Here is a 55,683-nt window from a genome sequence, read left to right on the forward strand (position 1 = left end):
TTCGGTGAACTCCGGCACGCCCTCCTTCAACAAGCATCTGCAAAGCGCCGACATCTTCAACGTGGAAAAATTCCCCGAAGCCAAATTTGTCTCCGACAAGTTCGTGTTTGACGGCGACAAGCTCAAGGAAGTGACCGGCCAGCTGACCCTGCTGGGCAAGACCGCCCCCATCACCGTCAAGGCCAACAAGTTCACCTGCTACGAAAGCCCCATGCTGCAAAAGCGTGAAGTCTGCGGCGGCGACTTCGAGGCCACCATCGACCGCACCCAGTGGGGCGTGAACTACGGCATCCCCTATGGCTTCCCCAAGGAAGTGCGCCTGGTCCTGCAGATCGAAGCTGTGAAGCAGTAATCCAGGTCCGCAAAGACTCTCGAGTGAAGCCCCTTGCGGGCTCTCTCTTTGGCCCGGCCCGTGCAAGCGGTCCGGGCTTTTTTGCGTCTGCGGCATGCTTCAGACACAAATCCCCTTCATCAAAAAAATTTACTTTAGGTTAATCAATTACGAATAGTAGAATCAATCCACTCACACAATTGAAGGAGACATCGCATGAGCCAAGCCGCCCCTACCCCGGTTTACTCCCAGCCCCGGCGTGCGGACATGAGCCAGCTGCCCGCACCTGCCGCCGTGCAGCAGTTGCACCACTACGCCTACAAGGCCAAGGATGCGGAAGAGACTCGTCACTTCTACGAGGACATCCTCGGCCTGCCGCTCTACCACATCATCCAGAGCGACTATGTCCCTTCCACGGGCGAATACTGCCCCTACACCCATTTCTTCTTCCGCCTCAAGGACGGCTCCTTCATTGCCTTCTTCGACATTGGCGACGACGAAGCGGCCCTGCCCTCACCCAACACTCCGATCTGGATCAATCACATCTCCTTCCGAGTGGACTCCGTCCAGGAGCTGGAAAACACCAAGGCCCGCCTGCAGGCCTGCGGCGTGGAAGTGCTGGGCGTGACAGATCACCACATCTTCAAGAGCATTTACTTCTTCGACCCCAACGGCATCCGCCTGGAGCTGACGGCCCAGCTGGCCGACGAGCTGCAGATGCTCAAGGAAAGCAAGACCGCCCATGCGCGCCTGGACGAGTGGACGGCCCGCAAGGAGCAGTGGCGCAAGGAACGTGCCGAGGGCAAGTCCAGCGCTCCCCTCAAGCCGCAGAACAACGACCGGCCGGAGTTTGTTCCTGGTAAGTAACTCCCCTGAGCGGCTACGCCGCTTCCCCCAAGAGGGACGACGCCCTCGCTGCGGGGCGGTTGGGGCTGCCCAGGCCTTGCTCGACGTCTCTGGCGTGGTACATGCTTGTTCAAGCGCAGTCTCGCTAATTCAATAGCTACAAGCGCTTGATAAATAAGCGCAAGAGGACGAAATAAGACCTACCGCGCTCATCACTGGATCGGATCGCTAAAATCATTGGCAATCCGTCCTTATCTTTCATGCAGACGGCATCCCTTTTCAGGATGCCGTTTTCATTTCCAGAGTTCTTGTAACGCAGCCATGAGCGACACCATTCAACAGCCCGGCCTCGACAGCCTCTCCAAGTCTTTTGAACCTGCCTCCATCGAAGCCCATTGGGGCCCTGAGTGGGAAAAGCGCGGTTACGGCAATGCCGGCTATCGCGGCACAGGCAAGCCCGGTACCGAAGCTACCGCTGCAGGCAACAACTTCTCCATCCAGTTGCCCCCACCCAATGTGACAGGTACGCTGCACATGGGCCACGCGTTCAACCAGACCATCATGGACTCGCTGACACGCTACCACCGCATGAAGGGCTACAACACGGCCTGGATTCCCGGAACCGACCACGCAGGCATCGCCACCCAGATCGTGGTGGAACGCCAGCTGCAGACCCAGGGCGTGAGCCGCTATGACCTGGGCCGCGACGAGTTCACCAAGAAGGTCTGGGAGTGGAAGGAAAAGTCCGGCGACACCATCACCACCCAGATGCGCCGCATGGGCGACACCGTGGACTGGAGCCGTGAGTACTTCACCATGGACGACAAGCTGTCCAAGGTGGTGACCGAGACCTTTGTGAAGCTGTACCAGCAAGGCCTGATCTACCGCGGCAAGCGCCTGGTGAACTGGGATCCGGTGCTGCAGTCTGCAGTCTCCGACCTGGAAGTCGAGAACCAGGAAAAGGACGGCAGCCTGTGGCATATCGCCTACCCGCTGACCAGCGGCGAAGGCAATCTGGTGGTCGCAACCACCCGCCCCGAAACCATGCTGGGCGACGTGGCCGTGATGGTCCACCCCGAAGACGAGCGTTACAAGCACCTGATCGGCCAGACCGTGACCCTGCCCCTGGTGGGCCGCCAGATCCCCATCATCGCCGACGAATACGTGGACCGAGAGTTCGGCACCGGCGTGGTCAAGGTCACGCCTGCCCACGATCAGAACGACTATCAGGTGGGCCAGCGCCACAAGTTGCCCATGATCTGCGTGCTGACGCTGACCGCCAAGATCAACGACGAGGCGCCCGAGAAATACCGCGGCATGGACCGCTTCGTGGCCCGCAAGGCCATCGTGGCCGACCTGGAAGAGCTGGGCCTGATGGTCGAGATCAAGAAGCACAAGCTGATGGTGCCCATCTGCGACCGTACCGGCCAGGTGATCGAACCCATGCTGACCGACCAGTGGTTCATCGCCATGAGCAAGGTCAGCGACCAGGACCCGAGCGGCAAGTCCATCGCCCAGAAGGCCATCGACGCCGTCGCTTCCGGTGAAGTTCAGTTCGTGCCCGAGAACTGGGTCAACACCTACAACCAGTGGATGAACAACATCCAGGACTGGTGCATCTCGCGCCAGCTCTGGTGGGGCCACCAGATTCCTGCCTGGTATGACGAAGAAGGCAATATCTACGTTGCCAAGAACGAAGCCGAAGCCCAGGCACAAGCTGACAAGGTTTCCCCCGGCAAGAAGCTGACCCGCGATGCCGACGTGCTGGACACCTGGTACTCCTCCGCCATGGTGCCTTTCAGCACCATGGGCTGGCCCGAGCAGGGCCATGCGGCCGATGACGACTTCAACCTCTACCTGCCCTCCTCGGTGCTGGTGACCGGCTACGACATCATCTTCTTCTGGGTCGCCCGCATGATCATGATGACCACGCACTTCACGGGTCGCGTGCCGTTCAAGCATGTCTACATCCACGGCCTGGTGCGCGATGCGCAAGGCAAGAAGATGAGCAAGTCCGAAGGCAATGTGCTGGACCCCGTGGATCTGATCGACGGCATCTCGCTGGAGCCGCTGCTGGAAAAGCGCACCACCGGCCTGCGCAAGCCCGAGACCGCGCCCCAGGTGCGCAAGAACACGCAAAAGGAATTCCCCGAAGGCATCCCCGCCTACGGAGCGGACGCACTGCGCTTCACCTTTGCCGCCCTGGCATCGCTGGGCCGCAGCATCAACTTCGACAGCAAGCGCTGCGAGGGCTATCGCAACTTCTGCAACAAGCTCTGGAATGCTTCGCGTTTCGTGCTGATGAACTGCGAAGGCCATGACTGCGGTCTGGCACCCCACACCAAGGAGCAGTGCCAACCGGGCGGCGAGTTCGCCGGCTATATGCACTTCAGCCAGCCCGACCGCTGGATCAGCTCGCAGTTGCAAAAGGTCGAGGCAGAAGTGGCCAAGGGCTTTGCCGAGTTCCGCCTGGACAATGTCGCCAACACGATTTACGACTTCGTCTGGAACGAGTTCTGCGACTGGTACCTGGAAATCGCCAAGGTGCAGATCCAGACCGGCAACGAGGCCCAGCAGCGCGCCACGCGCCGCACGCTGATCCGTACGCTGGAGGCAATTCTGCGCCTGGCCCACCCCATCATTCCGTTTGTGACGGAAGAACTATGGCAGCAGGTTGCGCCCGTGGCCGGCCTCAAGGGCGACTCCATCGCCGTGGCACGCTACCCCGAAGCACAGCCGGAGAAGATCGACGAAGCAGCTATCGCCTACGTGGGCCGCATCAAGCAGATGGTGGATGCCTGCCGCGCGCTGCGTGGCGAGATGGGCGTGTCGCCCGCTCAACGCCTGCCGCTGCTCACCGTGGCCGGCAATGCCGAGGACTCGGCATTTATGCGCGCCAATGCCGACGTGCTCAAGAACCTGGCCAAGCTCAGCGAAGTCAAGGTGTTCGATGACGAAGCCGCATGGGCCACCGCCGCACAGACTGCTCCGGTCAACGTCCTGGGCGACATCCGCATGGCTTTGTTTGTCGAAATCGACGTTGCAGCCGAGAAGGCCCGCCTGTCCAAGGAAGCCAAGCGCCTCGAAGGCGAGATCGTCAAAGCCAACGGTAAGCTGAGCAACGAGGCCTTCTGCGCCAAGGCTCCTGCCGCAGTGCTGGAACAGGAGCGCAAGCGCCTGGCCGACTTCGGCGCGACACTGACACGCATCAACGAGCAGCTCGCTCGTCTGGGCTAAACCCCGCTAAACTCTCTCCAAAAACAAGGCGCAGGCAACTGCGCCTTTTTTCCATCCAGAAAAGACAAGCACATGAGCAATCAAACCCGCGTCCGCAAAGCCGTGTTCCCAGTTGCAGGCCTGGGCACCCGTTTTCTGCCCGCCACCAAGGCTTCACCCAAGGAAATGCTGCCTGTGGTGGACAAGCCGCTGATCCAGTACGCCGTGGAAGAGGCGTACGAGGCAGGCATCCGCGACATGGTCTTTGTCACCGGCCGCAGCAAGCGAGCCATCGAAGACCATTTCGACACTTCGTACGAGCTCGAGAACGAGCTGGAGAATGCCGGCAAGCAGGCCATGCTGGACCTGGTGCGCAGCGTCAGCCCGGCCGATATGAACTGCCTGTTCGTGCGCCAGCCCCGCTCCCTGGGCCTGGGCCATGCCGTTCTGTGCGCGCAACCCCTGGTCGGCAATGAACCCTTTGCCGTCATTCTGGCCGACGACCTGATGACAGGAGAGAATGGCGGCCCCGGCGTGATGGCGCAGATGACGGCCGCTTTCCAGAAACAGGGCCGCTCTCTGCTGGCCGTTCAGGAAGTTCCGCTCGAGCACACCAAGCGCTACGGCATCGTAAAGGGCGAGCCTGCGGGCGGCCCACTGATGCGCATCGATGAGATCGTGGAAAAGCCCGCTCCCGAGAAAGCGCCATCGCGCATGGGTGTGGCGGGCCGTTACGTGCTGACTCCCGCCATCTTCGACGAGATCCGCAACCAGCCAAAAGGCGTGGGTGGCGAGATCCAGCTGACCGATGCCATCGAACGGCTGATGGCTCATGAAGCCGTCTATGCCTTCCAGTATGCAGGCAAGCGCTATGACTGTGGTAGCAAGGAAGGCTTTCTGGAAGCCACGGTGGAGCTGGCGCTGCAGCACCCCGATGTGGGCGACAGCTTTCGCGAATACCTCAAGAGCTTGAGCCTATAAGCAAGATCGGCCAAAGCCTCTCTGATGACAAAAGGCCTGCGCTTGCAGGCCTTTTGTCCGTCCAATGCTCTCAGACCGATTCAGCGCTCAGCGCCGACGCAGGATATGGATGAATTCATCACCGACCGTCTGCTGCTCGACCAGCTCATTGCCGGTCTGCTTGGCAAAGGCCTGGAAGTCCCGGATGGAGCCGGTATCTGTGGCCACGACCTTGAGCAATTGGCCGCTTTGCATGGCAGCCAACGCCTTCTTGGCCTTGAGAATGGGCAGCGGGCAGTTCAGGCCGCGGGTGTCAACTTCTTGATCTACGTGCATGGGGTGGATTCCTCGTCAGCGCCGATTGTAGAAAAACCAGGCGCTGGCAGTGCCAGCGCGGTCTTTGCTCAATCCAGAGCCGGTGCCACCGTAAAGCGAGTGTCCTCAGCCCAGCGTCGCACAGGCCATTTGGCGGGATCAGGCTCCGGGTTCTGACCGGGACGGAAAGCACCAAAGCGCGGCTCGAAGCCTTTTTGCTTGATCCACTCTGCCAGAGCGTAGCCCGTGCCTGCAGGCCAGCACAGCGACTCCTGGGCCGTCTGCCAGCGGTATTCCAGAAGCTCGGGCGAGAGCTTCACATCCTCGGGTCGGCCCTGCACGCGCACATGGTAGGCAATCAGCACCTGATTCATGCGCAGAAACTCCGAGCAGCACAGCAGACGCAGTGCCTTCACGCGCAGCCCCGTCTCTTCGAGAACCTCGCGACAGATACCGGCTTCTGGCGATTCACCGGCCTCCATAAAGCCCGTAATCAGGCCGAAAACGCCCTCTTGCCACAGTGCATTGCGCGCCAGCAGCACCCGGCCGTCATCACCTTCCACCACAGCCGCCAGCACCGGCGTGGGATTGCCCCAATGCGTGAACCCGCAACTCGGGCAACGCAGACGCTGCACCTCGCCGCTGTCCTCGCTGGCCACAATCCATTGCAGCTCAGTCGCGCAGTTGGAACAAAAGCGGACTTCATAAGCCATGAGGCTCTCCGTATTCTTCACGACTTACGCAAAACGGGTTCAGGCGAGGCGTCTGTCTCATAAGGCAGGCCGCTGCTGCATTCTTGTTTGCGTAAGTCCTATTCTTGATATTGATAGCAGTCAGCGCTTGATGGATAAGCGCTGACTGTCATTTGGAGCGTTGATTCTCTTTTGCGCTATCACGCAAAAGACATTGCTCATGCCGGAAACACGCCTGTAGAGAGGTAGCGATCACCACGGTCGCACACCACAAACACGATGGTGGCGTTCTGCTCGCGTTTGGCAATTTCCTGGGCCACCCACAGGGCACCGGCAGCCGAGATACCCGCGAAGATGCCCTCTTCGCGCGCCATGCGGCGGGCCATGTCTTCGGCATCGTCCTGCGTCACATAGACCAGCTCGTCGACCAGCGAAGCGTCATAGATCTTGGGCAGATACTCCTCGGGCCACTTGCGGATGCCAGGAATGCGCGATCCCTCGGAAGGCTGAGCGCCGATGATCTTGATGTTCGGGTTCTTTTCCTTGAGGAACCTGGCCACTCCGGTAATGGTTCCGGTAGTACCCATGGCACTCACAAAGTGGGTGATCTCACCACCGGTCTGCTCCCACAGCTCCGGCCCTGTGGTTTCATAGTGGGCCCTGGGATTGTCGGGGTTGGCAAACTGATCCAGCAGCACACCCTTGCCCTGGGCCACCATCTGGTCGGCCAGATCGCGCGCATATTCCATGCCACCGCTCTTGGGCGTCAGAATCAGTTCGGCGCCGTAAGCCTTCATGGTCTGTGCGCGTTCGATGGACAGGTCCTCGGGCATGATCAGAATCATGCGATAGCCCTTGATGGCTGCAGCCATGGCCAAGGCAATGCCGGTGTTGCCCGACGTTGCCTCGATCAGCGCGTCGCCCGGCTTGATCTCGCCGCGCTCTTCAGCACGCTGGATCATGGACAGCGCAGGCCGGTCCTTGACGGAGCCAGCCGGGTTGTTGCCTTCGAGCTTGCCCAGCACTACGTTTGCACGTTCACGGTTTGCATCCGCGCCGATGCGTTGCAATGCCACCAGCGGCGTGTGACCGATAGCATGTTCGATGGTCGAATAAGTTTTCATGTCCAATACTGTGCCATAATTCGCGTCTGCGCTAAGCGAAGCCCGGGTGGTGAAATTGGTAGACGCAGGGGACTCAAAATCCCCCGCCGCAAGGCGTGCCGGTTCGATTCCGGCCCCGGGCACCACATACAAAAAGCCGTTAAGTTTCAATGACTTAACGGCTTTTTCTTTGCCGCAATGGTCCCCTCGCAATTTGCGATTTGGCGCATCTCAAAAAAAACGATTGGCGCAAAAACCATGCGACGACATCCGAAAGCACGCCAGTGTCCTCCCGCTTGCGTGGCGAGATGGCAGCTCTCGCCTTGGACAGAGGCGCCCCCATCCAGCGATGGCTTCAATCTGCCTGGCGCCCCGCAAGCCTCGTAATTTCCCTCCCCCAATACCTTGCATCCCATGCTGCGGGTTCGCGACATGCCGACCGGCTCGTAATTTGCCTCCACGAAGCAGGCAGGCTCGGCGGTAACGTCATGTCCCTCCGAAGAGTGAAAGCAGATCAAAATACAAAATTAATACAAATCGTTCGTATTCGACAACAATGTCAGAGCCAATCCTACATTGGGTATGGCTATCGGAAATTAATACTTATTGCATTAATTAACGCCAGCTCATCCACCTAGCACACGAGCTCAAGAAACCACATGCCTACGGATAGCAAGTCACGCTTCACGAAGAATGTCATCCCTATGGATGAGGTTCTGACACGGACTGGGTTATCAAGATCGATGCTCTACAAGCTGTTGCGCAAGGACAAGTTTCCTCATCCCACACCGATGAGCAACAGAGCCATTGGCTGGTTTGAAACGGATGTCGAAAACTGGCTGCAGGCGAGCAAAGCAATCCGCCAAGCGAAACTGGCTCTACCTGTCGTCTACATGGCGGGAAAAATGGGGACAGATTTAGACAATGAGGACCCGGGCAGAGAGTTTTCCTGTTGGCGAATCTTCGACGTATCCAGATCCAAGGCACTTGGTGATCTAGGGATCGAGAATTCAGATACCGATGTGCTGATCGCGCCGCCGGAAGAAATGCTATTTCACGGAACTCGTACGAGGTTCATGTATTCAGGTCCATGGAAAGCGAAAAATGGCAGCCATGGACACATGCATGGCGCGAATTCTTACTCTCCCTACAATCCACAAAGCGCTGCCTATCGCGGAGCTCTTCAAGGCATCTCACGGGCCGACGTTGTTGTCGCCTATCTCGAAGACCTGGAGGCTTTTGGAACGCTGGTTGAGATCGGCTATGCAAGAGCGGGCAATAAGAGAGTGATCGTGATTACTGCACCTGCCCTCAAGAAACTGCAACGAGACCAGGACTGGGAGCATGGCATTTGGTTCGCTATTCGCGCGGCTGATAGACACATCGAACTACCAGACCATCCTGGCTCCAGCCAGAACGACCTCTGGCGATCAGCACATGCGCATGCAGCATCGGTCATTTCGGAGTGGTATCCCCATTCATTGACTCCCCCTCCCAGTGCCGCCGAATAGAGTGCAGTGGTCAGCTCATATTTGCTTCATAAGGAGGCTGCCTCACAACCTCCCGTCCCGCCCACTCGTTGAATGTATCGAACAGCTCTTGCAACGGGGCAACCTCACTCTTGTCACCGGCAATAAAGAGGCTGGCAAACGAATGCGCGCCATGCCTATGTGCGACATGCGCAACTTCGCGGCCGGCCCATCCATGACATCGATGAAGCATCAAAGCTGCTGGATCGCAGCCATGTGAAAACAGCACGCACGCTTTGCCCAACAAGGAGCACATGCTTGAAAGTGACCAGGTAAAAGCTCCTTCCACCTCATGAAAGAAATTTCTCTATAAAGAAATCTGCAAAAAATATTTCAGACTCAAATATCATTTCAATATGAGATTTAAGACAGAGTATTTTTACATTTAAGACCTAGAGCACACTTAACAACAGTACTCAAATAATACCTATCAATATTGCACATCTGACGGCTTGCGCCCTGGTTCTTACTTGCATCTTTCCGTAAATATTTTTTATATGCGTTGACACTGTCAAAGGGCTTATTTGCAAGTAGGACGCGACCTCTAGAGAGTTTTTTCCTTGGGCTATCAATTTCAATATTTCCACTTCTCTTTCAGTCAGCGACTCAAAGCTCTTGTGTTTGAAGATACTTTCCTCATGAAAATTGGCCTTGAATATTTTTGGAATGATTTTCTTTGCCACTACTGGAGATATAGCGGCTCCACCATTCGCAACTTCCAGCACAGCTTGCGAGTAGCTTCCAAACCATGAGTTCTTCACTAGGTACCCAACAGCGCCTCTTTTAAGAGCATTCATGGCCGCGTCGTCGTTTTCACTTGCAGAAATTGCAATGCTCAGCACGTCAGGCCTCTTTAGTTGGATCGATTCCAGCAACTCGATTCCTTGGCCTTCACCAAGAGACAGGTCAATGAGGAGCACATCGAAATCTTGCAAAAAGATGTTCTTACGAGCCTCTCTATAGCTGGAGGCCTGCCCTACCAGAAGAGTGCGCGGATCACGCATGAGCTCCTGCGAGATCACATTCCTGACATGGCTGTCTTCGTCAACCAGAAAGACTCGCACCGGCTGGTTCTGCTGACCCTTCATGTCGGACGGCCACATGCGCCCAAAGACAGTAGATGTGACTTCTGTACTGCCAGCATCATCAAACCGTGAGCTCATAAATGCGTCGGATAGATACATGTGACACTCCATTTGATGGGTCGATTTCTTTGGAATCTCGCGAAAAATAGAATTCATTCCATTGAAAATCTACAAAAAACAAATAAAGAAAAATAAGGTTTAGATTTTTACAAATTAATACTGGAATACGAGGTATTAACTTCTTTTCATCAGAAAAATAGATGTAAACCCTTTATTTTTGAAACAATGGACATATAAAATAAAAAGAAATACAGATTACATTTTTTAGCATTGTAAGAATTTTCCAACAAGCACTATTCTTTCAATAGCACAACATCCACAAGCCACAACAAATCATTCATTTTTCTCATCATTTTAAATTCTTCAAAAAATATCTTTGAATGGGGTATTACTGTTTCTCCGTCGTTTTCTGAAACTGCCTTCACCGAAAGCAGTTTTGGAACGTAACAAAGCACTCCATAACTTGTTGACGGTTAACACTGGCCTTTGCGAAATTGCATCGGTCTTTCGCTCACACACTCTCAGTTGTCTGAGAACTCGCTATTCAAAGGAATGATCATGAAAAAGTCTCTGATTGCCATGGCGGTTATTGCGTTGGCTGGTGTTGCATCTGCTGCGGTGAGCGGCTCAAGCATCGCTGCCACAAACACGACGTCGAGCGCATCTTCAGCTACGGTGTCGGGTGCTGCCAGCTCGGGCAACGGTGCTGCGCTGAGCATGAATAGTGCAACCTCCGGTGCAACCTCCAACGCCAATGCCGCTGGTGGCGGCATTGCTGTAGGCCCTTACGGCGCCGGTGGTGCTGCGGTCAGTGGTGGCGCAACTACCTACGGTAACGTGAAGAGCCTTTCTGCAACTTCGGGCAACGCTGTTGCGGGTGGCGGTGCTGCGACCAACGCTAACGCAGGTTCTGCGGCCCTGGCTGGCTACAGCGCAGGCCCCGTCAGCGGCGGAGCAGCTGGTGTGGCCACTTCGCACACAGCCAACCAAGTTGCCACTGGCGCTGGCCCTGGTGGCGGACTGTCCTATGTGAACAGCAATGCTGGCACGACTTCCGGTTATGGCGCAACTTCGGCTGCTATCTCTGGGCCTAGCGGCGCATGGACCAACACCGGATCGGGCGCAACCTCGGTGGGTACCGTCCATCAGAACGCTGGAGCATTTGGCAATGCTGGCTACTTCTCCAACGGTGGTGGCACCTCCGGTACTGCCGGTGCAGGCTCCGCTGCCAATGCCAACTAAGGCAGCTGTCCCAAGATAGTTGTGTTTGTCCCGGGCCTGGCTACCTGGCCGGGCTCGGGCAACGTAGGAGCAAAGCATGAAATTCTCAATAGCTCTGTTAAGTCTTTGCGTTCCTTTGTGCAGTTATGCGCAAAGTGCCGACAGCAGCGCGCAAAGCTCCTCTAGCTCCTCTTCCGTGGGGGCGCAACAGAATCAGTCGGTCACCATTGTCAATCCGGTCGTTGCCCCGGCGGAAAGTCGATCTGTATCAACGATGGACAGCAGATCCACTTCAACCTCCGATCAAAACATCACAACGAACGGCACGACCACCCAGAACCTGAACAGCACGGTATCCGGGACGTCCAAGAACATTGTGGAGTACACAGGTACTTACACCATGAAAAACGTTCCCAGCGTGAACGGCCCCAATCTCACTACCAGCAATGACACCTGCATGGGCAGCAGCAGCGGCAGTGCCAACGGACCTGGCTTTGGCGTGAGCTTCGGCACAACCTGGACGGACGAGCATTGCAAGCGCCTGAAAATGAGCCGTGAGCTCTGGAACAAGGGCATGAAGGCAGCCTCGCTGGCAATGGACTGCATGGATCCCGCCGCTCGCGTGGCACTGGAGATCACGGGTTCTAAATGCCCGCAATCCATGACTGCAGACGAGCGCCGCAACAACTACGGGCCGGATGCTTCGGCACAAGGTAGCCCCACTCCCGCTTCAGCGCCCACAGAGGTTCAGTCAAGTTGGACACCTGAAGCCCCTCGCCCCTCGCTTGTAACATCTGTGATGGAAGATCCACGTACAGCACAGCTGTATGACAATTAGTGGGCGTGATTCCTAATCTAGGAGGCCGCTATGGGCAAGACTCTAGCTCTTTTAGCGATTGCACTATGCAGCGCTTCGTCTTTGGCTGCACCCGACTCCAGGGCCATCAATGAACCGTTGAGCATTCAACGCCAGATCTTCGGAAGTGGCGAGCAAGGTGCAGCAGGCTCGCAGCAAGCAGAGCCAGTGGGGGACTATGGGGTATGGCATGTGCCGCAGTACCTGCCTGGTTACCCTACTGCAGCAACTATCTGGCCCCGCGCTATCCCTGTGAAATGCAAGGACAGACAATGCGAAGGCTATGTGATTACCCCGCAGATGGGGCCAGGTGAGTACCTGTTTTTCGTGCCTACAAGCGAATAGACTGGTCAAATGCATAACAGGACGGCAGCACTTCTTTGGTGCTGACAGCAACTCACCTAACAAGGGCGGGCTTCAACCCGCCCTTGTTGATTTGTGCTCTGCAAATATGCAGCCACTCAGCACTGATAGCAACACCAAGCGAAGTACCTGCTGACAAATCGACCCAGCTTCGACCTCATGTCGGCATCATGGGCGCAACGCGTTTTTGTCCAAAGGAACGCTGCGACAATTTTTTGCGCCTGAATATCGAATACAATCCGCATCCCTCCAGGGTGAGTGCTGGGAATTGAAATCCCCGCAGCAGGGCGTTCCGGTCCAATCCGGCACTACATACCCAAGCCGAAAAGGCGGCTTCGCTGCCATCCAGCCTTCCGTTCTCCACGCGAAAAGCCGGCGCATCAATTACGCCACAGCCCCATGCCTTTCCCTTGCCGGGATAAGGCAGGATCTCTCTTGCTCGCTCATCTTTTCGAAGTTGCACAGTCACTGTGCATAACTTTGCACAATCTGGTGCGGATCTATGCCTTGCAATACCATGCCAGGCACCGGCAGCATCGCCCATCTGTCAAACATCCACTCGCTTCAAGCCCATAGCACACAGCAGGTCACATGGGACATTTCTCTCTGGAAAATGCCTTTTGAGCATCGCTGCACTTGTACTGTCAACGAGAGCCTTTGCTGTCAATCCGAGCAACCCTGGCTTGAGTCAAGCCACAAAAAAAGCGCTGTCCATGACAGCGCTTTTTTCCACAGATCATGTGGACATGATTGTGGATATCCAGTGAAATCCTGGTGATAACAGCACACAAGCCCTTGTACTTGCGGGCTGAAAGGTAGGTTGCCTCCAAATCAGGCAATTGCAATCCAAGGGTTAACCCCGAGCACTTCAGAGCTGGCGCCGGATCACCATACGCCCCGACTCGGTGATATGCCAGTGCTTTTCTGCATCCTGCTCCACGAGGCCCCGCTCCAGCAGGCGCTTGGAAAGATATTCCTTGGCGGCAGACCACAGGGAGACATCCTCGCCCAGCTCCAGCTTCTTGAGTGTTTCCAATTCATCGACCGTAGGTTCATACACAGGTGCGCGATAGACTGCGGTTTGCATGGTGACTTCTCCTAAGCTCGTGCGATGACTGGCCGCTTCGGCTCCGAAGCGCCTGAGATCCAAGATAAACCTGTCATCCGCGACACGCAATAGTTACCCGCCTGCTTTACCTTTATTCACCCAAGCCATACCCCACCCTTACAGAGTTGACTGCCTGACAACAGGCTGCCAACTCATTATTCAGGAGCTGACCACCTTTATGCTGTATGCGCTTGCCGTACTTTTTGCCTTTCAGCTACTGGGGGAGTTCCTGGCCCGCGTCACGGGCTTGCCTCTGCCCGGCGCGCTGATCGGCATCCTGCTTTTGCTGCTGGGCCTGCTGTTTTACAAACGCCTACCCAAGACACTGGAAGATACTGCTCAGGTTCTGTTGCAGAACATGATGCTGCTTTTCATCCCCGTCATTGCAGGCGTAATGCTGGAATTCGACCACCTGCGCCGCGAATGGCTGCCGTTTGTGCTGGCCTGCATTGCCGGAGCTGCCATCACATTCACCGCAACCGCCCTCACCTTCCGCTTCTGCCTGCAGCGCCAGCGCACTCTCAAGTCGGATGACGAGCCCGCGGCAAGACAGGAGCAGAGCTTATGAGCACACCCCTGCTTGAACGCCTGCACACCGCCTGGCTGAGCCTGGCCCAAGGCTCGCCCCTGCCCTGGCTGGTGCTGACCATGCTGGTCTATATGGCGGCCATGGCCATCTACAGGAAAAGCGGTAACCGCCCCATGCTGATTCCGGTGTTTACCGGCGTGGTCGTCATCGTCGCGATTCTGTTGCTCACGGGCACGCCTTATGAAACCTATCGCAGCGGCGTATCCCTGCTGGGTCTGATGATAGGCCCGGCTACCGTGGCACTGGCCATCCCGCTCTACGCCCAACGCGAGCGCATCCGTCAGCTGTGGCTGCCCATCAGCGTGGCGCTGCTGGTGGGCTGTCTGGTCGCTCTGTTTTCGGCGCTGGGCATCGCCTGGGCCTTTGGCGGCTCGCAAGCTACGCTGATCGCCGTGGCACCCAAATCGGCCACCATTCCCATCGCCCTGCCCATGGCCGAGCGTTTTGGAGGAACCCCCTCGCTGGCCGCCGTGGCCGTGGCCATTACCGGCATCAGCGGCACCATGATGGCACCGCTGCTGTGCCGCGTCCTGCGTCTCAAGGATCCAGCGGTTCAAGGCTTTGCCATCGGACTTACGGCCCATGCGATTGGCACGGCACGCGCCATCCAGCTCAACCCCACGGCCGCTGCGTTCTCCGCTCTGGCCATGGGCTTGAACGGCGTGGCCACGGCGGTGCTGATGCCACTGGTGCTGGCCATTACCCCCTGGATTTAAAACAATAGCTGCTGGCGCTTGATGCATAACCGCTGGCAGCTATTTTTGATTAGGCTTGCGCTCGCTACGCCGATAAGCTGCAAGCGCCCCCAGAATCAACGCCATCCCCAGCCACTGCGCCGGCTGCGGCTTGGCACCAAACCAGAGCAGATCCACCAGCAAAGCCATGACGGGGTAGATAAAGGACAAGCCGGCGATCGCCTGCGCCTGCAGTCTTTGAAATGCCGTGTACATCAGTGTGTACATCCAGGCCGTGTGCACCAGGCCCAGCACCAGCACCGCAGCCCAGACCTTGGGGCTGAAGAGTGCCTGGGCGCGCAGCTCCCACACCCAGGGCAGCAAGCTCAGCGCACCAAGCAGCATCTGCAGCATGGCGATCTGCGCCGGCGCAAGCCGCCTGAGCCGCTGAGTGGCCAAGGTGGCCAGGGCATAAAGACTGGCTGCCAGCAGTGCCAGCACAATGCCCAAGGATTGCCCTTGCGACGCCTGCTGATCAGTCAGCCCTACCAGGCCGCTGCTCAAGCCCACGCCTACCAGCGCCAGCAGCAGCCAGGGCAGCCGATTGAGCGGCAGAGGCTCGCCCTGCAGCAGAGCTGCCAGCAGCAACAGCAAGAAGGGCTGTACGTGATAGACCACCGTGGCAATGGCAATGCCGCTGTATTCATAGGCACGAAACAGGCACAGCCAATTGACGATGAGCGCCACAGCCCCCAGCAGCAGCCAGCCGCTCTCGCGCCAGGTCGGCCGGGACCACTGGCCCGACCAAAGCACCCAGGCCGCCAGCCCGAGTCCGCCAAGCAAACAACGCAACCACACCACCCACAGCACGGGCAGGCCGCTCTCCACCACCAGCAGGCCGATGGTTCCGGAAAGCGCCATGGCCAGCACCATGCGCCAGCTACCGCCGGCTGCAGCCTTGGGCGGCGAGGTGGCTGCCAAAGCCGGCTTGGAAGCCAGCACTTGTAAAGAGGAAGATGTCTGGGAAGTCATGATGGCATGGTCCTTCAATCACTTCTAAGCATCAATACAGCTCTATTCCACTTACTATTACCCAAAGATCAACAATCAAGCTGAACCATGAGCACAGAGTCCGGCCTGCTTCCTGAAATGCTGGTTTTCGCCAAGGTGGTGGAGCAGCGCAGCTTTGCCGCCGCCGCACGGCAACTGGATCTGACCACCTCGGCCGTCAGCCGCAGCGTGGGCCGGCTCGAAGCCCATTGGGGCGTGCAGCTGCTGCACCGCACAACCCGCTCCCTGTCCCTGACCGAGCTGGGCGCCGAGGTCTATGCCGCCTGCAGCCAGCTGGCACAGACGGCCAGCGATATCCACGCCATTGCCGGCCATTACAGCGGCGTGCCGCGCGGCACGGTGCGACTGACGGCACCGACCATCTTTGGTGAAATATGGCTCAGTGCACAGCTGCCTGCGCTGCGCCGCCAATGGCCCGAGCTTGAGGTCGCCGTCAGCCTCAGCGACCAGATGCAGGACCTGGCGCAGCAAGGTCTGGATCTGGCCATCCGCCTGACCCGGCCAGAACAGCTACCACCGCATATGGTGGCGCGCGAGCTGCGCCAGGTGCGCTACATCGCCGTGGCCTCGCCGGCCTACCTCAGGGGTCTGATCAAGCCGCCCGAGCATCCACAGGAGCTGGGACGCGAGCATGGCGTGGCATGCATCACGCTGGGCTATGGCGACTTTCAGAGCCGGCTGCAATGGGTGCACGGCCAAACCCGCAGCCCAGAGGCTGCCGTGACCGAAGTCGCCGTTCACTCTCCTTTATCCATGGACAGCAGCACGGGCATCATCAATCTGGCGCTGCAGCACCAGGGCATAGGCCTGGTGGCAGACTTTGCCGCCCAGGCCGTGCTGAGCAGCGGCGCACTGGTACAGGTACTGCCCGACTGGCTGCTGACGGGCAACTACGCGCCGCGCACCGCTTATGCACTGTATATGCCATCGCGCCACCTGCCGCTCAAGGTGCGGGCACTGATCGACCATCTGGTCGAGGCCGGCAAGCGCTGAGTCCATGACTCAAACCGGCTCAGTTCCAGCAACCTGAAGGCCAGCCGTATCGACAGTCGCTGCGGCGGTTTGCGGCCAGAAAAGAGCCCGCACTTCGGCGCTGGCATAAGGCAGGATCAGCGCCACCCCGCTCAACATGGCGCCCGCACCAGCAGCAGCATCACCCACACCCGATTGCAAAATCGGCCCCGTAAAGCAGGACAACAGCAAGCCGGCTAGCGTCGAGCTCACAGCCAGACTCGGCGCCCAGCTCCTGAAGCGCAGTTGCCCGTAAAAAGAAGCCAGCATAGTCACAACCACCACCACCATGGCCAGCCATACCCCTGGCGGATAACTCTTGATGCCGCCAAACTGCACCATGCTGTCATGCACCGACTTCAGACTCGCCGGGATCAGCGGACAAAAGGAATCCAGGCACAGGCCCGCCACAGGGATGAGCATGGAGGCAAGAACAATGGCCCGGTATGTTGATTTCTTCACTTCCCTCTCCCTCGATGCTCTACCGCGCATCGTATCGGGATATCCCCATTCGCCCGCTACAAGCTTGTGGACAATACCAACCACTCAACGGGATAAGCGTATCAAGCCATTGTTCTGCAAAGACTTTTCAATGACTGCTTAATTTTTAAGCAAATCACACTATACGGCTCTTAAAGCCTACAAACTCCGCATTTCATAGCAGCTCACGCCTACTCAACTTGGGCTGTAGCCCAGTTTTCCCCACTAAATCATTACAAGCTTGTGGACAAACCGGAGCAAGCACTTGAATAAGCGACTTAACTCCTTGTCACATTAGGGAAAACGGGGTGCTGATTATTTTTTAATCAACCCCTCGTTTATGCACTAAAACTCAGCGACTCAGCGCAGCGGCCCTTGCCAATCTCCCAGGCGGTAGGCACTGTCCCAGAACATCCATTCCAGCCGGGCCGCATCCTTGTAGGCCGCATGCATTGCCGCGCGCGTGGCCTCGGTAGCCTCCTCGGCCAGGCGATCCACCGTGGCGCAGACGCCGCGCACCGCCGCATGAAACTCCTCGCTGGCATAGGTGTCCACCCAGGCCTGATACGGATTGTCCTTGGCCGAGCGCGCATGAATGTCGCGCCCCACCTCGGCATAAATCCAGAAGCAGGGCAGCAGGGCCGCAACAGCCACCGGATAGGAGGCGCTCCAGGCCGTGGCCAGCAGATAGCTGGTGTAGTGATGGCAGGCCGGCGTGAGCGGCGTGGCTGCAAACTGCTCGGGCGTCACGCCGAAGTCACGCATGAAGCCGCCATGCAGGGCGCGCTCCACCACCACGGCCTCATTGGCGGCATTGGCAAACTGCACCACGCCTTCGGCGTTATCGGATTTGGCCGCCGTCACGGCCAGCGCTCGGCCATAGGCGACGAGGTAGTGCGCATCCTGAATCATGTAGTGGCGAAAGCGCTCCCGGCTCAGCGTGCCGGACGCCAACTCCTGGTTGAAGGGCAGCTCCAGGGTACTTTGAAACAGTGCCTGGTTGGCGTTCCACAGGCTTTGGCTGAATGACATGATTCGACTCTCCACTGCAAGAATTCATAGCAGCCAGCGCTTTGCTGACTGCGTTAGAGGCTGTTTTACCTGAAATAAGCCATTTGCTATTCATACCGCTGCGGCTTTGAGGTCAAAGCTGTATTGCAGCTGATGCACTCCATTCGCACCCGAATTTGTCCGTCGATTCATGCGAGCGCCAAACCGATGAACAAGGCTGGGGAAACCATAGGCTCCAAAAGCCTCATTAGCCCTATTGACTGACTGATCAGTCAATTCATAGACTTACATCAAGGAATCACCAAAACATCACATGTATTGAAAGGAGCCTGGGGAATGAATACTCATTTTGCAAACGAGCTTCACCGCCGCGCCACACATGCCATGCAAACCGGACTGGCCGACGCCGATACACAGGGCGGACAGGTCGCAGTCTCCCAATACACCAGCGACGAGCAGACCACCCAGGAGTTGCGCTTGTTGCGAAAGTTTCCCCAGCCCGTGGCCGGTAGCTCATCCATTCCCACGCCTGGCGCCTGGCTGTCGCTGAGTCCATTTGATGTTCCGCTGCTGTTGGTCAGGCAATCCGACGGAGCCGTCCACGCTTTCTTGAATGTCTGCCGCCACCGCGGCGCACGCGTTGTGGCCGAGGGCAGTGGCACCGAAACACGAGCCTTCATCTGCCCCTACCACGCATGGACTTACCAGCCCGATGGTGGCTTGCGAGGTGTTCCCGACTCCTTCGGCTTCCCCTGCCTGAAGAAAGAGAAGTCCGGTCTCAAAAGGCTGGCCGCCGTAGAGCGAGGCGGCGTCATCTGGGTTGTGCTGGACCCCACATCACCCATCAGAGATATCGACACACACCTGGGCCCGCTCATGGAGAACCTGGAGTCACTGGACGGGCTCCACTCCCCCGTGTCCTATGCGCAGCGCTCGCTCGAAGTCAACGCCAACTGGAAGCTACTGATAGATGGCATCTTTGAAGCCTATCATTTCAAGGTTGCGCACCGCCAGACCATTGCCCACATGTTCATGAACAACCTGCAACTGGTGGACGAATTTGGCCTGCACCGGCGCTTGTACCTCATCAAGTCCCGCTTTCCAAAAGAGCAACCCGAAGCAAACGGCTTCGACCCCCGCAAGTACGGCAACCTGACTTACTACTTCTTTCCCAACACGATGATCCTGGTCCAGCCCGACCACGGGCAGCTCAGCTACCTGGAGCCGCTCAGCGCCTCCCGCACACGGATTCATGAGATCACACTGATTCCGACAGAGCCCGCCACGGACAAGGCCGCTGCGTACTGGAACGCCAACGTGGACCTGTACCGCCGGACTCTGGCCGAAGACTACGCCCTCGCAGAGTCCATACAGGCCGGCCTGGCCTCAGGCGCCAATGACAACCTCACCTTTGGCTCTTTCGAGTACAGCGCGCCCCGCTTTCACACGCAGCTCCAACAACAACTGGACTCACTCCAACCCAGCCCTCAGACCCATAAGCCTGTGAAGACAGCCACTAGCTGACCCCTTCCCTGTGCATTTGCCTCTGCGTTTGATTGAGCCACGACCACCTGCTGAGACCCACACAGCATTTCAGGAGATAAGCCATGAGCGCCCAGAATCTGATCGACTGCCTGATGCAGCAAGCAGAGCAATCCCCGCAAACCGCCCTGTTCACTGCCGGCCTCCGAGCCGTCAGCTTTGAGGAGATGAACCGCCAGACCAACCAGTTGGCGAACGCGCTGAAATCACTGGGGGTGGGACCGCAGGACCGGATTGCTTTGCTGAGCAAGAGCCAGATTGATTCCGCCCTGCTGATTTTTGCCTGCATGAAGATCGGTGCCGTTGGCATGCCGATCAACTGGCGCTTCAGCGTGGATGAGGTGCGCTTTGTGCTTGAAGATTCAGACGCCCGCGTGCTGATCATCGACACGGAGTTCCTGGACCGTATCGACGCTCGCAGTACTTCGTCAGGACTGCGCATCTTTACGACAGATGGTGCCGATCCAGAACACCAACGGCTGGGTTCCTGGCTCGCAGCGTTTAACGACCAATTACCTGCTACCACCCTAGAGGCCCACCGGGCCGCCATTCACATCTATTCCTCAGGCACCACCGGCCAGCCCAAGGGCGTGGTACTCACCCATAAGAGCCTGCTATCTGCCTGCCAGGTCACCACCGAAGCCTGGGGCCTTGAGCCGCATTCCGTGCTGGGCCACGTAGTGCCCATCTTTCACATCGCCGGCCTGCTGATTCTGCTGTTTCCTGTGTATATGGGTTGCCGGTGCGTGGCCTTTCGCGACTTCAAGCCCGCTAGCTTTCTCGCTGCCCTGTCCGAGCAGGCGATCTCGCATGTACTCCTGGTGCCTGCCATGATCAACTTCCTGCTGGCCGAGCCAGCCAATACTGATCTTGATTTCAGCCAGCTCAAACTCATCGCTTATGGAGGCTCCCCCATCACCGAGCCCGTGCTGCAAGCAGCCATGCAACGATTTAACTGCGATTTTTCACAGATCTATGGACTGACTGAAGTTGCAGGCGTCGTCACCAACCTCACCCCCGAAGACCACCGCAAAGCTGCTGGACTACTGCGCTCGGGAGGACGCCCACTGCCGCGCACGGAACTGCGTATTGTGGATCCCGTCACCCTCACAGAGCTGGAGGACGGCCAGGTCGGTGAGGTCTGGATTCGCAGTGACCGCAATTTTCACGAGTACTGGCAAAAGCCAGAAGCCACCCAAGAGGTCTATCCCGAAGGCCGCGACGCCCTGGGCGGCTGGTTCCGCTCGGGTGACGCCGGCTACCTGCTCAACGGCTATCTATTCCTTAGTGACCGCATCAAGGACATGATCATTTCCGGCGCCGAGAACATATACCCTGCGGAGTTGGAGAACACCTTGATGAAACACCCGGCCATAGCGGACGGAGCCATCATCGGCGTACCAGACCCCGTCTGGGGCGAGTCCGTCAAGGCCTGCGTCGTACTGCGCCCCGGAACCACACTCAGCGAAGACGAGTTGATCAATTTCATGCGCGAGCAAGTAGCGCACTTCAAATGCCCGAAAAGCGTGGAATTTCTGACAAGCCTACCGCGCACCGAATCAGGCAAGCTGCTCAAGCGCCAACTGCGCGCGCCGTACTGGGCGGGACAAGAACGGGCCATTAACTGAACGAGCCACAGCACACGCGCTGCCCTCCGGCCTGCACCCTCCCATTCCTATAATCACTGGATGCCCTGCAAACCGCTCTCTCGTAAAGAACTGATCCTGGATCGTGCCGAACAGCATTTCGCCGACCACGGATTTCAGGGGGCATCACTATCGGCCATCGCCCGGGACTGCCAAATTGGCAACCCCGGCCTGCTGCACCACTTTCCCAGCAAGGAAGTGCTGTACCGCACCGTGCTCGAGGCTCAGGCACACGAGCTGATGCAGCGCATGGAGCAAGGCGTCCAGTCCGAGGACCTGCTGCAACAGCGCCTGCAGGCCTTCATCTTGCTGCAGATCGAATGGATGCAGGCCAGCCCTGCGGGCTTCAAACTCATTACTCGCGAGCTGCTGGACAATTCCGAGCGCATTGAACAGGCTCATACCCGGCCGCTAGAGACCTTTTTGTTCCAGAGTGTGGCCTTGATCAAGGAAGGTCAGTCCGCCGGATTGCTACGTCAAGACATCGCTGCCGTTGCTTTGCTGACCATTATTCTGGGCAGCCTCAATTACGCACAGATCGTGCGCCCAACCTTTAGCAGAGCCTTTACCGAGCCAATCCTCAAGAGCCAGAGCCACTGGATGCAGCGCATCGCTGCCGATGTACTACTACTCATCAGCGCTTCAAGCTTCGCCTTAAAAAAAGACATAACGCAGCCAGTTCAATCACGCTGTTTTTCCACCACGAATTTCCTGTGCGCGGCCCTGCAACCACTGGCTGAACACCCGCAGCGCCGGCGACGGTTGTGCCTCGGCCGCCAGCTCGGGCGTGACCAGGTAATAGGCGCGGTTGCCGCGCAGCGGCTGGGGACAGGCGACGATGAGATCGCCGCGCGCAATCTCCTGCTCGATCAGCATGAGCGGGATCAGCGCCACGCCCAGACCCTGGCTGGCAGCCACGGCCAGCATGGAAAACAGCTCAAGCCGCATGCCGTCGAGCGCGCGCGGTGCATCGACATGCATCGCGTCGAACCACTGACGCCAGCCCTGGGGGCGCGTGCTTTGCTGCAGCAACGGCAGGCGCGCAATCACCTCGGGGCCGACCGGCAGCCAGGCACGGCCTGGATCACGCTGCTGGGCCGTGGCCAGCAGTTGCGGGCTGCACACGGGCACGACTTCCTCGTCCATCAGCCACTGCGCCTGCACGCCGGGCCAGCGGGCCACCTGCTCGGGCGTGCCCGCGTAGAGAGCGGCATCGAACACCGTGTCGGCAAACAGGAAAGGCCGGGTCTGCACATCGATATGCACAGTGATGTCGGGGTGCTGCTGTGCCAGTTGCGGCAGGCGCGGCAGCAGCCAGCGCGTGGCAAAGGTGGGCACGGCCGCCAGATTGATGGGGCCGCCCTCACCCTGATGGCTCATCAGATCCAGCGTGTCGCGCTCCAGCCCCTGCAGCCAGCGTCCCACCTGCTTGGCGTAATGCAGTCCCGCATCGGTGAGCAGCACGCCGTGGCGTGTGCGCTTGAACAGCGCCACGCCCACAAACTCCTCCAGCGCAATGATCTGGCGCGAGACGGCACTTTGCGTCAGCGACAGCTCCTGCGCAGCCTTGGTGTAGCTGACATGGCGGGCGGCCGACTCAAAGCAGGCCAGGGCCTGGGTGGAAGGGAGAACTCTACGCATATCTCTTGTGCTTAGAACGCATCAATCAATCTCAAAACGAAGGGGAAACCCTGAATAATTCGCTTATACATGCGTTTTACTCATCCATAGATGATTATTCATCGTTTGCCAGCCCTTGTTCTGCAAATCTAATATGTGTGCAAGCACTCAGGCGGAAATGCGCCTGCAACCCGACACCTTGCATTCAGGAGATGAACATGGCCAATGGCTACCAGTGGGACGACTGCTTCCAGCTCGACCAGCAACTGACCGAAGACGAGCGCATGATCCGCGACGCAGCGCGCGAGTACTGCCAGGACAAGCTCAAGCCTCGCGTGCAAGCCATGTTCCGCAACGAGTCCGTGGACGTCAGCATCTTCCGCGAGATGGGCGAGCTGGGCCTGCTGGGCCCCACCATCCCCACGCAATACGGTGGCGCGGGTCTGAACTATGTGAGCTACGGCCTGGTGGCGCGCGAGATCGAGCGTGTTGATTCGGGCTATCGTTCCATGGCCTCCGTGCAATCATCGCTGGTGATGGTGCCCATCAACGAGTTCGGCACCGAAGCGCAGAAGATGAAATACCTGCCCAAGCTGGCTTCGGGCGAGTTCATCGGCTGCTTCGGCCTGACCGAGCCCGACCACGGCTCCGACCCCGGCTCCATGGCTACACGCGCCTACAAGGTCGACGGCGGCTATCGCCTCAAGGGCAACAAGATGTGGATCACCAACAGCCCTGTGGCCGACGTGTTCGTGGTCTGGGCCAAGGAAGTCTCCGAGGACGGCACTGTGGGCCAGATCCGCGGCTTTGTGCTGGAAAAGGGCATGAAGGGTCTGTCCGCCCCTGCCATTCACGGCAAGGTTGGTCTGCGCGCCTCCATCACTGGTGAAATCGTGATGGACGATGTGTTCTGCCCCGAAGAAAACGCCTTCCCCGACGTGCGCGGCCTCAAGGGCCCGTTCACCTGCCTGAACAGCGCCCGCTTCGGCATTGCCTGGGGCGCGCTGGGTGCGGCAGAAGACTGCTGGCACACCGCCCGCCAGTACACACTGGACCGCAAGCAGTTCGGCCGTCCCCTGGCCGCCAACCAGCTGATCCAGAAGAAGCTGGCCGATATGCAGACCGAAATCACGCTGGGCCTGCAAGCCGCGCTGCGCGTGGGCCGCATGAAGGACGAACACCAGAACGTGATCGAGATCACCTCTCTGGTCAAACGCAACAACTGCGGCAAGTCGCTGGACATCGCCCGCATGGCGCGCGACATGCTGGGCGGCAACGGCATCAGCGACGAGTTCGGTGTGGCTCGCCACCTGGTGAACCTGGAAGTGGTGAACACCTACGAAGGCACTCACGATGTGCACGCACTGATTCTGGGTCGTGCCCAGACCGGCATCGCTGCATTTAACTGACACCCCCTGAGCCGCTGTGCCTAGGCGGCCCCGCCTGGGCGGCCCCGCCGCTTCCCCTGGCCGGGCGCCCCCTCTCTCTACGCGCTTTGCGCTATGGGAGGGGGACGGCAGCTTCGCCGCGAGGCGGCTCTTGCTTGCTGCCCTTCACGTGGGGCGATGGTAGAGATTCGAGCCTCTTTTTTGCTATCTATTTACTAGCTTCAACCGATTTATTGGCATGGATTTTGAATAGTTTTTGCATCAAAACTCATACCAATAAAGCGCAAGAAGCTCCTGTTTTTATAGTTTTTCACCCGGTTTCTGGACTCCTCCGACATGAACGCATCGACAAGCACTTCCACGGGCGCACTGGCAGGTATCAAGGTGCTGGATCTGTCGCGCGTGCTGGCGGGCCCCTGGGCCACTCAGATGCTGGCCGATCTGGGGGCCGACGTGGTCAAGGTGGAGCGCCCGGTTGCCGGCGACGATACGCGCCACTGGGGCCCTCCATTCCTCAGGGACGATGCGGGCAACGACACGCGCGAAGCCAGCTACTTCACGGCCTGCAACCGCAACAAGCGCAGCCTCACCGTGGACATGGCACACCCCGAGGGCCGGGCCCTGTTGCAGCGCATGGCGCAAGAGGCCGATGTGGTGGTGGAGAACTTCAAGACCGGGGGGCTCGCTCAATACGGTCTGGACTATAAGAGTCTCAAGGCGCTGAACCCGCGCCTCGTGTACTGCTCCATCACGGGTTTTGGCCAGGACGGCCCTTATGCCGAGCGCGCCGGCTATGACCTCATGGTGCAGGCCATGTGCGGCCTAATGAGCATCACCGGCCATGCAGATGGCGAACCCGGCGGAGGCCCTCTCAAGGTCGGCGTGGCCGTAATCGACGTGTTCACGGGGCTCTATGCCAGCAATGCCATCCTGGCCGCGCTCAACGCCCGCGACAATGCGAGAAACGGCACCGGCCAGGGCCAGTACATCGATATGGCGCTGCTGGACGTGGGCATGGCCGTGCTGGCCAACCAGGCTGCAGGCTTTCTGGCCACCGGCCAGGCGCCGAGCCGCGCCGGCAATATCCACCCCAGCTTGGCGCCGTATCAGGACTTTCCGACATTGGACGGCAATGTGCTGCTGGCCATAGGCAATGACGGTCAGTTCGCGCGCTTTTGCGCAGCCATCGGCCAGGACGGCTGGGCCCTGGATGCACGCTTTGCCACCAATACCGCCCGTGTACAGAACCGTGCGGCACTGCTGGAGTTGATGAAGCCACAGATGCTTGAGCGCAGCACGGCTGACTGGATTGCGCTGCTGGAAGACAAAGCCGTGCCATGCGGCCCCATCAACACCATTGCACAGGCATTTGAAGACCCACAAGTCAAGGCGCGCGGTATTCAGCAAAGCTTGCCGCGCAATGCAGGCGACGGCATTGGCCACATTGCCACTGTTTCCAATCCCATGCGCCTTTCAGCCACACCGGTTACCTACCGCCGCGCACCGCCCGCCCTGAGTCAGCACACCAATGAGGTGCTTCGCGAATTCGGACTTGATGACAACGCCATTGCTGCGTTGCATGAGCAAGGAGTGGTTTGAGGCCTTCACGGCCAAAGCAACCTCCTGACAACAAAAGAGGGCCCAAGCCCCGAAAACCGCAGGCAATTTCACCAGAGATGCACTGCCAATCACACTTTTCAAGGAGACATTGATGTTCAAGTTCACAGCCACCGTTCTGGCTGCCATGGCTTTTTGCGGCGCTGCACAGGCACAAAGCGCCTATCCCAACAAGCCCATCCGCCTGCTGGTTCCCTTTGCTGCCGGCGGCACGACCGACCTGATCGCCCGCATCATTGCCGAGCCGCTGAGCCGCGAACTGGGCCAGTCCGTGGTGGTGGAAAACAAGGGCGGCGGCGGCGGCAGCATCGGTGCCTCCGAAACCGCCCGAGCTGCGCCCGATGGCTACAACCTCGGCATTGCCACCGTGTCCACTACGGCAACCAACCCGGCCATCAATCCCAAGATTCCCTACAACGTGGCCACCGACTTCACGCCCATCGTGAACATTGCGGCCACGCCCAACATCATTGCGGCCAATCCCAAGTTTGCCGGCAAGGACTACAAGAGCTTCCTGGCCGAGATCAAGAACCATCCCGCCAAGTACTCCTACGCATCGCCCGGCCTGGGCTCCATCACCCACCTGATGATGGAAATGTTCAAGCTGGAAACCAAGACCGAGATGACCCACGTTCCCTACCGTGGCTCCGGCCCTGCGCTGAACGACACCGTGGCCGGCCAGGTGCCGCTGATTTTCGACAACCTGCCCTCCACCCTGCCCTTTGTGAAGGAAAAGCGCCTCACGGCCCTGGTCGTCGCCGCCCCTCAGCGCGTGGCCGCCCTGCCTGATGTGCCCACCTTCAAGGAAATCGGTCTGCCCCAGGTCAACCGCATGGCGTACTACGGCATCGTCGGCCCCAAGAACCTGCCCAAGGAGGTCGTGGCCAAGATCAATGCCGCCGTGCGCAAGGCCGTGCAGGACCCCAATGTGAAAAAGCGCATCGAGGAAAGCGGCTCCATCATCATGGCCGACACCCCCGAAGCCTTTGCCAAGCAGATGGCCGAAGAGCTGGCCGTCTACAAGAACGTGGTGCAAAAGCAGAATCTGAAGATGGACGAATAAGCGTCTGCTGCACATGAAAAAAGCCCTCGCCGGCACATACCGGCGAGGGCTTTTTCTTTGCCCCGCCTCATGCACAAGCCAGGTGCCCATGCATGAAACTGGTGCAGTACAAGACCTGTTCTCAGAAACGGTGACGGATGCCCACCAGGGCGCTGGTGCCGGACTTGTTGGGAATGTCCATGCTCACGCGGTCATACATGGCCACGGCATAGACGTCGGTGCGCTTGGACAGGAAATGGTCGTAGCCCAGGCTGACGGTGGTGCGTGTGCCGCTGACATTGCCCACTTCCGACTTGGTGCGTGCAGCCGCTGCCTTGAAGGTGCCGGGCGTGCCGCTGACGGGGATGTCCAGGCCCAGCGAGTACGTGGTGTTCTCGCGGTCCTGGGCGTCGATCCTGGCCTGGCCGTAAGTGGCATAGATCTTGGCCACGCTGAAGTCGTAGCTGCCGCCCACCATCCAGTTGCTCTTGGTCGGCATCACCGCCAGCGATACCGGATTGCTGATCTGCGCACGCTCGTAGAACGCAGTCAGGCTCAGCGGTCCGCCCGAATACATCAGGTTCAGGCCCACATTCTTCTTGCCCTTGTTGCCGCTGGTGGTCTGCTCGCCGAACTGGTAATGCACATTGGCCCTGAGACCGCCGAAGCTGGGCGTGGAATACAGGATCTGGTTGCTCCAGCCGGTGTTGGAGGCCGTGGTCAGGCTGTCCGCTCCCCAGGCCGCGGTCGTCATATTGGCATGCAGCACCAGCGGCGAGACCGTGAAGGAGTCGCCAAACGGATTGGTCAGCACCGTGGGCAGGAAGTTAGGCGCCAGGCCACGACCCAGGCTCACACGGCCAAAGCTGCCAGCCAGACCCACATTGGCATCACGCGAGAAAAAGGGGTCGGCATCAAAGCGGCCGGGGGTACCGGTATCGGCACGAAAAAAGCTGGTGATATTGAAGTCGGCCTTGAGACCGCCGCCCAGATCCTCCACGCCCTTCACACCCCACCAGGAAGTGGTCAGACCGCCGGAGCCGACCGAGGCCACGCGTTCTTGCCCTGCCAGCTTCATGGAGCCCGCATAGCTATCGATGGTGCCGGTGAGCTGCACGGAACTCTGGGCCTGGGCCGACAGGCTGGCCGCAGCCAGGGCGATGGTGGTGAAGGTAGCGGCAAACGCTTTCATGGGTGGTTTCCTCTCTAAAAAGTTTGAGACAAACCACCCATGCAAGAGTCAGGCCAGTTTTGTATACAAAACTAGGACTTCAAACGAAAGCTGTCGGCCAGCTTGAGCATCATGTACAACCAGAGCGCGCCGCCCATGGCAATCAGCAGGCCGCCCACCAGGCCTATATGCGTCATGCCCCATTGCTGGCTGACGATGCTGCCCAGCAGCGCGCCGCCGCCAATGCCGATATTGAAAATGCCCGAGAACATGGACATGGCCACATCGGTGGCATCGGGCGCCAGATTCAGCACCTTGGACTGCATGGACAGCGCAAAGCAGATCATGGCAATGCCCCAGACCGAGCTTTGCAGATACAGGCTCCAGACATGCGTGCTGCTCATGACCAGCAGCAACAGGCTCAGCGCCAGCACGCCGATGGATGCCAGCAGAAAGCCGCGCGGAAAGCGCAGACCGAACCAGCCGAACAGCACGCTGCCCACAATGCCCATGCCGCCATACAGCAGCAGCACAGCTGTGGTCACATCGCCGGCGTGGCCGGCGATGTCCTGCACAAAGGGCTCGATATAGCTATACGCCGTGAACTGGCCGGTAATCACCACCACCAGCAGCACATAGATGCCGACCAGGGCCGGGCGCCTGAACAGCATGGGCACACTGGACAGGGAGCCTGCGTTCTCGCTGGGCAGCCGAGGCAAGAGCTTGCCCAGCACCAGCATCACCGCCGCCGCCACCGCGCCAATGGCCAGAAACGTCATGCGCCAGCCCAGCCATTCACCCACGATGCGGCCCAGCGGAATACCCAGCACCATGGCCACGGAAGTACCCGTGGCCAGCAGGCTTAGCGCCATGGCCTTCTTGCCCGGAGGCGCCACCCGCACGGCCAGTGAGGCCGTGATGGACCAGAACACCGCATGCGACAGCGCAATGCCGATGCGGCTGATCACCAGGGACGCATAGCTCCAGGCCACGCCCGAGAGCAGATGGCTGAGCACGAACACCGCAAACACGCCCATCAGCAGCTTGCGCCGCTCCACCTTGCGCGTGAGCAGCATGAAGGGCAGCGAAGCCAGCGCCACCACCCAGGCATAGATGGTGAGCATCAGCCCCACCTGTTCCACCTGCATGTCAAAGCTGGCGCCAATGCTGCTGAGCAGACCGACCGGCACAAACTCGCTGGTATTGAAGACAAAAGCACCCAGCGCCAGCGCAATCACGCTGAGCCAGGCCTGGGCGGGAGATCGGGTCGATTCGATAGGGGCAGTCAAGGTTTCTGTCATGCAATCAAGGCGTGCAGGCGTCTGGCGCCGCAAAACCCGAAATTGTGCGCTTGCAGCATGACAGCAGACAGACAGCCCGACCTTTCCCCATCAATCAATGGGGTCGGACCGGGCGACGGCAGGGCTTGATCAATACGCGACGGTGAAACGAGCCTTGACGTGTTCGTTCCTGTCCAGGGCATCGACCAATGCCACGGCCAGGTCCTGAACCGAAATATCGCCGGGCTGGCCGTCGGCCTGCACCAAAGGTTCGTCCTTGCCTGTACGGTAGTGACCGGTACGGCCCCTGGACTGCGCATCGGAGCCGCCATGGAAGCCCACGGCCGGGCTCAGCATGGTCCAGTCCAGAGCGGCTTCCTTTTGCAGCTCGGCAAACATGTCGCGCGCCGCCGAGGCGCCGGGCTTGATGAAGGCCGGAAAATCGGGCGAATCCACCAGTTGCTGACCATTCACATACAGGCTGCCGGCTCCGCCCACGACCAGATAACGCTTGATGCCCGCAGCCTTGACACCTTGCACGATGGCGCGCGATCCTTGCATGAAATCGTCATAGATATTGGGATTGCTCCAACCTGCGTTATAGGCGCTGACCACCGCATCGCAGCCGGTCACGGCGCGCTGCACCTCGTCGGCCTTGAGCACGTCAGCCTTGACGAACTGCACATGCTCGCGCGCTGCAGCGGCCTCGGGCTTGCGTACCAGGGCCACGACTTCGTGACCGCGACGCAGCAACTCATCCAGCAACCCGGCACCGACAAAACCCGTGGCGCCAATCAATGCGACTTTCATTGGAAAACTCCTTGTATCTTCAACAGGGCTAAAGATTAATCGCCATTAATCGCGAGAAAAACCCCTTTCAGCCACCATGACCTTGAAGCAGCACTTCAAAATAGCCTCATGGAAGATTTCAGACGCATGGCCATTTTTGCCGCCGTGGTGGAGCGCGGCAGCATGAGCGCGGCCGCCCGCCAGCTCGACATGACGCCCTCGGCCGTCAGCCAGCATATCCGTCAACTGGAGCAGGAGGCCGGCCTGACGCTGCTGCACCGCTCCACGCGCCAACTCACGCTGACCGATGCCGGCCAGCGCTTCTACATCCAGTGCGCCGCCATGTGCGAGGCCGCCAGCCGGGCGCGCGCCGAGCTGGCCGCCGAGCATCAGCGCCCCAGCGGCGAGCTGCGTCTGGCTGCCCCGGCAGGTTTCACCCAGCATGCGGCCCCGGCGCTGGGCCGGTGGCTGGCCATGCATCCTGAGCTGCGGCTGCGCCTGCTCATGGATGACGCTCCCATAGACCTGATCCAGGCGCGCGTGGATCTGGCGCTGCGCTTCGGCAATCTGCAGGACTCCAGCTGGGTGGCCCGTCACCTGGGACGCAGCGCCACCGTGCTCTGCGCCTCGCCGCATTGGATCAAGGCCAACGGCAGCACGCCTCGACACCCCAGCGAGCTGGCACAGTTGCCCTGGCTGGAGATGAGCCGCAGCGACGACGCCCAGGCCGACTTTCTATGGCGCCAGCAGGACACGGCGCAGGAGTACCGGCTGCAGGTGCGGCCGCTCATGGTCAGCAACCATCGCAGCGCGGTGCAGCAGTTCTGTGAAGCAGGCCTGGGACTTGCATTGCTCTCGGCCCATGACGTGGCGGCAAGTCTGGAGACGGGCAGCCTGGTGCGCCTGCTGCCTGACTGGGACATGGGCATGCTGGATATCTGGGCCGTCACCGCCAGCCGCGACAGCCTGCCCGCCAAGGTGCGCGAGGCCATCGAGGTGCTGCGCCAGTATTTCGCGCAGCTAGAGGGCATGCAGAACTAGCGCAATCCTTTCGCGTGCAACGCCCCAGCCAGCAGCCATCCATGCCTGCCCCCCAAAGACCGAAAGCAAAAAAGCCTGCAAATGCGAGGCATCCGCAGGCTTTGCAAAACAGGCCACACCACATGGCCTGGTGCACTCAAGGCACTCAGTTCAGGTCGATAGGCGTCTTGTTGCCGTTCACATAGCGGCTCAGCGTATAGCTGGGGTTCTTCATCTCGCCATTCTTCTCGAACTGGATCTTGGAGGTCACACCCGAATAGTCGGACTTCTGCAGGAAGGGGATATAGACCTTGGGGTCCCATGAATTGGCACGCTTCATGGCGTCGGCCAGCAGCATGGTGCCGTCATAGAAGTAAGGGCTGTAGACCTGGAACTGGCCCGGATACTTGGCGTCATAGCGCTTCTTCCACTCCGTGCCGCCAGGCATCTTGGCAATGGAGGCTCCGCCATCGGCGCAGACCACGTTCTCCAGCGGCTTGGCGCCGGCAGCCACCTTGGCCAGCTCGGTCACGCAAATGCCGTCACCGCCAAACATCTTGACGTCGTTCATGCCCAGCTGGGCCATCTGACGCAGCATGGGGCCGGCCTGACCATACATGCCGCCGTAGAAGATGGCATCGGGCTTCTTGGCCTTGATGGAGGTCAGAATGGCCATGAAGTCCGTGGCCTTGTCGTTGGTGAACTCGTTGGCCACGATCTTGATGCCATGCTTTGCGGCATCCTTCTTGAACACATTGGCCAGGCCCTGGCCATAGGCCGTGCGGTCGTCGATCACGGCCACATTCTTGAGCTTGAGATTCTTGGCCGCATAGCTAGCCAGCGCCGCGCCCAGGGCGTTGTCGTTGGCAATCACGCGGTAGGTGGTGTTCCAGCCGGGCTTGGTCAGATCGGGATTGGTCGCAGCGCCCGTGATCATGGGAATGCCGCAGTCCTGGAACACCTTGGAAGAAGGAATCGCCACACCGGAGTTCACAAAGGCCACTGCACCGGCCACCTTGTCATCGCACAGTTTTTGCGAAGCCGCCGTGCCCTGCTTGGGATCGGCCACATCGTCCTCGGCCACCAGCACGAACTTGACCTTCTTGCCTCCGATTTCCATGGCCTTGGCGTTCAGGTCCTCAATGGCCATGCGCACGCCGTTTTCATCGTCCTTGCCGAAGTGAGCCTGAGGGCCGGAGGTCGGGCCGATATGACCGATCTTGATGATCTGCTCCTGGGCCATCACGCCCCCAGCCATACCTGCTACGACTGTCGCGATACACAACTTGCCAAAATTCTTCATTGCGCACTCCACTCGGTTGAGACAAGACGCAACCTTATGCCCCGCGACAGGCAATTGGCAATGAGGCAATCACATAGGTGCAGCGAGTGCTACACCGGCACAACAATCAGTGTTTTCAGGGATCGGCAAGCGCCCCGGGCTGTGCTGGAAAAACCCGCCGCAAGCCCTTGCTCGCGAAATGGCAGCAGCGCCAAAGAAAAACGCCCCAGACTGGGGCGTTCCTTCATTGACACCTGCCGCTCAGGCAGCCTTGGCCTGCAGGAGCGCATCCACCTTGGCATGCTGGTCCAGCGTGCTCAGGCAGGCATGGGCCACTTCCACACCCTTCTTCACGAAGTGCTGGCGGAAGAACTCCACATGATCACCATGCTCGTGAAAATCGCGCGGCGTCAGCACGGCGGAGAACACGGGCACTTCGGAGTCCATCTGCACGCGCATCAGGCCGTCGATCACGGCCGTGGTCACGAATTCATGACGATAGATGCCGCCGTTGACGATCAGTGCCGTGGCGATCACTGCATCGAAACGACCGCTTTGCGCCAGCTTCTTGGCCAGCAGCGGGATTTCAAAGGCACCGGGCACGCTGAAATGCGTGATGTTGCCGGCCTGCACGCCCTGTGCCAGGAGTTCGGCCTGAGCGGCATCGCGGGCCTGATAGACCACTTCGGTGTGCCAGCTGGCGCTGATGATGGCAATGCGGCTGCGGCCGGCCACAGCCTTCCAGGGTGTCCCCTCGGAAGTCGCGTGAGTGGCAAAGTTCATGGAGATGGGGGTCTGATTCATGGTGGTATTTCCAGAAAATTCCAATGAATCAGGGCGTGCGCTGATACACCCGCCCATGCGGCAGCGATAGCTGCATCACGGACCGATGCTGCGCGATCTCTTTCATCCGGACTATGACCGTCGGCTCTGGCATCTCACCAGATCTGCTGACCCTGCAGGCTCTGGCGAGACTGCAGGCGCTCGCGGGCTGCTGCAGTCAATGCAAGGCATTGCCGCAGATACCGCCGGTGGGGAATTGCACCCCGCCCTGAGAACGCTGCTTTGCAGTGAACCGGAATTCACCGCAAGACGAAGTCATTCTAGCGAGGCTTTGGCTGCGCTTTTGCCAAAAGGGTCACTATGGCGTCAATCTGAAAAATCAAGAAAAAACCACTCTTAACGCACAGCCACAAAGCGAAACTAGCTCTCATTTAATGAGCATACAACGTAGCGAAGTCAACCCGGAACAATTGCCGGACGTTAAGAGCACAGGGCATTACGCCCACCCACACCTCACCAGACACGCCATGAAACCATCCCTGCAGGCAATGATGTCCACCTCCACGCGCTGGGCCAGCATGGGGGCTTTGGCTGTGCTGTGCACTGCCTGCGCGGTTCCCGGCGAGTACGACTCCGGCTATGGCGGCGGCTACGGTGGCAGCTATGGCTCCACCACCATCTACAGCACCCAGCCCGCTTATCCCGCCTACCCGGTCTACCAGGGTCAGGACCGCAATGACTGGGCATGGCGCGAGCGTGAGCGCCGTCAATGGGAGCGCCAGCGCGAGCTGGAACGCGAGCGCGCCCAGAACATGCGTGATCGCGAGCAATGGCAGCGTCAGATGGAGCGCGACCGGGACCAGCAGCGCCGCGAATGGGATCGTCAGCAATCCCAGAATCGCCGCGATCAGGACCAGATGCGCCGCCAGCAGGAGCGCGAACAACAGCAGCAGTCGCAGCAACGCGAGCGTGACCGCATGCAGGCCGAACGTGATCGCCAGCAACAGGCCCGCGACCGCCAGCAGCAAGACCGCGAACGTGAGCGCGATCAGCGCCAGCAGCAACGCCAGCGCGAAGGTCAGCAGCAAGGCTTTCCTCCTCGCGGTGACTGGCGCTGACCGGATGCTGCGGCACGGCGCCGCTTCTGCTTTTCTTGCCGCCACTTCATAATTTGCAGGCACTCAAACGCCTTTGAAGGAGCGGTCATGCCAGAGCCCCTATCTCCCGCCGTCACCATGCGCAAACTGCCGCTGGGCTTGCTGCTGGGCTGGGTGCTGATCGCAGGCACGGCCCAGGCTCAGGTCATGCGCTGTGTCGATGCCAAGACCGGCGAGGTGACCTATACCAACGGCCGCTGCATCTCGGGCGAAATGAGCACACAGATTCAGGCGGCGCAAAGCGCCGAGGAAATTGCGGCCGAGCGTGCCAATGCCAGCCAGGCGCGGGAACGCAGCAAGGCCCAGATGGCGCGCGACGAAGCCCAGCGCCGCCAGCGTGAAGAGCAGGAGCGCAAGGAACGCGAGGCCGCCGAGAAAGCCCAGGCCCGGGCCGTAGCCAATCTGGAAAACACGCCCGCCTGCCGCCAGGCCCGCGAGCGCTACAACGCCATACTGGCCGAAGCCAGCCCCGACCCGGCCACCTGGGGTGAGCGCAGCCAGGCGGCTCAGGCCCAGATGGAGATGAGCTGCCTGGGCGCAGCCGCCTACCAGCAGTTGCAGCAAAGCCGGGCGCTGCAGCCCAATGCCATCAACCGCCCGCAGTGGGGCTATGGCTATCCCAACCGCTACCCGCCGGCACGTCCCACGCCATCGCAGCCGCCCGCCAAGATCGTCAACTGCAATGTCTTTCGCTGCTATGACAACCGCGGCGGCGTGCATCCGATACCGTAATCCCCCTGAGGCGCTGTGCGCCTTCCCCCAGGGGGCGACAGCTTAGCTGCGCGGCGGCGCTTGCTTGCCGCCCATTGCCTGGCCACGTGAATTTTTGAGGATCGTGCTCTGTGCTTTGCCTAGCTTTGCAGGCCCTCGGTCACCGTGGGATAGCGCAGCCTGAGCCGCAATTCGTGCTTGAGCCGCTGATTCGACAGCCGCCGCGACTCGCTCATGAAACTCAGCAGACTTGCGGGCAGTTCTGTCTGCGCCTGCTCGCGCGAAATGCGCGGCGGCCTGGCCAGGCCGTAGAGATCGGCCGCCAGATCGAAGTAATCTCCCATCTTCAACTGCGTGTCGTCGCTGGCGTGATAGATGCGCTGCGGCTTGCCGCGCCACAGCGCAAGCAGGCAGGCACGCGCCAGATCGTCGGCATGAATATGATTGGTATAGACATCGTCCTCGGGCTTCAGCACGGCCGTGCCACGCTGCAGCCGGGCGCGGGGCGTACCGCCCTCACGATCAGGTGCGTAGATGCCGGGAATGCGCAATATGCTGGCCCGCAGACCCAAGCGCCCTGCAAAGCGCACCGCAAGCTCGGCATTCACGCGGCGCTGAGCTCTGGCAGTCGTCGGCGCGACGGACCGGGTTTCGGCCACCCACTGCCCCTCGCAGTCGCCATAGACCCCCGAAGTCGATGCATAGACCAGACTGCGCGGCAGGCTGCGCAGGCGCAGTGCCCGCATGAGAGCCGTGGTGCGGGAGTCCAGCCACGAGCATTCATCCCCGGCAGCCGGTGCCTGAGGCGGCGCCAGGTGCAGCACCCGCGTCGCAATGCCTGCCAGCCTGCGCAGGCTTGCCGGATCATCCAGATCCCCCCACAAAGGCCTCACGGCATGGGTATGCAGTTGCTCGGCCCGACCTGGGCTGCGGCTCAAGGCCAGTACCTGAATGCCGTGCCTGCCACGGCCTGAAGCGACCAGCAATCGGGCCACGCGCTGACCCACATCGCCGTGGCCGACGATCAATAAGCGTTCACGACGAAAGCGCGCTGGCAGCGCGCCCAATGGGCTTTGGTTTGAAGGCAAAATCGGGACCTGCTGCGTACAAGATCTAAGGAGCCACTGGCGTTGCTGCGACAGCAGCAGCGCCGACAAAAAAGGCTGCCGGATACGCCTTCAAGGATAACCAAAACGTCATGACCGAGATTGCCCACGCTTCGTTTGAAATTACCGTCCAGCCCAGCGGACGTGCTTTTGCCACTCAGGACGCTGAAACCATTCTGGCCGCGGCCATTCGCACCGGCGTCGGCCTGCCCTATGGCTGCAAGGACGGTGCTTGCGGCTCCTGCAAGTGCAAGAAGCTCAGCGGCGAAGTCAGCCACGGTACTCACTCGGACAAGGCTCTGACAGCCGAAGAGGAAGCCGGCGGCTATGTGCTGACCTGCTGCGCCACGCCCCACAGCGATGTGGTGCTGGAGTCGCGCCAGGTCACGGACGCCAGCTCCTTCCCCATCAAGAAGATGCCCGTGCGCGTGGCCGCTCTCGAGAAGAAGTCGCATGACGTGATGCAGGTGCGCCTGCAGTTGCCGGCCAGCGAGAAGTTCCGCTACCACGCCGGCCAATATGTGGAGTTCATCCTGCGAGACGGTGCCCGCCGAGCCTATTCCATGGCCACCGCGCCCCATGTGCAGGAGACGGCGCCCGGCATCGAGCTGCATATCCGTCACATGGAAGGCGGCAAGTTCACCGATCATGTCTTCGGCGGCATGAAGGAAAAGGAAATCCTGCGTGTGGAGGGCCCGTTCGGCAGCTTCTTCCTGCGCGAGGACTCGGACAAGCCCATCATCCTGCTCGCCTCGGGCACGGGCTTTGCCCCTATCAAGGCACTGATCGAGCATATGCGCCACAAGGGCATCAACCGCCCCGTCACGCTGTACTGGGGTGGCCGCCGCCCCACCGACCTGTATGACGCCAGCTGGATTGCCGAGCACACGGCCGCCATGCCCCAGTTCAGGTATGTGCCCGTGATCTCCGATGCCCTGGCCGAGGATGCCTGGACGGGCCGTACCGGTTTTGTCCACCAGGCCGTGCTGGACGACTTTGCCGACCTGTCCGGCTACCAGGTCTATGCCTGCGGCGCTCCCATCGTCGTGGATTCGGCCCGCGCCGCTTATACCAGCGAACGCGCGCTGCCTGCCGAAGAGTTCTACGCCGACGCCTTTACCTCCGAAGCGGACAAGTAAGAACGCTGTTTTGCGCAAACCCCGATGCATTCCATGCCGCATCAGGGTTTACGCGCAATTTTCTTGCACAAGTAACCGCCAGTTCCGGAGCTGCTGCAATTTTTTGCACAATAGAGCTCTATGAACCGTAGAAACAGCCTTCTCTCGGTCATGGCGGCCGTTGCTGCCTTGGCCTCTCCCCTCTCCCAGGCCCAAGAACCCATCCGTCTGATCGTGCCCTATGCGCCCGGTGGTCCGCTGGATATCACCTCCCGCGCGCTGGCAGAGCGAGTGCGCGATTCCCTGGGCGTCGTCATCATCGATAACAAGGCTGGCGCTGGCGGCAACATCGGCGCCGACGCCATTGCCAAGGCACAACCCGACGGCCTGACCATAGGCCTGGCCGCCACGGCCACCCATGCCGTCAACCCCTGGCTCTACACCAAGATGCCCTATGACGCGGGCAAGGACTTTGCCGGCATCACCCAGATGGTGCGCGTGCCCAATGTGCTGGTGATGAATGCCGCCAAGGCCGAGCAACTCAAGATCCATAGCGTGGCCGATCTGATCGCCTACGCCAAGAGCCATCCCGGCAAGCTCAACTACGGCAGCGGCGGCAATGGCTCCGCAGGCCATCTGGCAGGCGAGATGCTCAAGCAAAAGGCCGGCATCTTTGCGCTGCACGTGCCCTACCGTGGCGCCAACCCCGCCCAGTTGGCCTTGCTGTCCGGCGAGGTGGACTTCAATATCGACAACCTGGCTGCGGCCGCGCCCAATATCAAGAGCGGCAAGCTGGTGGCTCTGGCTGTGACTTCGCTCAATGCCTCGCCGCTGCTGCCCGGCGTGCCCGCGCTGTCCAAGAGCTACCCCGGTTTTGCCATCGACACCTGGTGGGGACTGGTTGCCCCGGCCGGCACCCCCAAGCCCGTGCTGGACAAGCTGAGCAAGGCCTTCAATGATGCTCTGCAAGCACCGGAAACCAAGACCCGCTTCAACGCCCTGATGGCCGAACCCGTGGGCTCCACGCCCGCCGAATTCGACAAGTTCATGGCCGCCGAGCGCGCCAAGTACCAGCCCATCGTCAAGGCCTCCGGAGCCAAGGTCGACTGACGAGTCCTGGCACTGATAAAAAAGCCCCGGCAGCCTGACGGCTCCGGGGCTTTTCTAGTTAGTTTCAGCCTCAATCGCTTGCCAGGCAAGCGCGAGAAGCTATCAAATCTAAACTACGCTGACTGCTCTATCCACCAGCCCTGGGCCAGGCTGCGCTCTATGCCCTGGTCTGCCACTGCCTGCAGTTGTTCGGCACTCACGCAGCCGGGCGCAATTTCGGCCAGCGGCAGCAGCACAAAGGCACGCTGCCACATGCGCGGGTGGGGAAGGGTCAGCTCGGTAGCATCCGAGTACCGGTCGCCCCATAGCTCGATATCCAGATCCAGCGTGCGCGGTGCATTGCGGTAGGGGCGCTCGCGTCCGGCCTGCAGCTCGATCGCCTGCAGCGCATGCAGCAGATCCAGCGGCTCCTGCCCGGTACGCAGCAACGCCACCGCATTCAGATAGTCAGGCCCGGACGAATCAATGGGTTTGCTGCTGTAGAGCGAGGACACCGCCAACAGCTCGGTCCGGGCCAGCCCGGCCATCGCCGCCACGGCCCAGGACAGGGTCCGGCGTGCATCTCCGAGGTTGGCCCCGAGACCAACCGCAACCGTGTCGGACGCCAGCGCGGCCGGTTTATTCATTACCACCTGCGACCGGAGCAGCACCGGCGGATGGTTTGCGGCGACGGCGACGGCGCTTTTTGGGCGCGGCGGCATCGCCTTCTGAGGCGACCTGATCCAGCGGGCTGTCCTGCTCGCCTTCGGCTTTTTTCTTGGTCACGCGATGCACCTTGGGCGCCGTTTGCTGCTGGGCACGCTGGCGGGCGCGCTGTTCGTCGCGGGCCTGGGCAATCAGATCATCGCGCTGGGCATCATCGGCCTGTTGGAACTCCTGCCACCAGCTGGCCAGGCTTTCCTCGACCTCGCCGATATCGGCACGCAGGCGCATGAAGTCAAAGCCGGCGCGGAAGCGCGGCTGCGCCACCATGGAGTGCGGGGTGGCTCCGGTGCGCTTGTCAAAGCGCGGCTGCATGACCCAGATCTCGCGCATCTCGGCAGCCAGCTTGCCCCGGCCCGAGACATCGCCGATGCGCTGATCGAAAACCTCGTCGATAGACTCCTGCAGCGCAGGGAAAGGGTGATAGCTCTTGGCCAGACGCTTTTCCCAGCCCTGCTTGACGTCCTGCCACAGCACGCAGGCCAGCAAGAAGCTGGGCGCAACCGGCTTGCCTTCGGCCACGCGGCGGTCGGTATCCATCAGTGCGGCTTGCACGAAGGGATGGTCGGCGCGCTCCATGACCACGTCCAGCAGCGGATAGATGCCACGCGACAGGCCCAGCTCCTTGAGCTGAGCCACCGAGGCCAGCGCGTGACCGGTCTGCAGCAGCTTGAGCATTTCGTCGAACAAGCGGCTTTGCGGCACTTCCTGCAGCAGCGGCTCGCACTCGACCAGGGGCTTGGCAGTCTTGGCTTCGAGCTTGAAGCCCTTGCCGCTGAGCTTGGCGGCAAAGCGCACGGCCCGAATGATGCGCACCGGGTCTTCGCGGTAGCGCGTGGCCGGATCGCCGATCATGCGCAGCACCTTCTTCTTGGCATCCGCAATGCCGCCGTGATAGTCGACCACGATCTGTGTCTCGGGGTCGTAGTACATGGCGTTGATGGTGAAGTCGCGGCGCGTGGCGTCCTGGTCCTGCGGGCCCCAGACGTTGTCACGCAGCACGCGGCCGCTGGCATCCACGGCATGCTTCAGTCCTGCGAGCTGATTCTTGCTGGTACGTTCATTGCCGCTGACCTGCTCGGCCGCGCTGTTGTCCAGAAAGGCACGGAAGGTGGAAACCTCGATGACTTCGTTTTCGCGGCCGCGGCCATAGACCACGTGCACGATGCGAAAACGCTTGCCGATGATGAAGGCGCGGCGAAACAGGTTCTTGACCTGCTCGGGCGTGGCATCGGTGGCCACGTCGAAGTCCTTGGGACGCAGGCCCAGCAGCAGGTCGCGCACGGCGCCGCCGACGATATAGGCTTCGTAGCCCGAGCGCTTGAGGGTCTGCACCACATCGATGGCGCGACGGTCCACCAGATTCGGGTCTATGCCATGCACCTGAACCGGCACTTCCTCACGCTTGCCGAACTTGGGCTTGCGCGAGCGGGGGGCTGCGGGCGCCTTGCCCAGCAGCTTGTCAATAATGGTCTTGATCATGGTGCTTCGCTAAATAGGTCCACGATGCGCCAGCCGCGTTCCTCGGCCAGGGCACGCAAGCGCGCATCGGGGTTGGTGGCCACCGGGTGATCCACTTTTTCAAGCAGGGGCACATCGTTCATGGAGTCGCTGTAGAAGGTCGCCTCGACGTCCTCCCAGCGCAGGCCGCGCTGGGTCAGCCATTCGGTCATGCGCACGACCTTGCCCTCGCGCATATTGGGAATACCGTCAATCTCGCCCGTGAACCAGCCGCTGCCATCACGCACCAACTCGGTCGCCAGCAGATGCTGCACGCCGAAGGCCTGGGCGATGGGGCGCGTCACAAACTCGTTGGTGGCCGAGGTGATGACCACGGTGTCGCCCGCATCCAGGTGCTGCTGCACCAGGGCCAGGGCGGCAGGCTTGATCGCCGGGCGAATCACCTCGTCCATGAAGCGCTCGTGCGCAGCCGTGGCTGCAGCCTCGCCGCGCTGAACCACGGCAGCCGTGGCAAAGCGCACATAGTCGGGGATGTTGAGACGGCCGGCCAGATAGTCGTCAAAAAAGGCGTCGTTCTGGCGCCCGAACTCCTCCCGGTCGCACCAGCCGATGGCAATGGAAAACTCGCCCCAGCCATGGTCGGAGTCCAGCGGCAGCAGCGTATGGTCCAGGTCAAACAGGGCCAGCCTGGGCTTGATAGCCAATTCAGAAGTCGACATGCAAATCCAACAAAAAGTGCTGAGGCATGGCCAAAGCAAAAAGCGTGAGCAGAGGCCTCACTCGGTTTCCAGCATGGTCTTGAGCAGCGGGATGGTGATGGCGCGCTTGTTGCGCAAGGCAAAACCGTCCAGCATGTCCAGCAGCTGCATCAGCGAGCCCAGATCGCGCGAAAAGCGTCTGAGCATGTAATCCATCACTTCGTCGCTCAGAAACACGCCACGGGCATCGGCTTCCTGACGCAGCACGGCACGCCGTGCCGACTCGTCGAGCAGATGCAGCTGATAGACATGACCCCAGCCAAGGCGGGTGCGCAAGTCCTCACGCATCTTGAGATCGGCCACCGGCAGCTGGCCCGCAGCCAGCACCCAGCGCGGCAGGCCGGTGGCTGGGCTGGTGGCATTCACAAACCAGTTGAAGGCACGCGCCTGCTGGAACGGGGTGTAGATGTCCACATCGTCCATGAGCACGGCGGCCCAGCGTTCATCGAACTCAGGCGGGAACGGTGTGGATGCATCCATCCAGCCCACCATGGCTCCTTGCTCGCGCAGGGCTTCACGCACCGCCTTGAGCAAATGACTCTTGCCGGACCCGGCCTCTCCCCAGAGATAGGTGGGCACCGGCGTGCGCGACTGCTGCAGCTGGCCATCGCCCACCCAGTGACGCAGGTGATCGATCAACGCAGCATTGGGGCCGACGAAGAAACGCGCGAGCGTCGGGCCGGGCGCCATGCTGATATCCAGAGCCAGCTGCTTCATCTGCGACATACGCGCAGCGCCCCCTTTCCTGGGCATTCAACAGCCCATGCGGCGAAATCTGGCAGGAGATTCATCAGCATCAATGGTGGAAGATACAAAGGCCCGGACGCGCACTTAGATCAGGCCCTGCAATATGCCCTAGCGTGATCACTCGGTAACAAAAGCACCAATTTTAGTCTGCACTCGCAGCCCCCGAGCGGCTTCGGGCTGATTTTGCCTACTGCCGTTGTTGTAGTCAGGCCATGAATGCTCCAGCAAAACCCTTTGACGCATGTCCGGGCGCCCCCGCTGCACGGGCAAGCGCCGTAGAATCCCGGGGTTTCCGCCCAGCAGGGCGCCCCCGCACCGGATCCATCGATGAGCTCTTCCGCATCCTCCTCTACCCCCATTTCCTACAAAGACGCCGGTGTTGACATCGACGCAGGCGACGCCCTGGTCGAACGCATCAAGCCCCTGGCCAAGAAAACCATGCGCGAAGGCGTGATGGCCGGCATCGGCGGCTTCGGCGCCCTGTTCGAAGTGCCCAAGCGCTACAAGGAACCCGTTCTGGTGTCCGGCACCGACGGCGTGGGCACCAAGCTCAAGCTGGCCTTCGAGTGGAATATGCACGACACCGTGGGCATCGACCTGGTGGCCATGAGCGTGAACGATGTGCTGGTGCAGGGCGCCGAGCCCCTGTTCTTCCTCGACTATTTCGCCTGCGGCAAGCTGCATGTGGACACGGCCGCTGCCGTGGTGGGCGGTATCGCCAAGGGTTGCGAGCTGTCCGGCTGCGCACTGATCGGTGGAGAAACCGCTGAAATGCCCGGCATGTACCCCGATGGCGAATACGATCTGGCCGGCTTTGCCGTCGGTGCGGTCGAAAAGTCCAAGATCCTCAGCGGTCAGAACGTCAAGCCCGGCGATGTGGTGCTGGGTCTGGCCTCGCACGGCGTGCACTCCAACGGTTTCTCGCTGGTGCGCAAGTGCATCGAGCGCGCCGAAGCCCAGGGCAGCGTGCCCGCGACTCTGGACGGCAAGCCCTTCAAGGCAGCCATCATGGAGCCCACCCGTCTGTATGTGAAGAACGTGCTGGCCGCACTGGACAAGCACCCCATCAAGGCCCTGGCCCACATCACGGGCGGCGGCCTGCTGGAGAACATTCCCCGCGTGCTGCCCGAAGGCACCGCAGCCCATCTCAAGGCCGGCAGCTGGCCCCAGACCGAGCTGTTCGCCTGGCTGCAAAAGACCGCCGGCATTGACGACATCGAGATGAACCGCACGTTCAACAACGGTATCGGCATGGTGGTGGTGGTGGCCGCTGAAGACGCAGAAGACACGGCAGCCACACTGGCCGAGCTGGGCGAGAAGGTCTACAGCATCGGAGCCATCACGGAAATCGGCTCCGGCAAGCCCGTTGAAGTTCGCTAAGCAAATCTTCATCACAGCCCCTCTACCCCGAGCCTGAATGACGCAGCATTTGCCCGCCCCCATCACTACGCAACCGGGCCCTTCGCCCAAGGTCATACTGGCCAGTTACATATTGATGGGAGCAGCATTGCTGCTCGTCATGCATCAGGGAATACTTCCCGGCCTACTGTGTGTGTGCGTGGGTTTCATGTTGACCCGCTCACTGTCGCGCCTGCTGTCACACGCCAATCCTCGCGCCTTTGCCAGCAACCAGCTGCCACGCTGGGCCCAGGTGGTTGCCACCACCATCGTGATTCTGGCGCCACTGGCCCTGCTCAGCGGCGCCCTCTCCCAGACCCGAACCTATATCACCGAAGCCCCTGCCCAGTACAAGGAACTGCTGGACTATCTGGCGGCCACGGTGCTGGAGCTGCGAGAGAAACTGCCCTCGGACATTGCAGATCAGCTGCCTGACGGCGCCCAGGAAATTCAAAGCAAGCTGGCCGGCTATCTGGCCGCCAAGGCCGGCGTGCTGGCCACGGCGGGCCGCGCCTGGCTGACCGGCCTGCTCTATGCCTATGTGGGCCTGATCATCGGCGCGCTGGCAGCCGTTCGCCCCATCGCCACGCGTCACCCGCCGCTGGTGCAGGCCCTACAGCAGCGCATCGGTCACTTTGCCCTGGCCTTCAAGCAGATCGTGGCCGCCCAGTTCTGGATTGCAGCCTTCAACACGCTGCTGACGTCCGTCTTCCTGTTGGCCATATTGCCGATCTGGAAGCTGCAACTACCTTACACCCCCGCGCTGATCACGCTGACTTTCATCGCCGGGCTGATCCCCATCGTCGGCAACTTGCTGTGCAATGCCGTGCTGACGCTGGTCGGCCTGTCCGTATCACCCATAGCTGCTGCTGCCTGCCTGGGCTTTCTGATCCTGATTCACAAGGCTGAATACGTGATCAACGCCAAGGTGGTGGGAACACGCACGCATATGGGCGTATGGGAGCTGCTGGCCGTGATGTTTGTGGCCGAGTCCGTCTTCGGCCCAGCAGGCCTGGTGGCAGCGCCGCTGTTCTATGCCTATCTCAAGAAAGAGCTGGAAGCCGCACAACTGGTGTAAGCAAGCTGCTTGCCACCAAGACGCTCAACCTGCGCGGCGCAGCCGGGCAATGGTTTTGGCGATGTAATCGGCCTCCTGCCCTTGTGCGGCAGGCGCATAACGCTCCAGATCCGATAGCGCTCTTTCAATCACTCCCCATTGGGCATACGCCATGCCGCGGTCCCGGAACAGCTCCTCGCGGCCAGGCTGCAGCAGGATCAGGCGATTGAGCACGGCCACCAGCATGGGCCAGTCTTTCTGGACCTGATGAATCTCCTGCAGATTGCGCAGCATGCGCGCCACGACATCTCGCGGATGAGCGGCCTGCAGATACAGCCCCAGCGGCGGCGCATCATCGGGTGAAATGCCGGCCTGATCGAGAAACGGCTGCAGGCGCTCTGCCAAGGCGCTTGCGGAGTAGGAGTCGCCTGTCAACGGATCCTGCACCACCTGCCCCTGCGGCAGCATGACCTTGACCAGAAAATGCCCTGGAAAGCCTATGCCCTCCACCGTCAGACCGATGCCGGCAGCCAGCTCCAGCCAGACCAGTGCCACGCTGATGGGAATGCCGCGCCTTGTCTGCAGCACATGGTGGATGTAGCTGTTGGCAGGGTCGTAATAGTTGTTGAGGTTGCCAGCAAAGCCCAGCTCGCCATAGAAGAACTTGTTGAGCGCACCGAGCTTGCGCAAACCGTCCTCCTCGCCGGCCAGACGCTGCACCAAACGCACTTGCAGCCTGTCCAGCTCGGCCAGCACGGCCTGCAGGTCAAGATCAGGTTCTGCATCCTGAGCAATGCTGATGGCGGCTTCCATCAAGGCAAAGTTTTCATCACTCTGCACCAAAGACGCAAAATACTGCAGGGCCGTGGGGTACTCGTCTATCGTCCAGCTCATAGGCTGATTTGTAAGCCGCCTTGGCAGGTCATGCAAGCGAAATCCCCTTGATACGCCTGTAAAACCTGCGCTGACCGCTCACTTTTCCATGAGCAGCTCAAGCTTTAACGGCGCAGCAATTGACGCAGATTCAGGCCCGACAGCATCAGCACGCCAAAGTAAAGCACGGCGGCACCAACCATCATGGCAGCCAGCAGACCTGCGCGCAGCAAGCCATTGCTGCGCAAGCCCACCCAGTCGAAGTGCTGACTGCCCCAGAGCAACAGCACCGCCAGCAAGGCACTGGCCGCAATCACCTGCACGATGAACTTCAACCAGCCCGGCCTGGGCTTGTAGGTACCGCGACGCAACAAACCCGTGAGCAGCCAGCTCGCGTTGACCAGTGCAGCCAGACCGATGGACAGGGCCAGCCCGGTGTGCTTGAGCCAGGGCACCAGCACCAGATTGAGCAACTGCGTAATCACCAGCACCACGATTGCGATCTTCACGGGTGTGCGGATGTCCTGGCTGGCGTAATAGCCGGGCGCCAGCACCTTGATGGCCACCAGGCCCAGCAGGCCGGCGCCGTAGCCCATCAGCGCCAGGGCAATCTGCCCCACATCGCTGTCATGCAGGGCACCGCGATGGAATAGCGTGGCCACCAGCGGCGTAGCAAAGGTCAGCAGCCCCACGGCGCAGGGCACGGCCAGCAGCACAACCAGGCGCAGACCCCAGTCCAGCATATTGGAATAGCGCTCGCCATCACCTGCCGCCTTGGCTGAAGCCAGCTGCGGCGTCAGCACCACCCCCAGAGCCACGCCCAGCAAGGCCGTGGGAAACTCCATCAGACGGTCGGCATAGAACAACCAGGTCACGCTGCCGGGGGCCATATAGGAAGCTATCTGGGTGTTGATCATCAATGAGACCTGGGCCACCCCTACCCCCAGCAGCGCCGGCCCCATCAGTGCCAGGATGCGACGCACACCCGCCTCGTCCCAGGCTGCGCGAATGGCTGCGTACGAGAAGCCGATGCGCGGCATCAGCCCCATGGAGCGCAACGCAGGAATCTGCACCGCCAGTTGCAGCACGCCGCCCAGCATCACGCCGCCAGCCATGGCATAGATGGGTTCTATGCCCTGCTTCTCGAACCAGGGGGCTCCCAGCAGAGCCGCCACTATCATGCTGATATTGAGCAGCACGGGCGTGGCTGCCGACACCGCGAACTTCTTCCAGGTATTGAGAATGCCTGCCGACAGAGCCACCAGCGACATAAAGCCGATATAGGGAAACATCCAGCGCGTCATCACCACGGCTGCGTGATAGCCGTCGGGTGACTGGCGCATGCCGCTGGCCAGCAGCCAGACCAGCAGCGGCGCGCCAATCACGCCCAAGACGCAGACCACCAGCAGAGCCCAGAACAGCATGGTTGCGACATGGCTGATCAGGTGGCGCGTGGCCTCCTCGCCATCCCGGGTCTTGCTGGCGGCCAGCACCGGCACAAAGGCCTGGCTGAAAGCCCCTTCGGCGAACAGGCGCCGGAACAGGTTGGGAATTCTGAAGGCGACATTGAACGCGTCTGTGAGGGCATTGGCTCCAAACATGGAGGCCATGAGCAGATCGCGAACCAGCCCCGAAACACGGGAGGCCAGCGTCATCAGGGATACGGTGGAGGCGGCTTTGAACAGTGACACGCAGCGAAGTGTATGCGTTCACGCCAGCCGCTGCTTGCACAGATCGCGGTGCCTTGCACTCTGTAGCAAACCACACTCTTCGATCAGGCACACCCTCACACCAGGACAGCGAGCAAGAGCCGCCTCGCAGCGAAGCTGTCGTCCCCCGTTGGGGGAAGCGGCGCAGCCGCTCAGGGGGTATGCTAGAATCCACTGTTTTGCTGACATCATCCTCAGACACACAAGGAAATAAATCATGGCAACTAAAGCCAAAAAGAACCCCCGCCTGGCTTCTGGCCGCAAGCGCGCCCGCCAGAACGTCAAGCTGAACGCTGCGAACACTTCGCTGCGCTCCAAGTACCGTACTGCTGTCAAGAATGTCGAGAAGGCTGTTGTGGCCGGCGACAAGACCAAGGCAGCTGAACTGTTTGCCAAGGCTCAGTCCGTGATCGACGCGATCGCTGACAAGGGCATCTTCCACAAGAACAAGGCAGCTCGCGACAAGAGCCGCCTGTCCGCCAAGGTCAAGACCCTGGCTCTGGCTGCTTAATACCAGCCTCCCTCAAGCACGGATGACTTCGGTCATCTGCCGTTTGTAACGGGTGCGCTGTCAGCAAAAACATCAAAACCGCCTCAGGGCGGTTTTTTTTGTTGCCTGTGCCCGACATGACTGCCTCATCAAGGCATCCACAGATGCGCCTCACACCTAGCACAAAGCGCCCTAATACGAATTGATTAGCGTCAGATTTTGACTTCCCTAGGACAATCCCCAGGTCGGGGAGTCTCATGTCTTTTATAGGACTTGCCCCGTATCTTCGCAAAAAGCCTGCCGCCTGCCCGCAGGCTTTTTTGATAGTCAAGTCTAGAAAAAGTCATGAAAAAGTCGATCAAAGCAGGACTGGGAGCCGTCGCGGCCCTGGTCCTGGCCGCGCTGTTATTTTTGTTTTGGCCAATATTCCCTCGCTCCGTGCCCAAGGCCGAGAACGAGCAGCCCGTCGATGTGGTGATGGTAGGCGCCGGCGTGATGAGCACGACGCTGGCCACCTATCTGCAGGAACTGCAGCCCGACTGGAAGATCGAGGTCTTCGAACGCCTGGACGGCGTGGCCCTGGAAAGCTCCAACGGCTGGAACAACGCCGGCACCGGCCACTCCGGCTTTGCCGAGCTCAACTACACGCCCCAGCTGCCCGACGGCAGCGTGGAAACCAAGCGTGCCGTGAGCATTGCCGAGCAGTTCGAGGTGACGCGCCAGTTCTGGGCCCACCAGGTCGGCCGCGGCCACCTGCAGTCGCCCGAGACTTTCGTGAACGCCACGCCCCATATGAGCTTCGTCTGGGGTGATGACAACATCGCCTTCCTCAAGAAGCGCCAGCAAGCCCTGGTCCAGAACCCCCTGTTCTACGGCATGGAGTACTCCGAAGACCAGGCACAGATCAAGAAGTGGGCCCCGCTGATGATCGAAGGCCGCGACCCGACCCAGAAGATCGCCGCCACCTATATGCCCCTGGGCACCGACGTGAACCATGGCGTCTGGACCGAGCAGCTGATGGCCTCGCTCCAGAAGGGCCCCAACTTCCAGCTGCACCTGCAAAGCGAAGTCACGGCCCTGCGCCAGAACGCCGACAAGACCTGGAACGTGACCGTGGCCGATCTGGCCAAGGGCGGCCAGGAAAAGACCGTCAAGGCCAAGTTCGTCTTCGTCGGTGCCGGCGGTGCCGCACTCAAGCTGCTGCAGGCCTCGGGCATCCCCGAATCCAAGAACTACGCCGGCTTCCCCGTGGGCGGCCAGTTCCTGGCCATCGAGAACCCCGAGCTGGCCAAGCGCCACGACGTCAAGGCCTACGGCATTGCCTCCACCGGCTCGCCTCCCATGTCCGTGCCCCATCTGGACGCCCGCCAGCTCGACGGCAAGCCCGTGGTGCTGTTTGGCCCCTTTGCACTGGCCACCACCAAGTTCCTCAAGAACGGCTCCTGGTGGGACCTGTTCTCCTCGGTCACCCATGACAATCTGATGGGCATGCTGCGCGTGGGCATCCACAACCTGGACCTGGTCCAGTACCTGATGCAGCAGGCCGAGCTGACCGACGCCGACCGTCAGGCCGTGCTGGCCCAGTACTTCCCCGAAGCCAAGCGCGAGGACTGGAAGCTGGTCACCGCCGGCCAACGCGTGCAAATCATCAAGCGCGACCCTGAAAAAGGCGCCGTGCTGCAGTTCGGTACCGAAATCGTGGGCTCGGAAGACGGCAGCATTGCCGCCCTGCTGGGTGCCTCGCCCGGCGCCTCGACCGCTCCCCACATCATGCTGAACCTGCTCAAGAAGTCCTTCCCCGAGCAGATGGCCAGCACCGAGTGGAAGGCTCACATCCAGCAGATCGTGCCCTCCTACGGCCGCAAGATCAACGAGGATGCCGCCTATACCAACGAGATCCGCCGCATGACCAGCTCGGCCCTGAAGCTGCCCTATGTGGATGTTCCTGCCGATCTGGGCAAAAAGGCCGAAGCGGCTCCCGCGCCTGCTGCCGCTCCCCAGAACCCCACCCAGCTGAACAAGGAAATGCAGGCGCTCTAAGCCAAGCCCTCCCCGCACCGGCCCCGCCGGTGCCCGCCCCGCCGGCCTGTGCCGCGCGGGGTTTTTTCTTGCAGAGTCCCTCCGCTTGGTGCTCTGCAACTTCCTTTTCCCCATGCACCAGCCACTGACTCACGCACCGATAGGCCGCGCCCTGCTGCGTTTTTCCCTGCCTTTGTGGGGCGGCTATGTGCTGCAGTCGCTCAATACCTCGGTCAATGCCTTCTGGATCGGACGCCATCTGGGCGAGAGTGCGCTGTCTGCAGCCGTGCATGCCAACAATCTGCTGTTTGCGCTGATTGCTCTGGTCTTCGGCATCAGCCAGGCCGCCAATCTGCTGGTGGCTCAGGCCGTGGGCGCGGGCCGCTGGGCCCTGGCCCGCCGCATCACAGGCACCAGTGCCAGCCTGTTCCTGGGCATGTCCCTGCTGATGGCCACCCTGGGCTGGCCGCTGGCCGCCCCCATGCTGGGCATCATGGGGGCCGAGCCTGCCACCGCCGCACTGGCCGTGGACTATCTGCGCGTGCTCTTTCTCGCGCTGCCGCCCATGCTGCTGCTGATCTTCGTGGCCGCCGTGCTGCGCGGCACAGGCGACAGTCGCACGCCTTTCGTGGCCCTGCTGGGCGTGGCCCTGGGCGATGCCCTGCTCAACCCCTTGTTCATTTTCGGCGCCGGCCCCCTGCCAGGCCTTGGCATGGCGGGCTCGGCCCTGGCCACTCTGGTGGCCAACAGCCTCGGCCTTGCGGGCCTGCTGGCCTGGCTGCGCTGGCAGCGCCTGCCGCTGTGGATAGGCTGGCGCCAGCGCCGCCATTGGCGGCCTGTGCCTGAGCTGCTGCGCTGCCTGGTCATCAAGGGCCTGCCCATGGGCCTGCAGATGCTGCTGGTCTCACTCTCCCTGGTGCTGATGCTGGCCCTGATCAACACCCATGGCGCCCAGGTTTCGGCCGCCTACGGCGCAGCCCTGCAGCTGTGGGCCTATGTCCAGATGCCGGCCATTGCCGTGGCCTCGGCCTGCACCACCATCGCCGCCCAGAACGTGGGCGCCGGTCACTGGCCGCGCGTGACGCGTACGGCGCGTGCCGGCGTGGCCTGCCACCTGTTGCTGACCGGCGCCTGCGTGGCCCTGATTCTGGCCTGCGACCGATCCGTGCTGGCCCTGTTCCTGCCCGAGGGCAGCACGGCCCTGGAGCCTGCACGCCATCTCAACCGCATCGTGCTGGGCTCGTTCATGCTGCTGGGCGTGAGCAGCGTGCTGGCCGGCGTGGTGCGCTCCACGGGTGCAGTGCTGGCGCCCCTGGCCATCCTGGCCCTGACGCTCTGGGGCCTGCGCCTGCCTCTGGCCTGGGGGCTGCAGCCGCTGTGGGGGCAGGATGCGCTGTGGTGGAGTTTTCCGCTCAGCGCGCTGGCATCCATGCTGCTGTCCATCGCCTACTACCGCTGGGGCCCGTGGCGCCGGTCACGGCTGCTGGACAGCACGACAGCGCAGAGCTAGCCCCGCCCGCAGCGCACAGATACAAAAAAAAGCTTCCCGTGGAAGCCTTTGTCGTTTGCGCGGCGCCTCTTGGCACCTGAAAAATCACTTCTTGCCGGCTGGAAGCTTGTCGGGCAGCAGGCAGGCCTCGGCCACCTGCAGATCGTTGTCCTTGGCGAAGTTCAAGCAGAAGTCCCAGGCCATGGGCTCGTAGTCACGCAGATCCCGGTTGATGACCACGCATTTGGTGCCGTTCATCACCGTAGGCACGCACCAGGGAGAGTAGCTCAGATGGCTTCCGGCGCAGGCACCACCAGGGCGAAACTGACTCATGACCCCGGCCAAGCGCTCGGCCCAGTCGCTGGGTCGAAAGGTTTTTCCGGCATGGGTCATACCCATGATGAACAGTTCTTTGCTGGAAGGGGTAACCATCAAATATTCGCCAAAAAGATCCGGCAACCAGGCGGGATCCCCGCCAACATGCCTAAACAAGCATTCTAACTCTTGTATAAGAGCCATGCTGTCAACCCCACAATGGCGTAGGTTGATTGCATGGCAGCGATGCGCAATCCGCAATGTTGGGGTTATCCGAGCACTCTAGAATCAAAGCTCTCATTTTTCAGGCGCCGCAGTGCGCCGTTGACCTTCCTTCTCAGGAGATTCTTGCAATGACCGCTTTCATCGAGGCAGCTTCGCCCCACGTTATGCCCACTTACGGCCGCGTACCCATCGCGCTGGAGCGCGGCCAGGGCTGCCGCGTTTGGGACGTGAACGGCAAGGAATACCTGGACGCGCTGGGCGGCATTGCCGTCAACACCCTGGGGCACAACCACCCCAAGCTGGTGCCTGCCCTGCAAGAGCAGGTGGCCAAGCTGATCCACACCAGCAACTACTACCATGTGCCCGGCCAGGAAACCCTGGCCAAGCTGCTGACCGAGCGCTCGGGCATGACCAATGTGTTCTTCTGCAACACCGGCCTGGAAGCCAACGAGGCCGCGATCAAGATCGCCCGCAAATACGGCGTGGACAAGGGCATTGCCAAGCCCGAAATCGTGGTCTATGACCATGCTTTCCACGGCCGCTCCATCGCCACCATGAGCGCCACGGCCAACCCCAAGGTACGCAACGGCTTTGGCGATCTGCTCGCTGGCTTCACCCGCATCGCACCCAATGATTACGAAGCCCTGATCGATGCGACCGAAGGCAATCCCAACATCGTCGCCATCATGATGGAGCCCATCCAGGGCGAAGGCGGTCTGCACCCCATGCGCGCCGACTATCTGAAGAAGGTGCGCGAGCTGTGCGATGCCAAAGGCTGGCTGCTGATCATGGACGAGGTTCAGGCCGGCATGGGCCGCACCGGCAAATGGTTTGCCCACCAGTGGGCCGGCATCACCCCCGATGTGATGACCCTGGCCAAGGGACTGGGCTCTGGCGTGCCCGTGGGCGCCGTAGTGGCGCACAAGGCGGCTGCAGAAGTGCTCAAGGCAGGCAACCATGGCTCCACCTTTGGCGGCAACCCTCTGTCCATGCGCGCCGGGGTGGAAACCATCCGCATCATGGAGGAAGACGGCCTGCTGACTCATACCACTGAAGTGGGTGAATATCTGAAAGCTAAACTGCAGGCTGAACTGGGCAGCCTCGAAGGCTTCGTCGAAGTGCGCGGCCAGGGCCTGATGATTGGCGTGGAGCTGACCAAGCCCTGTGGCGAGCTGATTGGCCAGGCCGCAGAAGCCGGCCTGCTGCTGAGCGTGACCGCCGACACCGTGATTCGCCTGGTGCCGCCGCTGATCCTGAGCAAGGCCGAAGCCGACGAAATCGTCGCCAGGCTCAAGCCCCTGGTTCAAGCTATTCTGGCTGCCTGATCCTCCAAGGAATTCCGCATGAAGCATTACCTGCAATTTAGCGACTTCACGGCAGATGAATACGACTACCTGCTGGAACGTGCCGCCCTGATCAAGAAAAAGTTCAAGGGTTACGAGAAGCACCACACGCTGATCGACCGCACCATGGCCATGATCTTCGAGAAGGCCAGCACGCGCACCCGCGTCAGCTTCGAAGCCGGTATGTACCAGCTCGGCGGCTCCGTGGTCCACCTGACCACGGGCGACAGCCAACTGGGCCGCTCCGAGCCGATTGAAGATAGCGCACGCGTCATCAGCCGCATGACCGATCTGGTCATGATCCGCACCTTCGGTCAGGACAAGATCGAGCGCTTTGCCCAGTACTCGCGCGTGCCCGTCATCAACGGACTGACCAACGAGTTCCACCCCTGCCAGATCCTGGCCGACATCTTCACCTTCATCGAGCACCGCGGCTCGATCAAGGGCAAGGTAGTGGCCTGGGTGGGCGACGGCAACAACATGGCCAACACCTGGCTGCAGGCCGCCGATCTGCTGGGCTTCACAGTTCATGTCAGCACACCCGGCGGCTACGAGGTGGACGAGCAGCTGGCCTTCAACGGCAAGCCCGTCAACCCCGGCTGCTACAAGGTGTTCAAGGACCCTCTCGAAGCCTGCAAGGGCGCCGATCTGGTCACCACCGATGTCTGGACCAGCATGGGCTACGAAGCCGAGAACGAGGCGCGCAAGAAGGCTTTTGCCGACTGGTGCGTGGATGCCGAGATGATGGCCTCGGCCAAGGCCGATGCCCTGTTCATGCACTGCCTGCCCGCCCACCGCGGCGAGGAAGTGGAAGCCGAAGTCATAGACGGTCCCCAATCCGTGGTCTGGGACGAGGCTGAGAATCGCATGCATGTGCAAAAGGCGCTCATGGAGTACCTTTTGCTGGGTCGCGTGGACTGATGGCGAAGACATCGGTGCACGCGACGGCTCGCCAGAGCCAGCATGCGATTCGGGCGCAGGCTCATACCCGCTTCGCGGGTGTGAAGCGGCAGCATGCCACGTGCCAAAGCCAAAATCGCATGCATGTGCAAAAGGCGCTCATGGAGTACCTGCTGCTGGGCCGCCAGCCAGGCTGATTCGGCACGTCCGGGCTCATCTGCATACCACCACACCCATGCACCTGAGCCACATCACATCCCCACACCGCCAGCGGGCCCTGCGCCAACTGGCGGTGTTTCTGTTTCCGCTGCGCCCCACCCAGGGCGACGCCCGCTACGGCCAGCGCGGCGGCCTGCTGGCGCTGCGCCAGCCGCATATGGCACGCCACACGCGCGTGCCTTCCTTCTTCGGCCCGCGCAAATCCTTTGCCGCGCGCGTGCGTGCGCTTTATGTACGCATCCACACCTTCTATCTGAAGTTTCTTCAAGGCCATACCTAGTGGCCCAGGCACCGGAAGCCGGAGGCCGCCCTGCGTGCCGGCTTCTCCTCCAGACCTCAAAAAGCCGTCCTTGCCCAAGGAGGACGGCGCGACCCCGATGCCTGAACCCTTGAAGAAACCCGATGTCCGAATCCGTCCACCCCTGCCTGAGCTGTGGCGCCTGCTGCCAGAACTACCGCGTTGAGTTTTCCATTTACGAGCTGCAATCCATGGGCGGCACCGTCCCCGATGAGCTTGCCCATGAAGTGCCCGGCAAAGGCAATCGCGCACGCATGAACGGCACGGAGCGCCACCCGGTGCGCTGCGTGGCGCTGCGCGAGCTGCCCGAGGTCGGCGCGGGCTGCATAGGCTGCGGCATTTACGAGCAGCGCTCGCGCCCCTGCCGCGACTTTCCGTTTGCCTCCTACGGCTGCCATGACACACGCGAGAAGTTCGGCCTGTCGGCACTGAGCGAGGAAGAAGTCCAGCCCTGGCTGGAAGCCGCCTGAGCTTTCGACAAACCGGAAAGCACTATTGCTATCAAATAAAAAGCTGCCTGCGCTTGCCAATCAATGATTTCAGATATAAAAGCATCTGAAATGCATAGATGACAATCGCAGGCAGCTATATTTTTAGCTGATGCGGTCTGGCTTCGTCTGTGTTCAGGCCTTGCGGGTATCCGAGCAGCTGTCGCCACCACAGGCGCTGCAACCGCCGCAGCTGCCGCTCTTGCCCGCCGGCGCCAGCGAAGGATGAACCCGAGTCAGCTTGCTGCGCAGACCGGCGGGCATGAAACGCCAGGCCAGCGACACGGCG

Annotated in this window: 55 protein-coding genes, 1 tRNA gene, 1 pseudogene and 1 riboswitch (2 of these 58 cut by a window edge); of the genes and pseudogenes, 31 read left to right on the forward strand and 26 right to left on the reverse strand. The window is 60.7% G+C overall.

Going from position 1 to position 55,683, the window contains the following annotated elements:
* The 4 genes from V8Z78_RS13295 to galU all read left to right on the forward strand — a co-directional run.
* A protein-coding gene (locus V8Z78_RS13295) for a YceI family protein (RefSeq protein WP_003069125.1) crosses the window boundary here: on the forward strand, positions 1-352 show its 3' portion. The gene continues 224 nt to the left of window position 1, outside the view; the window shows 352 of its 576 coding nt (coding positions 225-576); the start codon falls outside the window, past its left edge; the stop codon is at positions 350-352.
* A gap of 195 nt (positions 353-547) precedes the next feature.
* Positions 548-1,198 carry a VOC family protein gene (locus V8Z78_RS13300; protein WP_003069123.1) on the forward strand — a complete coding sequence of 217 codons (651 nt, stop codon included), beginning with the start codon at positions 548-550 and terminating at the stop codon, positions 1,196-1,198.
* A 300-nt stretch (positions 1,199-1,498) separates the two neighbouring features.
* Entirely contained in the window at positions 1,499-4,414 is a 2,916-nt protein-coding gene (locus V8Z78_RS13305; protein ID WP_003069121.1) for a valine--tRNA ligase, read from the forward strand.
* A gap of 72 nt (positions 4,415-4,486) precedes the next feature.
* Positions 4,487-5,374: a UTP--glucose-1-phosphate uridylyltransferase GalU gene (galU, locus tag V8Z78_RS13310; RefSeq protein ID WP_003069120.1), complete on the forward strand. Its 888-nt coding sequence runs from the start codon at positions 4,487-4,489 to the stop codon at positions 5,372-5,374.
* Between the two features lie 87 nt (positions 5,375-5,461).
* On the opposite strand, the gene V8Z78_RS13315 is transcribed toward galU, so the two are convergent.
* The 3 genes from V8Z78_RS13315 to cysM all read right to left on the reverse strand — a co-directional run bounded on the left by V8Z78_RS13315 (position 5,462) and on the right by cysM (position 7,484).
* Positions 5,462-5,689, reverse strand: coding sequence for a sulfurtransferase TusA family protein (locus V8Z78_RS13315; protein WP_003052800.1), 228 nt, complete (start codon positions 5,687-5,689; stop codon positions 5,462-5,464).
* Positions 5,690-5,757: 68 nt separating this feature from the next.
* Positions 5,758-6,381, reverse strand: a complete 624-nt coding sequence (locus V8Z78_RS13320) for an NUDIX domain-containing protein (RefSeq protein ID WP_003069116.1) — start codon at positions 6,379-6,381, stop codon at positions 5,758-5,760.
* A gap of 197 nt (positions 6,382-6,578) precedes the next feature.
* On the reverse strand, positions 6,579-7,484 hold the full coding sequence (gene cysM / locus V8Z78_RS13325; RefSeq protein ID WP_003069113.1) for a cysteine synthase CysM: 906 nt from the start codon (positions 7,482-7,484) through the stop codon (positions 6,579-6,581).
* A 40-nt stretch (positions 7,485-7,524) separates the two neighbouring features.
* On the opposite strand from cysM, the gene V8Z78_RS13330 reads away from it, so the two are divergent.
* Both V8Z78_RS13330 and V8Z78_RS13335 read left to right on the forward strand, forming a co-directional pair.
* Positions 7,525-7,609 (forward strand) — tRNA-Leu (locus V8Z78_RS13330).
* Between the two features lie 513 nt (positions 7,610-8,122).
* The gene (locus V8Z78_RS13335) at positions 8,123-8,974 is read left to right on the forward strand and encodes an AlpA family phage regulatory protein (RefSeq protein WP_314352515.1); all 852 of its coding nucleotides are present in this window, start codon (positions 8,123-8,125) and stop codon (positions 8,972-8,974) included.
* Positions 8,975-9,408: 434 nt separating this feature from the next.
* Here V8Z78_RS13335 and V8Z78_RS13340 read toward each other — a convergent pair whose 3' ends face one another.
* Complete coding sequence (locus V8Z78_RS13340; RefSeq protein ID WP_003069110.1) at positions 9,409-10,176, reverse strand: LuxR C-terminal-related transcriptional regulator; 768 nt, start codon at positions 10,174-10,176, stop codon at positions 9,409-9,411.
* Positions 10,177-10,658: 482 nt separating this feature from the next.
* A complete protein-coding gene (locus tag V8Z78_RS13345; RefSeq protein ID WP_223305645.1) occupies positions 10,659-10,838 on the reverse strand; it encodes a hypothetical protein in 180 nt (59 codons plus the stop codon).
* Between V8Z78_RS13345 and V8Z78_RS13350 the strand changes: the two genes are divergently transcribed.
* Both V8Z78_RS13350 and V8Z78_RS13355 read left to right on the forward strand, forming a co-directional pair.
* Positions 10,756-11,379: a hypothetical protein gene (locus tag V8Z78_RS13350; RefSeq protein ID WP_223305646.1), complete on the forward strand. Its 624-nt coding sequence runs from the start codon at positions 10,756-10,758 to the stop codon at positions 11,377-11,379. The two genes, V8Z78_RS13345 and V8Z78_RS13350, sit on opposite strands and share 83 nt — an antisense overlap.
* 253 nt (positions 11,380-11,632) lie before the next feature.
* Positions 11,633-12,196 (forward strand): hypothetical protein, encoded by a 564-nt coding sequence (locus V8Z78_RS13355; RefSeq protein ID WP_349731531.1) that lies wholly within the window; start codon positions 11,633-11,635, stop codon positions 12,194-12,196.
* Between the two features lie 538 nt (positions 12,197-12,734).
* Here the strand turns inward: V8Z78_RS13355 and V8Z78_RS13360 are convergent.
* Positions 12,735-13,046: a hypothetical protein gene (locus V8Z78_RS13360; RefSeq protein WP_332295777.1), complete on the reverse strand. Its 312-nt coding sequence runs from the start codon at positions 13,044-13,046 to the stop codon at positions 12,735-12,737.
* A 399-nt stretch (positions 13,047-13,445) separates the two neighbouring features.
* Positions 13,446-13,664, reverse strand: a complete 219-nt coding sequence (locus tag V8Z78_RS13365; protein WP_003069105.1) for a hypothetical protein — start codon at positions 13,662-13,664, stop codon at positions 13,446-13,448.
* Between the two features lie 199 nt (positions 13,665-13,863).
* On the opposite strand from V8Z78_RS13365, the gene V8Z78_RS13370 reads away from it, so the two are divergent.
* Both V8Z78_RS13370 and V8Z78_RS13375 read left to right on the forward strand, forming a co-directional pair.
* A complete protein-coding gene (locus V8Z78_RS13370) occupies positions 13,864-14,253 on the forward strand; it encodes a CidA/LrgA family protein (RefSeq protein WP_003069103.1) in 390 nt (129 codons plus the stop codon).
* Positions 14,250-14,990, forward strand: a complete 741-nt coding sequence (locus tag V8Z78_RS13375) for an LrgB family protein (RefSeq protein WP_280041639.1) — start codon at positions 14,250-14,252, stop codon at positions 14,988-14,990. The genes V8Z78_RS13370 and V8Z78_RS13375 overlap by 4 nt, the downstream gene beginning before the upstream one ends.
* A gap of 39 nt (positions 14,991-15,029) precedes the next feature.
* Here the strand turns inward: V8Z78_RS13375 and V8Z78_RS13380 are convergent, their stop codons facing one another.
* Positions 15,030-15,980 (reverse strand): DMT family transporter, encoded by a 951-nt coding sequence (locus V8Z78_RS13380; RefSeq protein WP_122975085.1) that lies wholly within the window; start codon positions 15,978-15,980, stop codon positions 15,030-15,032.
* An 87-nt stretch (positions 15,981-16,067) separates the two neighbouring features.
* On the opposite strand from V8Z78_RS13380, the gene V8Z78_RS13385 reads away from it, so the two are divergent.
* Entirely contained in the window at positions 16,068-17,012 is a 945-nt protein-coding gene (locus V8Z78_RS13385) for a LysR family transcriptional regulator (protein WP_003069096.1), read from the forward strand.
* A gap of 9 nt (positions 17,013-17,021) precedes the next feature.
* Here V8Z78_RS13385 and V8Z78_RS13390 read toward each other — a convergent pair whose 3' ends face one another.
* On the reverse strand, positions 17,022-17,576 hold the full coding sequence (locus V8Z78_RS13390) for a hypothetical protein (protein ID WP_349731532.1): 555 nt from the start codon (positions 17,574-17,576) through the stop codon (positions 17,022-17,024).
* Positions 17,577-17,870: 294 nt separating this feature from the next.
* A complete protein-coding gene (gene tenA / locus V8Z78_RS13395) occupies positions 17,871-18,542 on the reverse strand; it encodes a thiaminase II (RefSeq protein ID WP_054074631.1) in 672 nt (223 codons plus the stop codon).
* Positions 18,543-18,857: 315 nt separating this feature from the next.
* Between tenA and V8Z78_RS13400 the strand changes: the two genes are divergently transcribed.
* From V8Z78_RS13400 to V8Z78_RS27145, 3 genes and pseudogenes are all read left to right on the forward strand, one after another.
* Entirely contained in the window at positions 18,858-20,045 is a 1,188-nt protein-coding gene (locus tag V8Z78_RS13400) for an aromatic ring-hydroxylating oxygenase subunit alpha (RefSeq protein ID WP_349731533.1), read from the forward strand.
* Between the two features lie 83 nt (positions 20,046-20,128).
* Positions 20,129-21,691 (forward strand): long-chain-fatty-acid--CoA ligase, encoded by a 1,563-nt coding sequence (locus V8Z78_RS13405; protein WP_349731534.1) that lies wholly within the window; start codon positions 20,129-20,131, stop codon positions 21,689-21,691.
* A gap of 60 nt (positions 21,692-21,751) precedes the next feature.
* Positions 21,752-21,859 (forward strand): annotated as a pseudogene (locus tag V8Z78_RS27145) (TetR/AcrR family transcriptional regulator); the annotation flags it as partial.
* Here V8Z78_RS27145 and V8Z78_RS13410 read toward each other — a convergent pair.
* Positions 21,839-22,111, reverse strand: a complete 273-nt coding sequence (locus tag V8Z78_RS13410) for a hypothetical protein (RefSeq protein ID WP_349731535.1) — start codon at positions 22,109-22,111, stop codon at positions 21,839-21,841. The pseudogene V8Z78_RS27145 and the gene V8Z78_RS13410 sit on opposite strands and share 21 nt — an antisense overlap.
* A 282-nt stretch (positions 22,112-22,393) precedes the next feature.
* Complete coding sequence (locus V8Z78_RS13415; RefSeq protein ID WP_349731536.1) at positions 22,394-23,350, reverse strand: LysR family transcriptional regulator; 957 nt, start codon at positions 23,348-23,350, stop codon at positions 22,394-22,396.
* 197 nt (positions 23,351-23,547) lie between these two features.
* Between V8Z78_RS13415 and V8Z78_RS13420 the strand changes: the two genes are divergently transcribed.
* From V8Z78_RS13420 to V8Z78_RS13430, 3 genes are all read left to right on the forward strand, one after another.
* On the forward strand, positions 23,548-24,738 hold the full coding sequence (locus tag V8Z78_RS13420; protein ID WP_003069087.1) for an acyl-CoA dehydrogenase: 1,191 nt from the start codon (positions 23,548-23,550) through the stop codon (positions 24,736-24,738).
* Positions 24,739-25,053: 315 nt separating this feature from the next.
* A complete protein-coding gene (locus V8Z78_RS13425) occupies positions 25,054-26,316 on the forward strand; it encodes a CaiB/BaiF CoA transferase family protein (protein WP_057093100.1) in 1,263 nt (420 codons plus the stop codon).
* A gap of 112 nt (positions 26,317-26,428) precedes the next feature.
* Positions 26,429-27,397, forward strand: a complete 969-nt coding sequence (locus tag V8Z78_RS13430; protein WP_012839441.1) for a tripartite tricarboxylate transporter substrate binding protein BugE — start codon at positions 26,429-26,431, stop codon at positions 27,395-27,397.
* Positions 27,398-27,518: 121 nt separating this feature from the next.
* On the opposite strand, the gene V8Z78_RS13435 is transcribed toward V8Z78_RS13430, so the two are convergent.
* The 3 genes from V8Z78_RS13435 to V8Z78_RS13445 all read right to left on the reverse strand — a co-directional run bounded on the left by V8Z78_RS13435 (position 27,519) and on the right by V8Z78_RS13445 (position 30,637).
* Positions 27,519-28,568, reverse strand: a complete 1,050-nt coding sequence (locus V8Z78_RS13435) for a porin (protein WP_003069082.1) — start codon at positions 28,566-28,568, stop codon at positions 27,519-27,521.
* Positions 28,569-28,639: 71 nt separating this feature from the next.
* On the reverse strand, positions 28,640-29,848 hold the full coding sequence (locus V8Z78_RS13440) for a sugar transporter (protein WP_057093104.1): 1,209 nt from the start codon (positions 29,846-29,848) through the stop codon (positions 28,640-28,642).
* Between the two features lie 129 nt (positions 29,849-29,977).
* Entirely contained in the window at positions 29,978-30,637 is a 660-nt protein-coding gene (locus tag V8Z78_RS13445; protein ID WP_012839444.1) for an NAD(P)-dependent oxidoreductase, read from the reverse strand.
* 108 nt (positions 30,638-30,745) lie between these two features.
* Here V8Z78_RS13445 and V8Z78_RS13450 point away from each other — a divergent pair, with 108 nt between their 5' ends.
* Positions 30,746-31,657 carry a LysR family transcriptional regulator gene (locus tag V8Z78_RS13450; RefSeq protein WP_057093106.1) on the forward strand — a complete coding sequence of 304 codons (912 nt, stop codon included), beginning with the start codon at positions 30,746-30,748 and terminating at the stop codon, positions 31,655-31,657.
* A gap of 145 nt (positions 31,658-31,802) precedes the next feature.
* Here the strand turns inward: V8Z78_RS13450 and V8Z78_RS13455 are convergent, their stop codons facing one another.
* Positions 31,803-32,939 (reverse strand): branched-chain amino acid ABC transporter substrate-binding protein, encoded by a 1,137-nt coding sequence (locus tag V8Z78_RS13455; protein WP_003069075.1) that lies wholly within the window; start codon positions 32,937-32,939, stop codon positions 31,803-31,805.
* Between the two features lie 240 nt (positions 32,940-33,179).
* Positions 33,180-33,722: a 6,7-dimethyl-8-ribityllumazine synthase gene (locus tag V8Z78_RS13460; protein ID WP_003069072.1), complete on the reverse strand. Its 543-nt coding sequence runs from the start codon at positions 33,720-33,722 to the stop codon at positions 33,180-33,182.
* Between the two features lie 90 nt (positions 33,723-33,812).
* A riboswitch (FMN riboswitch) is annotated at positions 33,813-33,981 on the reverse strand.
* A gap of 247 nt (positions 33,982-34,228) precedes the next feature.
* Between V8Z78_RS13460 and V8Z78_RS13465 the strand changes: the two genes are divergently transcribed.
* The gene (locus tag V8Z78_RS13465) at positions 34,229-34,819 is read left to right on the forward strand and encodes a hypothetical protein (protein ID WP_046461560.1); all 591 of its coding nucleotides are present in this window, start codon (positions 34,229-34,231) and stop codon (positions 34,817-34,819) included.
* A gap of 87 nt (positions 34,820-34,906) precedes the next feature.
* Entirely contained in the window at positions 34,907-35,590 is a 684-nt protein-coding gene (locus V8Z78_RS13470; RefSeq protein WP_003069066.1) for a DUF4124 domain-containing protein, read from the forward strand.
* Between the two features lie 119 nt (positions 35,591-35,709).
* Here V8Z78_RS13470 and V8Z78_RS13475 read toward each other — a convergent pair whose 3' ends face one another.
* Positions 35,710-36,657 carry an SDR family oxidoreductase gene (locus V8Z78_RS13475; protein WP_280008094.1) on the reverse strand — a complete coding sequence of 316 codons (948 nt, stop codon included), beginning with the start codon at positions 36,655-36,657 and terminating at the stop codon, positions 35,710-35,712.
* A 110-nt stretch (positions 36,658-36,767) separates the two neighbouring features.
* Between V8Z78_RS13475 and V8Z78_RS13480 the strand changes: the two genes are divergently transcribed.
* Together V8Z78_RS13480 and V8Z78_RS13485 are read left to right on the forward strand one after the other, a co-directional pair.
* Complete coding sequence (locus V8Z78_RS13480) at positions 36,768-37,814, forward strand: CDP-6-deoxy-delta-3,4-glucoseen reductase (RefSeq protein WP_349731537.1); 1,047 nt, start codon at positions 36,768-36,770, stop codon at positions 37,812-37,814.
* A 120-nt stretch (positions 37,815-37,934) separates the two neighbouring features.
* The gene (locus tag V8Z78_RS13485) at positions 37,935-38,903 is read left to right on the forward strand and encodes a Bug family tripartite tricarboxylate transporter substrate binding protein (RefSeq protein WP_012839449.1); all 969 of its coding nucleotides are present in this window, start codon (positions 37,935-37,937) and stop codon (positions 38,901-38,903) included.
* A gap of 113 nt (positions 38,904-39,016) precedes the next feature.
* Here V8Z78_RS13485 and folK read toward each other — a convergent pair whose 3' ends face one another.
* The 4 genes from folK to hda are packed head-to-tail and all read right to left on the reverse strand — an operon-like array spanning position 39,017 to position 42,541.
* Positions 39,017-39,529, reverse strand: a complete 513-nt coding sequence (gene folK / locus V8Z78_RS13490; protein WP_046461558.1) for a 2-amino-4-hydroxy-6-hydroxymethyldihydropteridine diphosphokinase — start codon at positions 39,527-39,529, stop codon at positions 39,017-39,019.
* Positions 39,522-41,087, reverse strand: a complete 1,566-nt coding sequence (gene pcnB, locus V8Z78_RS13495; RefSeq protein ID WP_349731538.1) for a polynucleotide adenylyltransferase PcnB — start codon at positions 41,085-41,087, stop codon at positions 39,522-39,524. Before pcnB ends, folK begins: the two co-directional genes overlap by 8 nt.
* Positions 41,084-41,785 (reverse strand): HAD family hydrolase, encoded by a 702-nt coding sequence (locus tag V8Z78_RS13500; RefSeq protein ID WP_349731539.1) that lies wholly within the window; start codon positions 41,783-41,785, stop codon positions 41,084-41,086. Before V8Z78_RS13500 ends, pcnB begins: the two co-directional genes overlap by 4 nt.
* A gap of 57 nt (positions 41,786-41,842) precedes the next feature.
* On the reverse strand, positions 41,843-42,541 hold the full coding sequence (gene hda / locus V8Z78_RS13505) for a DnaA regulatory inactivator Hda (protein ID WP_003070849.1): 699 nt from the start codon (positions 42,539-42,541) through the stop codon (positions 41,843-41,845).
* A gap of 357 nt (positions 42,542-42,898) precedes the next feature.
* Here hda and purM point away from each other — a divergent pair, with 357 nt between their 5' ends.
* On the forward strand, positions 42,899-43,951 hold the full coding sequence (purM, locus tag V8Z78_RS13510; RefSeq protein ID WP_349731540.1) for a phosphoribosylformylglycinamidine cyclo-ligase: 1,053 nt from the start codon (positions 42,899-42,901) through the stop codon (positions 43,949-43,951).
* A gap of 37 nt (positions 43,952-43,988) precedes the next feature.
* Entirely contained in the window at positions 43,989-45,047 is a 1,059-nt protein-coding gene (locus V8Z78_RS13515; RefSeq protein WP_349731541.1) for an AI-2E family transporter, read from the forward strand.
* A 24-nt stretch (positions 45,048-45,071) separates the two neighbouring features.
* On the opposite strand, the gene V8Z78_RS13520 is transcribed toward V8Z78_RS13515, so the two are convergent.
* A complete protein-coding gene (locus V8Z78_RS13520) occupies positions 45,072-45,920 on the reverse strand; it encodes a SirB1 family protein (RefSeq protein ID WP_003070846.1) in 849 nt (282 codons plus the stop codon).
* Between the two features lie 104 nt (positions 45,921-46,024).
* Entirely contained in the window at positions 46,025-47,590 is a 1,566-nt protein-coding gene (gene murJ / locus V8Z78_RS13525) for a murein biosynthesis integral membrane protein MurJ (RefSeq protein ID WP_012839454.1), read from the reverse strand.
* Positions 47,591-47,825: 235 nt separating this feature from the next.
* Here murJ and rpsT point away from each other — a divergent pair, with 235 nt between their 5' ends.
* From rpsT to V8Z78_RS13540, 3 genes are all read left to right on the forward strand, one after another.
* Complete coding sequence (gene rpsT, locus V8Z78_RS13530) at positions 47,826-48,119, forward strand: 30S ribosomal protein S20 (RefSeq protein ID WP_003052598.1); 294 nt, start codon at positions 47,826-47,828, stop codon at positions 48,117-48,119.
* Positions 48,120-48,443: 324 nt separating this feature from the next.
* Positions 48,444-50,138 (forward strand): malate dehydrogenase (quinone), encoded by a 1,695-nt coding sequence (mqo, locus tag V8Z78_RS13535; RefSeq protein WP_057093116.1) that lies wholly within the window; start codon positions 48,444-48,446, stop codon positions 50,136-50,138.
* 112 nt (positions 50,139-50,250) lie between these two features.
* A complete protein-coding gene (locus V8Z78_RS13540) occupies positions 50,251-51,627 on the forward strand; it encodes an MATE family efflux transporter (RefSeq protein ID WP_349731542.1) in 1,377 nt (458 codons plus the stop codon).
* Between the two features lie 84 nt (positions 51,628-51,711).
* Here V8Z78_RS13540 and V8Z78_RS13545 read toward each other — a convergent pair whose 3' ends face one another.
* Positions 51,712-52,038: a DUF3579 domain-containing protein gene (locus tag V8Z78_RS13545; RefSeq protein ID WP_003052588.1), complete on the reverse strand. Its 327-nt coding sequence runs from the start codon at positions 52,036-52,038 to the stop codon at positions 51,712-51,714.
* 236 nt (positions 52,039-52,274) lie between these two features.
* Here V8Z78_RS13545 and V8Z78_RS13550 point away from each other — a divergent pair, with 236 nt between their 5' ends.
* The 4 genes from V8Z78_RS13550 (at position 52,275) to V8Z78_RS13565 (ending at position 55,376) form a co-directional block, all read left to right on the forward strand.
* Positions 52,275-53,471, forward strand: coding sequence for an aspartate aminotransferase family protein (locus V8Z78_RS13550; RefSeq protein WP_003067105.1), 1,197 nt, complete (start codon positions 52,275-52,277; stop codon positions 53,469-53,471).
* Positions 53,472-53,489: 18 nt separating this feature from the next.
* Positions 53,490-54,410, forward strand: coding sequence for an ornithine carbamoyltransferase (gene argF / locus V8Z78_RS13555; protein WP_012839458.1), 921 nt, complete (start codon positions 53,490-53,492; stop codon positions 54,408-54,410).
* A 214-nt stretch (positions 54,411-54,624) separates the two neighbouring features.
* Positions 54,625-54,888, forward strand: coding sequence for a hypothetical protein (locus tag V8Z78_RS13560; RefSeq protein ID WP_003067103.1), 264 nt, complete (start codon positions 54,625-54,627; stop codon positions 54,886-54,888).
* 122 nt (positions 54,889-55,010) lie between these two features.
* Positions 55,011-55,376 carry a YkgJ family cysteine cluster protein gene (locus tag V8Z78_RS13565; protein ID WP_003067102.1) on the forward strand — a complete coding sequence of 122 codons (366 nt, stop codon included), beginning with the start codon at positions 55,011-55,013 and terminating at the stop codon, positions 55,374-55,376.
* Positions 55,377-55,529: 153 nt separating this feature from the next.
* Here V8Z78_RS13565 and V8Z78_RS13570 read toward each other — a convergent pair whose 3' ends face one another.
* A protein-coding gene (locus V8Z78_RS13570) for a hypothetical protein (RefSeq protein WP_003067100.1) crosses the window boundary here: on the reverse strand, positions 55,530-55,683 show its 3' portion. The gene runs 41 nt beyond the window's last position; only the last 154 of its 195 coding nucleotides appear in the window; its start codon lies beyond the right edge, outside the window — the gene reads right to left on this strand; the stop codon is at positions 55,530-55,532.

Source organism: Comamonas sp. wu1-DMT (assembly GCF_040187805.1).
Taxonomy (GTDB): domain Bacteria; phylum Pseudomonadota; class Gammaproteobacteria; order Burkholderiales; family Burkholderiaceae_C; genus Comamonas; species Comamonas thiooxydans.

Excerpts from the sequence above, each read along its gene's own strand:
- V8Z78_RS13450 (WP_057093106.1), top strand. The coding sequence starts at position 30,746 with ATGGAAGATTTCAGACGCATGGCCATTTTTGCCGCCGTGGTGGAGCGC.
- V8Z78_RS13440 (WP_057093104.1), bottom strand. The coding sequence starts at position 29,848 with ATGACAGAAACCTTGACTGCCCCTATCGAATCGACCCGATCTCCCGCC.
- V8Z78_RS13455 (WP_003069075.1), bottom strand. The coding sequence starts at position 32,939 with ATGAAGAATTTTGGCAAGTTGTGTATCGCGACAGTCGTAGCAGGTATG.
- V8Z78_RS13560 (WP_003067103.1), top strand. The coding sequence starts at position 54,625 with ATGCACCTGAGCCACATCACATCCCCACACCGCCAGCGGGCCCTGCGC.
- argF (WP_012839458.1), top strand. The coding sequence starts at position 53,490 with ATGAAGCATTACCTGCAATTTAGCGACTTCACGGCAGATGAATACGAC.
- V8Z78_RS13430 (WP_012839441.1), top strand. The coding sequence starts at position 26,429 with ATGTTCAAGTTCACAGCCACCGTTCTGGCTGCCATGGCTTTTTGCGGC.
- V8Z78_RS13300 (WP_003069123.1), top strand. The coding sequence starts at position 548 with ATGAGCCAAGCCGCCCCTACCCCGGTTTACTCCCAGCCCCGGCGTGCG.
- V8Z78_RS13480 (WP_349731537.1), top strand. The coding sequence starts at position 36,768 with ATGACCGAGATTGCCCACGCTTCGTTTGAAATTACCGTCCAGCCCAGC.
- rpsT (WP_003052598.1), top strand. The coding sequence starts at position 47,826 with ATGGCAACTAAAGCCAAAAAGAACCCCCGCCTGGCTTCTGGCCGCAAG.
- galU (WP_003069120.1), top strand. The coding sequence starts at position 4,487 with ATGAGCAATCAAACCCGCGTCCGCAAAGCCGTGTTCCCAGTTGCAGGC.
- V8Z78_RS13380 (WP_122975085.1), bottom strand. The coding sequence starts at position 15,980 with ATGACTTCCCAGACATCTTCCTCTTTACAAGTGCTGGCTTCCAAGCCG.
- V8Z78_RS13565 (WP_003067102.1), top strand. The coding sequence starts at position 55,011 with ATGTCCGAATCCGTCCACCCCTGCCTGAGCTGTGGCGCCTGCTGCCAG.
- V8Z78_RS13415 (WP_349731536.1), bottom strand. The coding sequence starts at position 23,350 with ATGCGTAGAGTTCTCCCTTCCACCCAGGCCCTGGCCTGCTTTGAGTCG.
- V8Z78_RS13315 (WP_003052800.1), bottom strand. The coding sequence starts at position 5,689 with ATGCACGTAGATCAAGAAGTTGACACCCGCGGCCTGAACTGCCCGCTG.
- V8Z78_RS13520 (WP_003070846.1), bottom strand. The coding sequence starts at position 45,920 with ATGAGCTGGACGATAGACGAGTACCCCACGGCCCTGCAGTATTTTGCG.
- V8Z78_RS13485 (WP_012839449.1), top strand. The coding sequence starts at position 37,935 with ATGAACCGTAGAAACAGCCTTCTCTCGGTCATGGCGGCCGTTGCTGCC.
- mqo (WP_057093116.1), top strand. The coding sequence starts at position 48,444 with ATGAAAAAGTCGATCAAAGCAGGACTGGGAGCCGTCGCGGCCCTGGTC.
- purM (WP_349731540.1), top strand. The coding sequence starts at position 42,899 with ATGAGCTCTTCCGCATCCTCCTCTACCCCCATTTCCTACAAAGACGCC.
- V8Z78_RS13405 (WP_349731534.1), top strand. The coding sequence starts at position 20,129 with ATGAGCGCCCAGAATCTGATCGACTGCCTGATGCAGCAAGCAGAGCAA.
- V8Z78_RS13370 (WP_003069103.1), top strand. The coding sequence starts at position 13,864 with ATGCTGTATGCGCTTGCCGTACTTTTTGCCTTTCAGCTACTGGGGGAG.
- V8Z78_RS13320 (WP_003069116.1), bottom strand. The coding sequence starts at position 6,381 with ATGGCTTATGAAGTCCGCTTTTGTTCCAACTGCGCGACTGAGCTGCAA.
- V8Z78_RS13305 (WP_003069121.1), top strand. The coding sequence starts at position 1,499 with ATGAGCGACACCATTCAACAGCCCGGCCTCGACAGCCTCTCCAAGTCT.
- V8Z78_RS13435 (WP_003069082.1), bottom strand. The coding sequence starts at position 28,568 with ATGAAAGCGTTTGCCGCTACCTTCACCACCATCGCCCTGGCTGCGGCC.
- V8Z78_RS13545 (WP_003052588.1), bottom strand. The coding sequence starts at position 52,038 with ATGGTTACCCCTTCCAGCAAAGAACTGTTCATCATGGGTATGACCCAT.
- V8Z78_RS13445 (WP_012839444.1), bottom strand. The coding sequence starts at position 30,637 with ATGAAAGTCGCATTGATTGGCGCCACGGGTTTTGTCGGTGCCGGGTTG.
- V8Z78_RS13400 (WP_349731533.1), top strand. The coding sequence starts at position 18,858 with ATGAATACTCATTTTGCAAACGAGCTTCACCGCCGCGCCACACATGCC.
- folK (WP_046461558.1), bottom strand. The coding sequence starts at position 39,529 with ATGAATAAACCGGCCGCGCTGGCGTCCGACACGGTTGCGGTTGGTCTC.
- pcnB (WP_349731538.1), bottom strand. The coding sequence starts at position 41,087 with ATGATCAAGACCATTATTGACAAGCTGCTGGGCAAGGCGCCCGCAGCC.
- V8Z78_RS13335 (WP_314352515.1), top strand. The coding sequence starts at position 8,123 with ATGCCTACGGATAGCAAGTCACGCTTCACGAAGAATGTCATCCCTATG.
- V8Z78_RS13500 (WP_349731539.1), bottom strand. The coding sequence starts at position 41,785 with ATGTCGACTTCTGAATTGGCTATCAAGCCCAGGCTGGCCCTGTTTGAC.
- V8Z78_RS13385 (WP_003069096.1), top strand. The coding sequence starts at position 16,068 with ATGAGCACAGAGTCCGGCCTGCTTCCTGAAATGCTGGTTTTCGCCAAG.
- V8Z78_RS13550 (WP_003067105.1), top strand. The coding sequence starts at position 52,275 with ATGACCGCTTTCATCGAGGCAGCTTCGCCCCACGTTATGCCCACTTAC.
- cysM (WP_003069113.1), bottom strand. The coding sequence starts at position 7,484 with ATGAAAACTTATTCGACCATCGAACATGCTATCGGTCACACGCCGCTG.
- V8Z78_RS13460 (WP_003069072.1), bottom strand. The coding sequence starts at position 33,722 with ATGAATCAGACCCCCATCTCCATGAACTTTGCCACTCACGCGACTTCC.
- V8Z78_RS13375 (WP_280041639.1), top strand. The coding sequence starts at position 14,250 with ATGAGCACACCCCTGCTTGAACGCCTGCACACCGCCTGGCTGAGCCTG.
- V8Z78_RS13425 (WP_057093100.1), top strand. The coding sequence starts at position 25,054 with ATGAACGCATCGACAAGCACTTCCACGGGCGCACTGGCAGGTATCAAG.
- V8Z78_RS13340 (WP_003069110.1), bottom strand. The coding sequence starts at position 10,176 with ATGTATCTATCCGACGCATTTATGAGCTCACGGTTTGATGATGCTGGC.
- V8Z78_RS13540 (WP_349731542.1), top strand. The coding sequence starts at position 50,251 with ATGCACCAGCCACTGACTCACGCACCGATAGGCCGCGCCCTGCTGCGT.
- V8Z78_RS13465 (WP_046461560.1), top strand. The coding sequence starts at position 34,229 with ATGAAACCATCCCTGCAGGCAATGATGTCCACCTCCACGCGCTGGGCC.
- V8Z78_RS13365 (WP_003069105.1), bottom strand. The coding sequence starts at position 13,664 with ATGCAAACCGCAGTCTATCGCGCACCTGTGTATGAACCTACGGTCGAT.
- V8Z78_RS13470 (WP_003069066.1), top strand. The coding sequence starts at position 34,907 with ATGCCAGAGCCCCTATCTCCCGCCGTCACCATGCGCAAACTGCCGCTG.
- hda (WP_003070849.1), bottom strand. The coding sequence starts at position 42,541 with ATGAAGCAGCTGGCTCTGGATATCAGCATGGCGCCCGGCCCGACGCTC.
- tenA (WP_054074631.1), bottom strand. The coding sequence starts at position 18,542 with ATGTCATTCAGCCAAAGCCTGTGGAACGCCAACCAGGCACTGTTTCAA.
- V8Z78_RS13420 (WP_003069087.1), top strand. The coding sequence starts at position 23,548 with ATGGCCAATGGCTACCAGTGGGACGACTGCTTCCAGCTCGACCAGCAA.
- V8Z78_RS13410 (WP_349731535.1), bottom strand. The coding sequence starts at position 22,111 with ATGAGCCTGTTCAATGCGCTCGGAATTGTCCAGCAGCTCGCGAGTAAT.
- V8Z78_RS13355 (WP_349731531.1), top strand. The coding sequence starts at position 11,633 with ATGGACAGCAGATCCACTTCAACCTCCGATCAAAACATCACAACGAAC.
- V8Z78_RS13515 (WP_349731541.1), top strand. The coding sequence starts at position 43,989 with ATGACGCAGCATTTGCCCGCCCCCATCACTACGCAACCGGGCCCTTCG.